52 protein-coding genes (1 of these 52 running past the window's edge) are annotated in these 57,671 nt (G+C 50.9%); 28 read left to right on the top strand and 24 right to left on the bottom strand.

Translation table 11 applies throughout. The features are described from left to right. Window positions 1-1,063, top strand: partial view of an acyltransferase family protein gene (locus tag J1778_RS02825; protein WP_217171890.1) — the 3' portion only. The gene continues 20 nt to the left of window position 1, outside the view; the window shows 1,063 of its 1,083 coding nt (coding positions 21-1,083); its start codon lies beyond the left edge, outside the window; its stop codon occupies window positions 1,061-1,063. Between the two features lie 256 nt (window positions 1,064-1,319). Here J1778_RS02825 and J1778_RS02820 read toward each other — a convergent pair whose 3' ends face one another. Beyond that, window positions 1,320-1,568 (bottom strand): hypothetical protein, encoded by a 249-nt coding sequence (locus tag J1778_RS02820; protein WP_217171889.1) that lies wholly within the window; start codon window positions 1,566-1,568, stop codon window positions 1,320-1,322. Between the two features lie 267 nt (window positions 1,569-1,835). Between J1778_RS02820 and J1778_RS02815 the strand changes: the two genes are divergently transcribed. The 3 genes from J1778_RS02815 to J1778_RS02805 are packed head-to-tail and all read left to right on the top strand — an operon-like array spanning window position 1,836 to window position 5,177. Continuing rightward, entirely contained in the window at window positions 1,836-2,174 is a 339-nt protein-coding gene (locus J1778_RS02815; RefSeq protein WP_217171928.1) for a GtrA family protein, read from the top strand. Continuing rightward, window positions 2,171-3,163, top strand: coding sequence for a glycosyltransferase family 2 protein (locus tag J1778_RS02810; protein WP_238484538.1), 993 nt, complete (start codon window positions 2,171-2,173; stop codon window positions 3,161-3,163). Before J1778_RS02815 ends, J1778_RS02810 begins: the two co-directional genes overlap by 4 nt. Further along, window positions 3,147-5,177 (top strand): hypothetical protein, encoded by a 2,031-nt coding sequence (locus J1778_RS02805; RefSeq protein ID WP_217171888.1) that lies wholly within the window; start codon window positions 3,147-3,149, stop codon window positions 5,175-5,177. Before J1778_RS02810 ends, J1778_RS02805 begins: the two co-directional genes overlap by 17 nt. 706 nt (window positions 5,178-5,883) lie before the next feature. Here J1778_RS02805 and J1778_RS02800 read toward each other — a convergent pair. From J1778_RS02800 to J1778_RS02785, 4 genes are all read right to left on the bottom strand, one after another. After that, on the bottom strand, window positions 5,884-6,333 hold the full coding sequence (locus tag J1778_RS02800; protein WP_112290041.1) for a YcgN family cysteine cluster protein: 450 nt from the start codon (window positions 6,331-6,333) through the stop codon (window positions 5,884-5,886). Between the two features lie 107 nt (window positions 6,334-6,440). After that, a complete protein-coding gene (locus J1778_RS02795; RefSeq protein WP_217171887.1) occupies window positions 6,441-7,097 on the bottom strand; it encodes a fumarylacetoacetate hydrolase family protein in 657 nt (218 codons plus the stop codon). A gap of 26 nt (window positions 7,098-7,123) precedes the next feature. Continuing rightward, window positions 7,124-8,278: a lytic murein transglycosylase gene (locus tag J1778_RS02790; protein ID WP_217171886.1), complete on the bottom strand. Its 1,155-nt coding sequence runs from the start codon at window positions 8,276-8,278 to the stop codon at window positions 7,124-7,126. Window positions 8,279-8,400: 122 nt separating this feature from the next. After that, window positions 8,401-8,673 (bottom strand): YcgL domain-containing protein, encoded by a 273-nt coding sequence (locus J1778_RS02785; protein ID WP_013575326.1) that lies wholly within the window; start codon window positions 8,671-8,673, stop codon window positions 8,401-8,403. A gap of 136 nt (window positions 8,674-8,809) precedes the next feature. Between J1778_RS02785 and minC the strand changes: the two genes are divergently transcribed. The 3 genes from minC to minE are packed head-to-tail and all read left to right on the top strand — an operon-like array spanning window position 8,810 to window position 10,609. Beyond that, complete coding sequence (gene minC, locus J1778_RS02780) at window positions 8,810-9,499, top strand: septum site-determining protein MinC (RefSeq protein ID WP_120131196.1); 690 nt, start codon at window positions 8,810-8,812, stop codon at window positions 9,497-9,499. Window positions 9,500-9,523: 24 nt separating this feature from the next. Further along, window positions 9,524-10,336 carry a septum site-determining protein MinD gene (minD, locus tag J1778_RS02775; protein ID WP_013575324.1) on the top strand — a complete coding sequence of 271 codons (813 nt, stop codon included), beginning with the start codon at window positions 9,524-9,526 and terminating at the stop codon, window positions 10,334-10,336. Window positions 10,337-10,339: 3 nt separating this feature from the next. Next, window positions 10,340-10,609 (top strand): cell division topological specificity factor MinE, encoded by a 270-nt coding sequence (minE, locus tag J1778_RS02770; protein WP_112290033.1) that lies wholly within the window; start codon window positions 10,340-10,342, stop codon window positions 10,607-10,609. A gap of 378 nt (window positions 10,610-10,987) precedes the next feature. Here the strand turns inward: minE and rnd are convergent, their stop codons facing one another. From rnd to J1778_RS02745, 5 genes are all read right to left on the bottom strand, one after another. Next, a complete protein-coding gene (gene rnd / locus J1778_RS02765; RefSeq protein WP_217171885.1) occupies window positions 10,988-12,109 on the bottom strand; it encodes a ribonuclease D in 1,122 nt (373 codons plus the stop codon). A 97-nt stretch (window positions 12,110-12,206) separates the two neighbouring features. After that, complete coding sequence (gene fadD, locus J1778_RS02760) at window positions 12,207-13,904, bottom strand: long-chain-fatty-acid--CoA ligase FadD (protein ID WP_217171884.1); 1,698 nt, start codon at window positions 13,902-13,904, stop codon at window positions 12,207-12,209. Window positions 13,905-14,247: 343 nt separating this feature from the next. Next, window positions 14,248-14,868 carry a Slp family lipoprotein gene (locus J1778_RS02755; RefSeq protein ID WP_274388723.1) on the bottom strand — a complete coding sequence of 207 codons (621 nt, stop codon included), beginning with the start codon at window positions 14,866-14,868 and terminating at the stop codon, window positions 14,248-14,250. 62 nt (window positions 14,869-14,930) lie between these two features. After that, window positions 14,931-15,632 (bottom strand): tRNA (adenosine(37)-N6)-threonylcarbamoyltransferase complex dimerization subunit type 1 TsaB, encoded by a 702-nt coding sequence (tsaB, locus tag J1778_RS02750; RefSeq protein WP_217171883.1) that lies wholly within the window; start codon window positions 15,630-15,632, stop codon window positions 14,931-14,933. A gap of 198 nt (window positions 15,633-15,830) precedes the next feature. Beyond that, window positions 15,831-17,744 carry a DNA repair helicase YoaA gene (locus J1778_RS02745; RefSeq protein WP_217171882.1) on the bottom strand — a complete coding sequence of 638 codons (1,914 nt, stop codon included), beginning with the start codon at window positions 17,742-17,744 and terminating at the stop codon, window positions 15,831-15,833. Between the two features lie 143 nt (window positions 17,745-17,887). On the opposite strand from J1778_RS02745, the gene J1778_RS02740 reads away from it, so the two are divergent. Beyond that, complete coding sequence (locus J1778_RS02740) at window positions 17,888-18,232, top strand: RidA family protein (protein ID WP_112290022.1); 345 nt, start codon at window positions 17,888-17,890, stop codon at window positions 18,230-18,232. A gap of 63 nt (window positions 18,233-18,295) precedes the next feature. Here J1778_RS02740 and J1778_RS02735 read toward each other — a convergent pair whose 3' ends face one another. Together J1778_RS02735 and zwf are read right to left on the bottom strand one after the other, a co-directional pair. Continuing rightward, window positions 18,296-18,943, bottom strand: a complete 648-nt coding sequence (locus J1778_RS02735) for a bifunctional 4-hydroxy-2-oxoglutarate aldolase/2-dehydro-3-deoxy-phosphogluconate aldolase (protein WP_217171881.1) — start codon at window positions 18,941-18,943, stop codon at window positions 18,296-18,298. Between the two features lie 274 nt (window positions 18,944-19,217). Continuing rightward, window positions 19,218-20,693 (bottom strand): glucose-6-phosphate dehydrogenase, encoded by a 1,476-nt coding sequence (gene zwf / locus J1778_RS02730; RefSeq protein ID WP_112290019.1) that lies wholly within the window; start codon window positions 20,691-20,693, stop codon window positions 19,218-19,220. A 408-nt stretch (window positions 20,694-21,101) separates the two neighbouring features. On the opposite strand from zwf, the gene J1778_RS02725 reads away from it, so the two are divergent. The 6 genes from J1778_RS02725 (at window position 21,102) to J1778_RS02700 (ending at window position 30,887) form a co-directional block, all read left to right on the top strand. Continuing rightward, entirely contained in the window at window positions 21,102-21,971 is an 870-nt protein-coding gene (locus tag J1778_RS02725; protein ID WP_217171880.1) for a MurR/RpiR family transcriptional regulator, read from the top strand. A 235-nt stretch (window positions 21,972-22,206) separates the two neighbouring features. Further along, complete coding sequence (pyk, locus tag J1778_RS02720; RefSeq protein WP_217171879.1) at window positions 22,207-23,649, top strand: pyruvate kinase; 1,443 nt, start codon at window positions 22,207-22,209, stop codon at window positions 23,647-23,649. 628 nt (window positions 23,650-24,277) lie between these two features. Then, the gene (locus J1778_RS02715; protein ID WP_238484541.1) at window positions 24,278-25,846 is read left to right on the top strand and encodes a pyridoxal phosphate-dependent decarboxylase family protein; all 1,569 of its coding nucleotides are present in this window, start codon (window positions 24,278-24,280) and stop codon (window positions 25,844-25,846) included. 19 nt (window positions 25,847-25,865) lie between these two features. Beyond that, a complete protein-coding gene (locus J1778_RS02710; RefSeq protein WP_217171924.1) occupies window positions 25,866-27,170 on the top strand; it encodes a lysine N(6)-hydroxylase/L-ornithine N(5)-oxygenase family protein in 1,305 nt (434 codons plus the stop codon). A 14-nt stretch (window positions 27,171-27,184) separates the two neighbouring features. Further along, the gene (locus tag J1778_RS02705) at window positions 27,185-29,569 is read left to right on the top strand and encodes a GNAT family N-acetyltransferase (RefSeq protein WP_217171878.1); all 2,385 of its coding nucleotides are present in this window, start codon (window positions 27,185-27,187) and stop codon (window positions 29,567-29,569) included. A gap of 97 nt (window positions 29,570-29,666) precedes the next feature. Next, window positions 29,667-30,887: an MFS transporter gene (locus J1778_RS02700; RefSeq protein WP_217171877.1), complete on the top strand. Its 1,221-nt coding sequence runs from the start codon at window positions 29,667-29,669 to the stop codon at window positions 30,885-30,887. Window positions 30,888-30,931: 44 nt separating this feature from the next. Here the strand turns inward: J1778_RS02700 and lpxM are convergent, their stop codons facing one another. From lpxM to znuA, 3 genes are all read right to left on the bottom strand, one after another. Further along, a complete protein-coding gene (gene lpxM / locus J1778_RS02695; protein ID WP_217171876.1) occupies window positions 30,932-31,912 on the bottom strand; it encodes a lauroyl-Kdo(2)-lipid IV(A) myristoyltransferase in 981 nt (326 codons plus the stop codon). Window positions 31,913-32,129: 217 nt separating this feature from the next. Next, window positions 32,130-33,464, bottom strand: coding sequence for a murein DD-endopeptidase MepM (gene mepM, locus J1778_RS02690; protein ID WP_217171875.1), 1,335 nt, complete (start codon window positions 33,462-33,464; stop codon window positions 32,130-32,132). A gap of 20 nt (window positions 33,465-33,484) precedes the next feature. Then, window positions 33,485-34,414 carry a zinc ABC transporter substrate-binding protein ZnuA gene (znuA, locus tag J1778_RS02685; protein WP_217171874.1) on the bottom strand — a complete coding sequence of 310 codons (930 nt, stop codon included), beginning with the start codon at window positions 34,412-34,414 and terminating at the stop codon, window positions 33,485-33,487. Between the two features lie 94 nt (window positions 34,415-34,508). Between znuA and znuC the strand changes: the two genes are divergently transcribed. Next, a complete protein-coding gene (znuC, locus tag J1778_RS02680) occupies window positions 34,509-35,267 on the top strand; it encodes a zinc ABC transporter ATP-binding protein ZnuC (protein WP_120162828.1) in 759 nt (252 codons plus the stop codon). Further along, window positions 35,264-36,049 (top strand): zinc ABC transporter permease subunit ZnuB, encoded by a 786-nt coding sequence (gene znuB, locus J1778_RS02675; RefSeq protein WP_217171873.1) that lies wholly within the window; start codon window positions 35,264-35,266, stop codon window positions 36,047-36,049. Before znuC ends, znuB begins: the two co-directional genes overlap by 4 nt. A gap of 32 nt (window positions 36,050-36,081) precedes the next feature. On the opposite strand, the gene J1778_RS02670 is transcribed toward znuB, so the two are convergent. Continuing rightward, entirely contained in the window at window positions 36,082-37,461 is a 1,380-nt protein-coding gene (locus tag J1778_RS02670) for a cation:proton antiporter (RefSeq protein ID WP_217171872.1), read from the bottom strand. A 154-nt stretch (window positions 37,462-37,615) separates the two neighbouring features. Between J1778_RS02670 and J1778_RS02665 the strand changes: the two genes are divergently transcribed. Next, the gene (locus J1778_RS02665; RefSeq protein ID WP_217171871.1) at window positions 37,616-37,921 is read left to right on the top strand and encodes an EthD family reductase; all 306 of its coding nucleotides are present in this window, start codon (window positions 37,616-37,618) and stop codon (window positions 37,919-37,921) included. 114 nt (window positions 37,922-38,035) lie between these two features. Here the strand turns inward: J1778_RS02665 and J1778_RS02660 are convergent, their stop codons facing one another. After that, window positions 38,036-38,362 carry a hypothetical protein gene (locus tag J1778_RS02660; RefSeq protein ID WP_112289999.1) on the bottom strand — a complete coding sequence of 109 codons (327 nt, stop codon included), beginning with the start codon at window positions 38,360-38,362 and terminating at the stop codon, window positions 38,036-38,038. A gap of 330 nt (window positions 38,363-38,692) precedes the next feature. Between J1778_RS02660 and J1778_RS02655 the strand changes: the two genes are divergently transcribed. The 4 genes from J1778_RS02655 to wrbA all read left to right on the top strand — a co-directional run bounded on the left by J1778_RS02655 (window position 38,693) and on the right by wrbA (window position 41,699). Next, window positions 38,693-40,078 (top strand): YadA-like family protein, encoded by a 1,386-nt coding sequence (locus J1778_RS02655; protein ID WP_238484537.1) that lies wholly within the window; start codon window positions 38,693-38,695, stop codon window positions 40,076-40,078. 49 nt (window positions 40,079-40,127) lie between these two features. Next, a complete protein-coding gene (locus J1778_RS02650) occupies window positions 40,128-40,544 on the top strand; it encodes a hypothetical protein (protein ID WP_217171870.1) in 417 nt (138 codons plus the stop codon). After that, complete coding sequence (locus J1778_RS02645) at window positions 40,541-40,774, top strand: hypothetical protein (RefSeq protein WP_217171869.1); 234 nt, start codon at window positions 40,541-40,543, stop codon at window positions 40,772-40,774. The genes J1778_RS02650 and J1778_RS02645 overlap by 4 nt, the downstream gene beginning before the upstream one ends. 325 nt (window positions 40,775-41,099) lie before the next feature. Next, window positions 41,100-41,699 carry an NAD(P)H:quinone oxidoreductase gene (gene wrbA, locus J1778_RS02640; RefSeq protein ID WP_015689874.1) on the top strand — a complete coding sequence of 200 codons (600 nt, stop codon included), beginning with the start codon at window positions 41,100-41,102 and terminating at the stop codon, window positions 41,697-41,699. Between the two features lie 35 nt (window positions 41,700-41,734). Here the strand turns inward: wrbA and J1778_RS02635 are convergent, their stop codons facing one another. From J1778_RS02635 to fusA, 3 genes are all read right to left on the bottom strand, one after another. Further along, the gene (locus tag J1778_RS02635) at window positions 41,735-42,046 is read right to left on the bottom strand and encodes a CcdB family protein (RefSeq protein WP_217171868.1); all 312 of its coding nucleotides are present in this window, start codon (window positions 42,044-42,046) and stop codon (window positions 41,735-41,737) included. Continuing rightward, window positions 42,046-42,339: a type II toxin-antitoxin system CcdA family antitoxin gene (locus J1778_RS02630; protein ID WP_217171867.1), complete on the bottom strand. Its 294-nt coding sequence runs from the start codon at window positions 42,337-42,339 to the stop codon at window positions 42,046-42,048. Before J1778_RS02630 ends, J1778_RS02635 begins: the two co-directional genes overlap by 1 nt. Before the next feature lie 84 nt (window positions 42,340-42,423). Next, complete coding sequence (gene fusA, locus J1778_RS02625; RefSeq protein WP_217171866.1) at window positions 42,424-44,529, bottom strand: elongation factor G; 2,106 nt, start codon at window positions 44,527-44,529, stop codon at window positions 42,424-42,426. Between the two features lie 236 nt (window positions 44,530-44,765). On the opposite strand from fusA, the gene J1778_RS02620 reads away from it, so the two are divergent. Continuing rightward, the gene (locus J1778_RS02620) at window positions 44,766-45,119 is read left to right on the top strand and encodes an ArsR/SmtB family transcription factor (RefSeq protein ID WP_013575288.1); all 354 of its coding nucleotides are present in this window, start codon (window positions 44,766-44,768) and stop codon (window positions 45,117-45,119) included. Window positions 45,120-45,130: 11 nt separating this feature from the next. Here J1778_RS02620 and J1778_RS02615 read toward each other — a convergent pair whose 3' ends face one another. Next, entirely contained in the window at window positions 45,131-46,048 is a 918-nt protein-coding gene (locus J1778_RS02615; protein WP_217171922.1) for a LysR family transcriptional regulator, read from the bottom strand. Between the two features lie 150 nt (window positions 46,049-46,198). Here J1778_RS02615 and J1778_RS02610 point away from each other — a divergent pair, with 150 nt between their 5' ends. The 3 genes from J1778_RS02610 to J1778_RS02600 all read left to right on the top strand — a co-directional run bounded on the left by J1778_RS02610 (window position 46,199) and on the right by J1778_RS02600 (window position 49,347). Continuing rightward, window positions 46,199-46,756: a chromate transporter gene (locus J1778_RS02610; RefSeq protein WP_217171921.1), complete on the top strand. Its 558-nt coding sequence runs from the start codon at window positions 46,199-46,201 to the stop codon at window positions 46,754-46,756. Beyond that, the gene (locus J1778_RS02605) at window positions 46,756-47,274 is read left to right on the top strand and encodes a chromate transporter (protein ID WP_129638771.1); all 519 of its coding nucleotides are present in this window, start codon (window positions 46,756-46,758) and stop codon (window positions 47,272-47,274) included. Before J1778_RS02610 ends, J1778_RS02605 begins: the two co-directional genes overlap by 1 nt. A 111-nt stretch (window positions 47,275-47,385) precedes the next feature. Next, complete coding sequence (locus J1778_RS02600) at window positions 47,386-49,347, top strand: glycoside hydrolase family 3 protein (protein WP_217171865.1); 1,962 nt, start codon at window positions 47,386-47,388, stop codon at window positions 49,345-49,347. 9 nt (window positions 49,348-49,356) lie between these two features. Here J1778_RS02600 and J1778_RS02595 read toward each other — a convergent pair whose 3' ends face one another. Further along, window positions 49,357-50,040: an O-methyltransferase gene (locus J1778_RS02595; protein ID WP_217171864.1), complete on the bottom strand. Its 684-nt coding sequence runs from the start codon at window positions 50,038-50,040 to the stop codon at window positions 49,357-49,359. A 412-nt stretch (window positions 50,041-50,452) separates the two neighbouring features. On the opposite strand from J1778_RS02595, the gene J1778_RS02590 reads away from it, so the two are divergent. Continuing rightward, window positions 50,453-52,570 (top strand): TonB-dependent siderophore receptor, encoded by a 2,118-nt coding sequence (locus tag J1778_RS02590; protein WP_217171863.1) that lies wholly within the window; start codon window positions 50,453-50,455, stop codon window positions 52,568-52,570. Between the two features lie 154 nt (window positions 52,571-52,724). Here the strand turns inward: J1778_RS02590 and J1778_RS02585 are convergent, their stop codons facing one another. After that, on the bottom strand, window positions 52,725-53,315 hold the full coding sequence (locus tag J1778_RS02585; protein ID WP_217171862.1) for a TetR/AcrR family transcriptional regulator: 591 nt from the start codon (window positions 53,313-53,315) through the stop codon (window positions 52,725-52,727). Window positions 53,316-53,352: 37 nt separating this feature from the next. After that, a complete protein-coding gene (locus tag J1778_RS02580) occupies window positions 53,353-54,477 on the bottom strand; it encodes an HlyD family secretion protein (protein WP_217171861.1) in 1,125 nt (374 codons plus the stop codon). 80 nt (window positions 54,478-54,557) lie between these two features. On the opposite strand from J1778_RS02580, the gene J1778_RS02575 reads away from it, so the two are divergent. Together J1778_RS02575 and J1778_RS02570 are read left to right on the top strand one after the other, a co-directional pair. Then, window positions 54,558-56,111: a DHA2 family efflux MFS transporter permease subunit gene (locus tag J1778_RS02575; RefSeq protein WP_217171860.1), complete on the top strand. Its 1,554-nt coding sequence runs from the start codon at window positions 54,558-54,560 to the stop codon at window positions 56,109-56,111. Window positions 56,112-56,374: 263 nt separating this feature from the next. Further along, complete coding sequence (locus tag J1778_RS02570) at window positions 56,375-57,295, top strand: L,D-transpeptidase family protein (RefSeq protein WP_217171859.1); 921 nt, start codon at window positions 56,375-56,377, stop codon at window positions 57,293-57,295. Window positions 57,296-57,671: the final 376 nt, after the last annotated feature.

The raw sequence follows: 57,671 nt of genomic DNA, 5'->3' as shown, positions 1-57,671 counted from the left end.
AGTACACTACTTGCGCGGACTGGCAGCTTTGATGGTCGTTGCTCTGCATTATTCATATTACCTCCCCGAAAATATTGGTTATTTCTTTGGTTCAGGTAGCGTTGGTGTAGATGTTTTTTTTATTATTAGTGGTTTTATAATTACCTTCGCAACACGTAAACAGGCAGACTCCTTATATAACTTTAGCGTTAAAAGATTTTTTAGAATCTATCCTTTATTTATAATAATATGGATGGTTTCTATTTTCACTTTAAATTTAGATGCAACTTTTCCCGCTAAGTTGCAATCACTGTTTTTATTCATGAATGATTATAATGGAAGTAATGCCCCTGCTTTCGGATTCAACCTTATGGGGCCGCCTTGGACACTAACATATGAAGTTCTTTTCTACGCGATTTTCGGTATATCAATGTGCATTTCGCATAAATATAGAGCATTAATATCTGGCGCAGGCATTGTTTTAATAGTCTTTGGTTTACAATTCATTTTTAACGGCCATGTATCTTTAGCCGCCCAAACATCTGCAGATATGATTGTAAGTCGCTGGTGGCAGGTGCCTGTTAAGATTTTAAGCACGCCTATTCTCTTTGAATTTGTTGTTGGGGTGTTTTTGGCGGAGGTCTACATCAGGACAGACAATGCCAGAAATACCATATTGTCTTCGGTAGTTTTGCTTTTCGGCGTGGTTGTTTTTGCAGTATTGTTCTTCACAGGGGAAATGCGACTATTAGGGTTCAAGGGAGGGATTTGGGTTGCGCTTACTCTTTTCATTCCTTTTATCATATTCGATAAGTTACATGGATTCAAAGAATCAAAGGTTATGCTTTACCTTGGAGATATATCATATTCAATGTATATCAGTCACTTTCTTTTACTAACAACTTTAATGCATTACTACCCAAGTATTCTTGCTACACTTAATGGATATATTATATTTACGTGTTTGCTTACATCTTGCTTCATAATTGCCGCTTTACTGCATAGATTAATCGAACTCCCTGGTATTAAGTTGGGGAAAAAGTTAAGCTTAGGCAGGAACGGCACTGTGCCTGCCTCAATTTAAAAGAGGGCTATTTAAAGCCCTCCCCTAAAATCTGCTACGTCACGTACTTGTGAATTCAGGATAAAAATAATCCCCCCGCCTTCCTTGTTGTAATACACCCCAGCCAGGCAAAGAACACCATCCAGCATTTCAATAAATAATACCCTTCCAATTGAAATTTTTCATCGGCAACGATTTTTTTAATTAGTAAGGTCTTATCATTCGCAATGAGTGCTCAGTGCTCAGTGCTCAGTGCTCAGTGCTCAGTGCTGAATCATTAGGCATAGTCCTCAATTATGTAGTAACCATTTGCTCCTATGCCCGCTCCATATTTCGACTGGCCAGCAGTGCTGGCCGCACCATCATCGCCTGATACGCCTCTTACAACTCCAGCTGAGGCATAATGTGACAAACCGCCAAATGATGAGCAGGCTGCGCCGCCGGTGCTTCCAGTCTTGGTTACTTTCGTAAACGCAGCATCGATTTCATTTTGTCTAGCCATGATCATCTCAAAAATACTGTTCATGTACACATATGTGCATCATAGGGTCCTGTCATTGCCAAGGGACGGCGCGGAGAAATCTTAGTTGACTGATCTTTATGAGGAATATCTTAAATGTGAGCGTTAGTGGCTGATTTGTATAGCCGTATCGAAGCAAAACGCAATGTATTCATAAATTTATATAATGTTAACGCTTGTTATTATAATATTTTTAACTACCATTACCCCTCAACTAACGGTTAGGGTTTAAGCGGGTACAGAGTGTCCACGAATAGATTACTAGTTAAATATATGATTGTTGGCCTATTGAACACTGGGGTTACAGCATTAGTTATATTTTTCCTAATGTATGCAAAATTCAATTTGTATGCCGCAAATGCTATCGGGTATGTCGTAGGCATAATATTTAGCTTTGTCGTTAATAGCGTATTTACCTTTAATTCTAAGCTAAGCTTAGGGAAATTATCAAAGTTCGTAGCAACCTGTGGAATTGCTTACATTATAAATCTAATTCCGCTTAAATTAATTTTGTTCTTTTTTCCTGAATATACAGTTTTTGCACAGTTAGTTGGAATGGCGTTCTATACAGTTACAGGTTTTATATTAAACAGATTTTGGGTGATGAAATGAAAGACACAACCATGACGCATAGAAGTAATATCACACCTCCAAGCATGGATATCGTCGTTCCTTGCTATAATGAGAAAGAGGCATTTCCTCACTGCTTGGAAGTTTTGGGGAGTGTCTTGTGCAACCTGATGAGTGCCAAAAAGGTAAGCCCGCAAAGTAAAATTATATTTGTGGATGATGGTAGCAAGGATAACACCTGGCTTCAGATAAAAGAAGCATGTAGTAAAAATGGGTTTGTTTCCGGCGTTAAATTATCTAGAAATAGAGGGCATCAGAATGCACTCATTGCTGGCCTGTCTGAATCAAAATCGGATGTAGTAATTAGTATTGACGCTGACTTGCAAGATGACGTTCATTGTATTGAGTCCATGCTTGAGGAATATAATAAAGGCAGTGACATTGTTTACGGTGTGAGAAATGATAGGTCTACAGACAGCGTATTTAAAAGAACAACCGCTAAAATGTTCTATTCCTTGATGGAAAACATGGGCGTCAATCAGGTCTCTAATCATGCTGATTACCGACTAATGAGCAGGAACGCTGTTGATTGCCTGCTCAATTTCAAAGAGCAAAATATGTACATTAGGGGAATAGTCCCATTATTAGGCTTTACTTCATCAAAAGTTTATTATTCAAGGGACGAGCGAGTAGCTGGGGAGTCTAAATACCCTATTAAAAAGATGATATCCTTAGCTGTTGAAGGAATAACGTCACTTACAATAACACCGCTCAGAATGATATCAGCATTAGGGTTCATTACTTGCATAATATCTATTATTACTGCAATTTACGCAATAATTGAAAAGATCAATGGAAGCACAGTGGAAGGTTGGACATCAGTTATGATATCTATCATCTTCTTTGGTGGGGTCCAGTTACTTTGCCTGGGGGTTATTGGTGAGTATGTTGGGAAAATTTATATTGAGACAAAAGGGAGGCCGAGATTCTTTGTTGAGGAAAAACAGGGAGGCAATGATGAAGTTAAATAATAAAACCATCAACACTATACTTTTTTTGATATCGCTTTTTTTTATTGTTTTCATTGCTTCATATTATGTAGGGAGAGAGCATAATATCTATTATTGGGACTCTAACGGATATTGGAGATTTTGGCAGCAGTTTGGTGCCAACCTCCTTGCAGACCCTGCAGGAGCCATTTCACGACTGGTTTCCTCAATAAAAAATGATGATTATAATCTGCTTCCTGTTGCCATAACATCAGTATTTTATATTGCAGGTGGTGAAACCAGGCTGGTATATGTATTATCTTTATCCATAATGTACTTGCTTCCAGTTGCCCTGCTCTTCTCTTTGCTATTGAATAAGCTCTCAGAAGAAAATTCAGCATATTGGAAGGTGATAACGCTTGTTTTACCAGCCACATTGGTTGCTTTTTGGGCTCCAACTTTGAGGGGTTATCCTGACATATGTGGTTTGATTTTTGTGATATATGCAGTAGTGTATTCAAGCAAAACAGATCTCTCAGGTAAGCTGGACATCAGAAAAGCAATAGTTCTTGGTGCAATCTTATGGGCACCATTCCTTTTACGACGCTGGTATGCATACACTATCGTCTCTCTCTATATTTCTTTGCCAATATTAAACTATTATCTTTATAAGGTTAATGGGCATAGCTTTAATCGAATATTTAAGATTGCTGTTTTCTTCTTCATTTCTGGCGTCTCATCTGCAATACTTTCGGTATTGTTGCAATGGAACCTACTTAAAAGAGTCGTTACAACCGATTATTCATTCATCTACTCTGCTTACAAGTCAAGTGTAGAAGCATCATTCTATAATGTCCTACACGACATCGGATTATATCTACTTCCACTGTTCTTGTTGTCTATATGCCTGTCGATTTTTGGCAGAAAAAGAAAACAAGATTACTTGGTGATATTCTCTGCTTTTAATCTTGCATTCAGCTTTTTCATTTTTACAAGAACTCAATCACCTGGTTTACATCATTGCCTTCCTTTCGCCTTATGGGTGTTAATAGTTTCAGCTTTTGGGTTACAGTTTATCCTTTTGAAATTATCAAAGAATGCTTACAAACTCACCTTTGTTGCACTAATCTCAGCAACGTGTCTTATCATTAATCAGCAGTCTCTATTTAATAAGGGTGAGAATTGGGCTACAAACTATCTTCCTACAAAATACTTACCGATGCGGGTAGATAATTATAATAATTATCTTCTGTTATCATCAGACATTCAAAGTATGTTGCATGGAAACGATAAATTGACCGTTCTTTCATCAAGTAGCGTTCTGAACGATAACATGCTTAACACATTGTCTAATCTGAGGTTAAGTAAATTCATTGCCGGAATGTCTCAGGTCGACCTCAGGGATGAGTTAAATGTTCCATCGCTGATGTCTAAATATTTTATAGTTGCAGATCCAATTCAAACACATTTAATTGCTTCTGGACAGCAAGTTATAACAATTCCAGCAGAAGAGTTATTGCGAAATGAAGGTATTGGTAAGGCATTTAGAAAGGTCGGCGAAGGGTATCCTCTGGATCAAGGCGTTACTGCGTATATTTACGAAAGGACAAGGCCATTCACTCATGATGAGATGATGTCTTTCATTTCAAAATACTATGTGAGTTATCCGCAATGGAAAGGCGTGTATGACACTGGCCTATTCATACCATTCGTAACTGGATCAATTTCTCTCGGAGATGTCTGGGGCAAGCTAAGCATTGAGGATGACGGCACAATCTATGCGCACCCTGGCGAGACGCGTCCTACAACAATTTCTTGGACCTTGAATGGTGTTAAGGCATTGGCGATATCATCAGTCACGAATACTTGTGAGGGTGCTGATGGCGTTGATGTGACAATTACAGACCAATCAGGCCATGAAATTTCCACGCACGTTGAAAACAATCATTCTGCAACGATTGACATTGTAAAATTCAATAACACTCCAATATCTATGAGCATTGGTAAGCACGGTAATCCGTCTTGTGATTCTATTAAGATCGTAGGTCAAAAATAATATTACAGCCCAACCATACCCTTGAACATTATTGCTCAAGGGTATTTCATTTCTTACTGGTCTGGAGCGGAAAGCGAAGATATGCAGTCGCTGACATTGGCGTTAATCCTGCTCAGCAACACACGATATGCATTCCATAGCTTTAAGCCCCTGCTTCGTCTTCGGTTGCCATGGTAAGGCAGCACGTTAGTGCCGGGGTCAACATCGCTGTAAGTCATCTGAACTAGATACAACGGCTACATAAATTTGAGCATCGGTTACAGAGCCTGTCGGCATATTCCGAGAGGCGTATTCACCGTGCATTAGACAAAAGGTTTTGAGCTGTCTCCTGCGAGGTATGGAATGACTGTGCCGGATGGACGATATACAGTGACAAAAGCTTGTTATGGAATGAGTTGAGAGCAGTAGCCGCCAGTAAGACCATATCCACCGAGGAATTTTGAATTAGTGGTCATGTTGTTCATGAAAAACATCACTATCTCGGCTATTAATGGCGCCATATGTTTGTATAAAAACTGGAGGAAGTAACACCTTCAGCCCGTGTGTATATCATCTTCATTACCAGTAACCATTTAGCTCACAAGAATTGTACCGGCTCGGATAACCTGCTTCTAAGGGGTTAGAAGTACTACTGTTTACGGGTGATGCCCCGCATACGCCCCCGCGCTATATCACAGTGATGAAGTTCTTCAATCACTACAGGTAGTTACTTCGCCCAGCTTGGCTTATTCATAATATGATCCTGCCAGTCTTCGACATCGTCTTCACGCACGGCGATATAACGCACAGAGATCTGCGCCGTATGCATGGCAGATTTGGATGCTTTATTCAGCAGCGGATGCCACGGGAGCAAAGGCTTGCCCTCGCCTATCAGGCGGTAGGCGCAGGTCGGCGGCAACCAGTCAAAAGTGGTCAGGTTTTCACGTGTCAGTTTGATACAGTCTTCTTCCAGCGTAAAACGACGCTCATAGTTGCGGCACTGACAAGATTTAATATTGAGCTGATTACACGCGACGTTGGTGAAGTAAATCTCGTCCGTGTCTTCATCAATCAGCTTATGCAGGCAACATTGTCCGCAGCCGTCGCACAATGCTTCCCATTCTTCGTCAGTCATTTCAGACAGCGTTTTTTGCTGCCAAAAAGCGGGTTCAGTCATGATGTGCATCCGGTATAAATAAAATGAGGGTGCTTATATAGACGCTTTAGCCTTCAGATGCAAGTAAAGCCGCCGGAAAGCTGCTCCGGCGACATCATTGCAATGCGCTAAATCACACGGGTAGCGACTTGCTTACCATTGAGTGTAGCTAAGATTTCATCGCCCGCGTTGAGCGGCCCGACGCCGTGAGGTGTACCCGTCAGGATAATGTCACCGGCACGCAGCGTGAAGAAACGGCTCATGTAGGCAATCAGCGGCAAAATCGGCGTCAGCATGTCGCGGGTATTGCCTGACTGACGCCTTTGCCCGTTGATCTCCAGCAGCAACTCGGCCTGCTGGGCATAACCAAATTCACTGACCGGAATAAATCCGCTGATGGGACAAGAACCGTCAAACCCTTTGGCTTTTTCCCAGGGTTGTCCGGACTCTTTGAACCGGGTCTGCAAATCCCGCAACGTGAGATCCAGTGCCAGCCCGTAACCGGCGATGGCATTAGCAACGCGATCTTCCGTTGCCTGTTTAAGCGGAGTGCCGATCAGTACCGCCAGTTCGACTTCATGATGCACAGCACCGAAATCCTTCGGTATAGCGACAGGCTGACGGATGTCGCAAAGCGCCGTTTCCGGTTTGATGAACACAACCGGCTCAGCCGATCGCTGACTGCCCATCTCTTTGATATGGTCGGCGTAATTATTGCCGACACACACCACTTTGTTCACCGGAAAATCGAGTAATGCGCCGTGCCAGTCTCTGTGTTGGTACATACAGCCACTCCTTGATGTGAGGAATATCAGCCGCTGAACGGATTATGCGGTGCCGGGGCGTTCTGCACCGGTGCTGCGTCGCCGGAAACCACAGGTGTTTGCGCGCCCATAACGCCATCCGCCATCATGCCAATACTCAGCGCGAAATAGGTTGAACGGTTCCAGTGCATGATCGTACGGAAGTTATCGTAAACCAGGAAAGCCCGTCCCTGCGTATCATCCGGTGTGATAATCCATGCGCGGGTGGCTGTGGATGTCAGCGGGCTGCCGTCAACCTGCGTTACGCCAAGTTGCTGCCAGTAACGTGCCGGATGCATCTGATTGTTTTTAAGTCCTGCCAGATTGCCGTCAAAGTTAGCTGGCAATTTCACTTCCTGTCCCCAGCCCTGATCGCCTTTCCAGCCTTCTTTGGATAAATAATTGGCCGTTGAGGCAAACACATCGTCGGTGTTCTTCCAGATATCGATTTTGCCGTCGCCGTTACCGTCAGCGCCGTAAGTCAGATATGAGCTTGGCATAAATTGCGACTGCCCCATCGCACCCGCCCAGGAACCTTTCATCATGTCGCTGGTAGCTTTACCGGAATCGACAATTTTAAGCGCCGACATAAATTCTTTGGTGAAGAATGCTTCACGACGTCCTTCGAAGGCCAGCGTCGCCAGCGCAGAGAACACGTCTTCTTTCCCCTGAATTTTGCCGAAACTGCTTTCCATTGCCCACAGCGCCACAATGTACTGCGGCTGCACGCCATAGCGGTCACTGGCCTTTGTCAGCGCAGGCAAATTATTCTGCAACTGCTCCTGCCCCTGTTTAATTTTCCATTCAGGCAGTACGCGGGTCAGATAATCGTCGAGAGTAATTTTCTTCTCTAACTGATTGCGGTCAGAATTAATCACGCGGTCGACGAAATGGATATTCGCGAAGGTGCTGTCGATAGTCTGCTGGCTGATGCCCTGAGAGAGCGCTTGCGCTTTGAGTTGCTCCACATAAGCCGGGAATTCCGCGGGATCTCGTCCCTGTTCTGCCAGAGATGTTTTGCCTGAAGGCGTTGCCGGTGCGGCGGCGGCAGGCTGTGTTGCCGTAGTGGATGGCGTGGTGGTTTGCCCTGAGGTAGCTTTCTGTGCTGCACAACCGCTGAGGACAATCAGCGGTGTTAACACGGCCAGTGCCGACAATTTCATCAATTTCTTCCTTTTGACTTCTGCAAGTGATTCATCGTTCTAAGCTTTGAGCACTACAACGATGAATGCAAGTCATCACGTCCGAAAGTTCGAGGATTGCCGAAACAAATGTCTGGAATGCGTTATTTACTGGCGTCGTTCAGATGAATATTCAATAAACTTTCTACCGGCGGTGGAACCTGCAGATAATAACCCTGCTCTTCAAGAGACTGACGCACTTTGGCAATATCAGCGGTGGCCAGTTTTTCACGGTTGGCCAGATTTAGCATCATTGAGAACTGAGGCACGCCAAAACCTTTAAGTAATTCTTCAGGCACACGGGAAAAATCGTCTTTTTTTTCGACATAAAGATAAGTCTGGTCGCGTTTGGTACTTCTATAGATCACACAAAGCATTTTTTTAACTCTATTTTATTGAAACGGTGGCTTGCCTAGATATAACTGTAACTATAACATGCTTATCGTACATCGGAATATCGCCCCCCGAGTGGTATTCCGGGGATTTAGAGTTGCTGAGACTGAGTCAGGATAGATGTCACAATCGCCAATAGAACTAAAAGGCAGCAGTTTTACCTTATCGGTTGTTCATTTACATAGTTCACAACCAGAGGTTATTTATCAGGCATTACAGGAAAAAGTGGAGCAAGCTCCGGCCTTTTTGAAAAATGCCCCTGTTGTTATCAACGTTGCTTCACTCACAGGTGCAGCAAACTGGAAAGACATTCAACAGGCTGTCGCTTCTGCAGGCTTTCGCGTTGTTGGCATCAGTGGTTGTAAAGACGAAGCGCAAAAACGCGCACTTTCCCGCACCGGTTTACCGCTGCTCAGTGAAGGTCGTGCCCAGCGTATCGCTGCTGAACCACCGGTTCCTGTCGTGCCCGACAATGCCCCGGCCAAGACCCGCATTGTCAGTACCCCGGTCAGATCCGGCCAACAGATTTATGCCCGTAACAGCGACCTCATCGTGACCAACAGTGTCAGCGCAGGTGCGGAACTGATTGCCGATGGCAATATCCACATCTACGGCATGATGCGAGGCAGAGCACTGGCCGGCGCCGCAGGTGATGCAAATTGTCAGATTTTTTGCACGCAATTAGGCGCTGAACTAGTCTCTATCGCAGGGCAGTACTGGTTGAGTGATCAAATCCCGACCGATTACCTCGGTCAGGCAGCGCGCCTCAGCCTGATAAATAATGTGTTAACCATACAACCTTTAAACTAAGCCCTTTTGACAAGGAATCCTTTCATGGCACGCATCATAGTTGTTACATCGGGTAAAGGGGGCGTTGGCAAGACCACTTCAAGCGCGGCCATTGCTACCGGTTTAGCTCAAAAAGGCAAAAAGACCGTTGTTATCGATTTCGACATCGGTCTGCGTAATCTCGATTTGATTATGGGCTGTGAGCGCCGGGTGGTTTATGATTTCGTGAACGTGATCCAGGGTGATGCCACGCTGAATCAGGCGCTTATCAAAGACAAACGCACTGAAAACCTGTTTATTCTTCCGGCTTCACAGACGCGCGATAAAGATGCGCTGACCCGTGAAGGCGTGGAAAAAATCCTGAACGATTTAGCCGAGATGGAATTCGATTTCGTCGTGTGTGACTCCCCGGCAGGTATCGAAACCGGCGCGCTGATGGCATTGTATTTCGCCGATGAAGCCGTGATCACCACGAACCCTGAAGTCTCGTCCGTTCGCGACTCCGACCGTATTCTGGGTATTTTGTCTTCAAAATCCCGTCGTGCGGAACAAGGCCTGGAGCCTATCAAAGAACATCTGCTTCTTACCCGTTACAACCCGGGCCGTGTCAGCCGTGGTGACATGCTGAGCATGGAAGATGTGCTGGAAATCCTGCGCATTCCTCTGATCGGGGTTATCCCTGAAGATCAGTCTGTACTGCGGGCGTCCAACCAGGGTGAACCGGTCATTCTGGATCAGGAATCCGATGCAGGGAAAGCGTATGACGATACCGTCAGCCGTCTGCTTGGGGAAGAACGTGCATTCCGTTTCATTGAGGAAGAGAAGAAGAGTTTCCTGAAACGCCTTTTTGGGGGATAAACCATGGCATTGTTAGATTTCTTTCTGTCCCGCAAAAAATCGACAGCCAATATAGCCAAGGAACGGCTACAGATCATCGTAGCCGAACGGCGTCGAGGGGATAGTGAACCGTCGTATCTGCCTGAACTGAAACGCGATATTCTCGCGGTCATCTGTAAGTACATTAAGATTGACCCGGAAATGTTACAGGTTCAGTTCGAGCAAAAAGGTGACGATATTTCCGTACTGGAACTGAACGTCACCCTGCCAGAGTCGGAAGAAGCGCCTAAATGACAGCAGTCCATTTAGCCTGTTTACAGGTGCTTTTTTCAGCATAGCGCCCTCTGTTTCCTCAGGGGGCCACTGTCTTTTTCGCATTCCTTTCTGTTATTTTTATCTTTTATTACTATAACCACTGTATATAAAACCACTAAACGAATTGATTTCCCGCCTGTTTTCATTTATCCCTCAAAATTTTGATTAAGACTCCTCTCATTCATGATGGAATTTAATATCCATAGACTGCTTCAATTCGCCATAATTTATGACAACCAGTTATCGGCTAACCTGTTATCGCTACTTATCTTTTCAGCAAAGAATAAAAAAAGAGCGGGATATTAGCCCGCTCTTTTTATTCACTCATGGATTCACTTATCGTTCATAACGAAGTAATCAATAATTGCTCAGAATTTCATTCAGCCTTTCAGCTAACAATTTTCCGCGCCAGCCACTGATTAATTCCGGCTTTGATTCTTTATCTTTTAACTTCCAGTGATAAGTCAGCAACTGGTTAATCTGACGACGTGACGCCAGTAATTCAACGCTGAGTTTGCTCTCTTCGCTCACTGTCTGGATCAGGGCTTTGATGTCTTTGAAGACTTTACGATAGCCGGCCTGGTCGATAAGGTTCGAAATCGGTGCAGGCAGGTCAGATTCTTCCAGCGCATTAGATTCTTCCACCAGCGCCAGCAGTGTGCGTCCGTGATAGCGGATTTCCGGACCACTCAGGCCCAGCGCTTCCAGCTCGCCCAGTGAGGTCGGCTGATAGCGGGCGACCTGCCAGAGATTTTCCTCACGCACCACAAAGTTAACCGCCAGGTCGCGCTGACGCGCCTGATTAAGACGCCAGGCAGCTAACAATTTCAGGCAACCTAACTGGCGCGGACGCAGCTGGAACGCATTGCCGATTTCCAGATAAGCCAGCTCAGGTTGCAGCACTTCACTGCGGCGGCGGCAAAGCGCCTGGCACTCGTCCAGAGCCGCATCCATCCACCCTGCTTCTTCGGTTTCACGCATCAGCTGATCGGCCAGCGGCAACAGATACCACACGTCAGCAGCCGCATACACACACTGTTTTTCGCTCAGCGGACGGGCAATCCAGTCAGTGCGCGATTCACTTTTATCCAGCTCTACGCCGGTCGTTTCCGCCACCAGACGGGCAAAACCACAGGAAAGCGGACGCCCGCTGAAGGCGGCAAGTATCTGCGTATCAATCAGAGGTGAAGGCATCATGCCAAAAGCATTAAGGAAAACTTCGAGATCTTCACTGCCCGCATGAAGGAATTTGATGACATCCTGGTTAACCAGCAAATCAATGAAAGGCTGCCAGGCAGTGATCGGTAACGGATCGATAAGAGTGAGTCGTTCGCCGTCAAAAAGCTGGATCAGACCCAGTTGCGGATAATAAGTGCGGGTGCGAACAAATTCGGTATCCAGCGCAATTTTGCTATGCGCTTTGGCCTGAAGACAAACCTGCTCCAGCGCGTCATTAGTGGTGATCAACTGATAATTCAAATCTTAATTCTCTTAATCATTACTGCGTTATAACGTGACAACGCCGGACATCGCCGGCGTTAAGAATCTGACTATCACTGAACAAACGTGTTAACCGCTATGCTGCATCCTGCTTAGGATCGGCCTTGGGTTTTGCCTGCTCGTCGCGAAGTTCCCGTCTGAGGATTTTACCGACATTCGACTTCGGTAACTCATCACGGAACTCGACTATCTTCGGTACTTTGTAACCGGTTAATAACCGGCGACAGTGCGCCAGGAGTTCTTCGCTGGTCAGTGACGGGTCTTTTTTCACCACGCAAATTTTGACAATTTCACCCGACGACTCATTTGGCACACCAATGGCGGCAACTTCGAGAACTTTGTCGTGTTGTGAAACTACCTCTTCAATTTCGTTAGGGTAAACATTGAAACCGGAAACCAGGATCATGTCTTTTTTACGGTCAACAATCCGCAAGAAGCCCTGCTCGTCCACTGTAACGATATCGCCCGTCGATAACCAGCCATCTTTTAGCACCTCATCGGTTGCCGACGGTCGCTGCCAGTAACCGAGCATAACCTGAGGACCTCGTACCCACAACTCACCCGGCTCGCCCGGCGCGACGTCGTGACCGTTATCATCCACCAGACGGACCTCTGTTGACGGCACTGGCAAACCGATGCTGCCACTGTAATGTTTCAAGTCGTACGGGTTGCCAGCCACCAACGGTGAACACTCCGTCAGACCATAACCTTCCAGAAGATGCTTACCGGTCAGTTTTTCCCATTTGTCTGCCACCGATTTCTGCACAGACATCCCGCCGCCAACCGAAAGACGCAGCGTCGAGAAATCCAGTTCACGGAAATCTTCATTATTGAGCAGCGCATTAAACAGGGTATTTACCCCGCTGATGGCGGTAAACGGATATTTGGCCAGCTCTTTGACCATTCCTGATACGTCGCGCGGATTGGTGATAAGCAAGCTCTTACCGCCCAGATCGAGGAACAGCAGGCAGTTCACCGTCAGGGCAAAGATATGGTAAAGCGGAAGTGCTGTCACCACCAGCTCATGCCCCGGCTGCAAAAGCGGCGCGTACGCCGCTTTTGCCTGTTCGAGGTTTGCCTGCATGTTTCTGTGCGTCAGCATCGCGCCCTTTGCCACACCGGTCGTTCCGCCGGTATATTGCAGAAATGCCAGGTCGTCATTAATGATGTCGGGTTTGATGTATTGCAGACGACGCCCGCGTTGCAAAGCAGTACGGAACGAAATCGCATTCGGCAGATGATATTTCGGCACCAGCCGCTTGATATATTTCACCACAAAGTTGACCAGCGTGCCTTTCGCAGCAGACAGCTGATCGCCCATACGGGTCAGAAAGACGTGTTTGACCTGCGTTTTGTACACCACTTTTTCCAGTGTATGGGCAAAGTTGGATACAATCACAATGGCACTGGCGCCGCTGTCATTCAGCTGATGCTCGAGCTCGCGCGGCGTGTACAACGGATTCACGTTAACCACCACCATGCCTGCGCGCAAAACGCCAAAGAGTGCAATCGGGTATTGCAACAAATTAGGCATCATCAGCGCGACCCTGTCGCCCTTTTGTAAACCCAGCTCATTTTGCAAATAAGCGGCAAAAGCCCGGCTGCGCTCTTCAAGCTTGCGGTAGGTCATCGCCTCGCCCATGTTGATAAATGCCACACTGTCGGCGTAACGCAGCGCGGAATTTTCAAACATTTCGACCAGCGAACTGTAGCGGTCAGGATCGATGTTCTCAGGAACATCTGCCGGATATCGTTTTAGCCAAACCTTTTCCAAGGTATCACTCCTGAAATCATGTTCTGTTGCCGTCTCTATTCGACGAGTTTTATCACGTCTTTAACAATATTTTAACTCAGCTTACCAGTTGCGTTTCAAACAATGTCGAGGTTGAGAGGCGGGTCACTTTTTCTGCGCCCTTAGAATGCCAAACCCTCCGTGGCAATCTTCTGTAGCAAACTTTTATGACAATAAAAAAGGCGGCAATTAAGCCGCCTTAACAACGATCTTGTCTTAATGTTATTTCTTTGGCGGTGGCACAACAGGATGTACCACAGCCGGTTTTATTGCCGCCGGAGGGGGTGCGCCATGCGATGGCGGTGCTCCGTGCGGTGATTGCGGTCTATTCTGTGACGACGCTTTCGACCCGTGCGGGTGCCGTATTATACCAGCCGGGTCCAAACCCGCGCCCCCATGAATCATAAGGACCGCCGTAGCCGTAACCCCACGGTCCAATCGGCTGCGGAGGCATCACTACCTGTTGCTGTATACGCCAGCGTTTATAGCTGTTGACGTTAACCGTGACAAAGTCATAGGAAGTCTGGCCAATTTTGCCTTTCTCCACACCGGTAATCGGACCGACCACGGTCACCAGTTGATTGCGATAATCCACCGGATCCACAAAGCCGTTAATGTACGCCAGGATACGGCCACGCGATGCCGCACCTAAAATCGGGCGAGCACCTTCATCTAGTGGAACAGTAGCGATTTCCAGCCGGGTTCTGTTTTGTAAATTGGTCACGGAGACCACTTTGCCGCCAAAACGTGATTCCTGACCGACGTACAGACCCGGTGCGCCCTGCACTGCCTGTAAATTCATCTGAGGCGTTGCCGTAGTTCCGCGAATTTCATCCGGCACCGTGACACACCCCGTTAACACCAGAACGCTCAGTGCAACCGCACTCAGCGCCATTCTTTTACACGTTTTGCCTGATAACTGCTGAACAACAGACCACTTACCCATTACGATGACTCCTGTGCAAACTCTTAAATTTGACCGTTTTTTTATGCACAAGTTGCCATAACTCATCGGCCTGGCAGTTTTTTCCACGTCACCTCGTTGCGCAGGTAAGTCGGTTCCGCATCTTCCGGATTAACACGGACGCCATTCTCCCAGAGCTGGAGCGCCAGCGGCAGCATATCTTCCGCATGTGGCAGTAACATTTTGCCATCAAATAATTCAGCGACTGGAGATTCACCTAACAGATGAGGATAAGTCTCCCAGCCGGTTCCTACCGTCGCAAAACGGCCAGATAATTCCGCGGCGCGCGCCAGAAGCTGTTCCGGTTTGATGACTTTTTCGGTCTCTTCACCGCTCCAGTCGCCCTGCGCATTGCGGCTGAATTCACCCCAGTACACTTCACCCATGCGGGCATCAATGGCTGCAAGAACGTTATTTGCACCGGTCAGACGATACGCGCCCTGCGCCATCGTCTGTAGCGTAGACACTGGCAGCAAAGGCAGTTCCGCGCCCAGTGATAATCCCTGAGCCATACCGATACCGATACGCACGCCGGTAAAACTGCCCGGACCGCGGCCAAAAGCCAGCGCGTCGAGCTGAGTCAGGGAAAGTCCTGCTTCGGCGAGAATTTGCTGAACCAGCGGCAAAATGCGCTGGGTATGCTCGCGGGCACAGAGTTCAAAATGAGCGAGTGTTTCGCCCTGATTATAAAGCGCAACCGAACAGGCTTCTGTTGCCGTATCAATTGCTAAAATTCGCGTGGACATGCCAGACCTCAGGCGGGGAAATTAATAAGTTATACCCAAAATACGTCGGGTTGCAGGAAGGCGGCAAACTCGTGAATTCCCTGGAACTTAGATAACTAAGTGTCTGGGGGTGAGTGAGCGCAGTCAACGCATCTGCAACCTGAAATATAACGGGTATAAGAACCTTTTTCGGGGCGGCATCTTAGCATAAACAAAGGGCTATTTCTGCTCTTCGACATCCTGTAAAAATCGGATCGCTTGTGCCAGATCACGCGTGCGCGGCGTCGGCGGCAAACTGTTGAGGAAAACTTCGCCATAAGGCCGCATGACCAGCCGGTTATCGCAAATCACCATTACACCCCGGTCAGAGGTATCACGGATCAAACGCCCGACCCCCTGTTTCAGCGTGATCACCGCATCCGGTAATTGTACGTCATTGAAAGGGTCTCCGCCGCGCAGACGACAATCTTCAATCCGAGCTTTAAGCAGCGGATCGTCAGGCGAAGTGAACGGCAGCTTATCGATAATGACGCAGGACAGCGCATCACCCCGCACATCCACGCCTTCCCAGAAACTGCTGGTCGCGACCAGCAAGGCGTTACCGGCTTCGACAAACTGCGCCAGAAGCTGGCCTTTACTGGTTTCGCCCTGCAATAAAACCGGCAACGTCAGGCTGGCCCTGAATTCCTCGGCCAGTTCGCGCATCATTTTGTGAGAAGTACACAGGAAAAAGCAGCGGCCTTTGTTAGCTTCAATCAGCGGACGCAACATGCGCGCCAGTTGTTTAGAACTGCCGTTGACGTTCGATTCTGGCAAAAAGCGCGGCACGCACAAAAGTGCCTGTTTGGCGTAATCAAACGGACTGGGCAGCAGCAGCGTTTCGGCCTCATCCAGTCCGAGGCGTTCGGTAAAATGATGCAACTGATCGTTCACCGAAAGCGTCGCCGAGGTGAAAATCCACGCGCCCGGCTTCTCTTTCATCATTTCGCTGAATTTATCGGTCACGGATAACGGCGTCAGCGCCAGTACGAAATGGCGCGAGTTGCATTCATACCAGTAACTGTAACCGGGTATGGACACATCTTTCAGGCGTTTCAGCCGGTTGCGGTAGAGTGTCGCGCGTTCAAATGCAGCATCCAGCAGCGCAGAACGTCCGAGTGACAATTTCACTACGTCATAACAAAGCTCCAGCGCGTCATCGAGTAATAACAGCGCGCGTTGAATCGCGGGCTGATTAAGCACATCGCGCAGATTGCCACGAAAACCCGGTTCGCCAAGCGCCAGACGAAAATCCATCGTGCTCTGACTCAGGCGGTCGGCGCTTTTCTGTAGCTGCACCGAGTCACGTACTTCCGTGCGATAAGCGATCGTGATGTCTTTCGCCATATCGAGCAACTGACGGCTGGTCACCTGCTGACCAAAATACTGGCTGGCGATATCGGGGATCTGATGGGCTTCGTCGAAAATCATGACATCCGCTTCAGGAATCAGTTCACCGAAGCCGCTCTCTTTCACCACCATATCCGCCATAAACAGGTGATGGTTAACGACTACCACGTCGGCATCCATCGCCTTGCGACGGGCTTTTACGACAAAGCATTCTTTATACAGCGGACAGTCACTACCGAGACAGTTATCGTTGGTACTGGTCACCAGTGGCCAGACAAAACTGTCTTCCGGCACCACGTTGCAGGTGCTGATATCACCTTCTTCAGTGCTGCTTGACCAGTGACGCAGATGTGCCAGTTCGCTGAGCGCCTGACTGGCGAGATCGCCGCCGGAGAGCGATTGCTGCTCCAGACGCTCCAGACACAGGTAGTTTGAGCGCCCTTTAAGCAGCGCCAGACGGCCTTTGAAATTCAGCGCACTGGCAACTTTAGGTAAATCGCGGGAATACAGCTGATCCTGTAAGTTTTTTGAACCGGTGGAGATAATGACTTTTTTGCCGGAACGCAGTGCCGGGGCAAGATACGCATAGGTTTTACCGGTACCTGTACCGGCTTCAACCACCAGCCCTTGCTTACCACTGATGGCTTTACTCACAGCCTGCGCCATCAGACGCTGAGGTTCACGGGGTTTAAAACCTTCAATTTTCTGCGCCAGTGCGCCGTCTGTTGCGAAATCGTCTGTCACTCTGTCTCTCTACCTGTACGGATCAGCAGTGATTATGCCAATCCCTTGGCTTCACTACCACCGTCATCTGCCAATCCAACGTATTCATCCTTTGTGATACCCTTAGCGCCATCATAAGTATGTGACTAACTGGAGCTAAAAAAATGACCATCGAACGTATCCGCCCTGAGCCACGGATGTCCGACATCGTTATCCATAACGACACCATTTATTACACTGCGGTACCGGAAAATCTGGACGCGAATGCGAAAGATCAGACTGCAGAAACGCTGGCGATTATCGATGCAGCGCTGACTGAAGCGGGCTCAGACAAAAGCAAAATTCTGGATGCCACCCTGTTCCTGGTGAATAAAGAAGACTTCCCGGCCATGAACGAAGCATGGGACGCGTGGGTATCGCCGGGCAATGCACCCGTGCGCTGCACCGTGCAGGCTAATCTGATGAACCCGAAATACAAAATTGAAATCAAGATTATCGCTGCACGTTAATCGCCGAATTTCAGACATAAAAAAACCTCCCGCGGGAGGTTTTTTATATTTCAAAACGTCAACTCAGACTGCTGCGCCCGCACCAGCAACGGCTTCTTTCGCCAGTTCTGTAATGCGCGCGTAATCGCCGCTTTCCAGCGCGTCGGCTGGCACCAGCCAGGATCCACCGATACACAGCACGCTTTTCAGCGCCAGATAATCACGGTAGTTAGCCGGTGAAATGCCACCGGTCGGGCAGAAACGCACCTGCGGGAACGGACCTGCAATCGCCTGCAACGCTTTCACGCCGCCGTTGGCTTCAGCCGGGAAGAATTTGAATTCACGCAGACCCGCATCCAGACCCATCATCAGTTCCGAAACGGTGCAAATGCCTGGGATCAGCGGAATCGAACCTGCATTAGCCGCTTTGAGCAACGCATCAGTCAGGCCCGGGCTAATCGCGAACTGCGCACCGGCTTCGGTCACTTCGGCCAGTTGTTCTGGATTGAGCACTGTCCCTGCGCCAATAATGGCTTCGGGCACTTCTTTGGCAATCGCACGGATCGCATCCATCGCACACGGGGTACGTAAGGTGACTTCCAGAACGCGCACACCACCGGCAACCAGTGCTTTGGCCAGCGGAACGGCATGTTCCAGTTTATTGATAACAATCACAGGAACGACCGGCCCTGAGGTCAGAATTTGTTCCGCGCTTGTTTTCCAGTTTTTCATCTTGTTCTCCATTCATGCCCGCAGGCACCGTTGTGATTGATGGCGCGCCCCTGCCACAGGGTCCAGTAATTTTTTCAGAAAGAAGAAATTACTGGAAACCGACCACACCCGATTGGACGATACTACCCTCCCCGTCATGTCTGAAGCCGCAGCGGCGTTGGCTACATTTGTTCACCCGAATCACTGACTCATGTCAGCTCATCGGGACTCACTCACTTGCCGCCTTGCTGCAACCTCAAACATTTTGGGGAGTAATGACTCAATAAATTATTCGTTATTCAAACTCGTTCCAGGAACGGCCGTCGCGGGTGATCATCGCCACAGAAGCCACCGGCCCCCATGTCCCGGACTGATACGGTTTTGGTGCTTCGCTTTCTGCAGCCCATGCGTTCATGATGGAATCGACCCATTTCCAGGCTTCTTCAACTTCGTCACGACGCACAAACAGTGCCTGGATGCCACGCATGGTCTCCAGCAGAAGACGCTCGTAAGCATCGGCAATGTGCTGTTCATTGAAGGTTTCAGTGAAGCTCAGATCCAGCTTGGTGGTTTGCAGACGGTGTTTATGCTCCAGACCCGGTACTTTGTTCAGTACTTCGATCTCGATACCTTCGTCCGGTTGCAGACGAATCGTCAGTTTGTTCTGCGGCAACTGCTGGTAAGAATCACGGAACAGGTTCAGTGCCGGGCTCTTGAAATACACCACAACTTCTGAACATTTTGTCGGTAGACGTTTACCGGTACGCAGGTAGAACGGCACACCCGCCCACTGCCAGTTGTCGATATCCACGCGGATAGACACGAATGTTTCGGTGCTGCTGGTTTTCTTCGCGCCTTCTTCTTCAAGATAGCCTGGGACTTTTTTGCCCTGTACGAAACCGGCTGTGTACTGACCGCGTACGGTGTTTTCACGCACGTTAGACTGATCGATACGGCGCAGCGAGCGCAATACTTTCACTTTCTCATCACGGATACGGTCGGTGCTCAGATCCGCCGGTGGGGACATGGCGATCATGGTCAGAATTTGCAGCAAGTGGTTCTGGATCATGTCACGCATCTGACCCGCATCATCGAAGTAACCCCAGCGGCCTTCGATACCCACTTCTTCAGCAACGGTGATCTGCACGTGATCGATAGTGCGGTTATCCCAGTTGCTGGCGAACAGGTTGTTGGCGAAGCGCAGCGCCAGCAGGTTCAGTACCGTTTCTTTACCCAGATAATGGTCGATACGGTAAACCTGAGATTCGGCGAAATATTCAGCGACCTGATCGTTGATAACCTGAGACGACTCCAGCGAGTGGCCGAGCGGTTTTTCCATTACGACGCGCGCAGGTTCTTTGTTCAGCCCGGCTTCACCCAGACCACGGCAGATCGCACCAAAGTGGCTTGGTGCAATCGCAAAGTAGTTAATGGTGGCACGATTTTTCTGGTCAAGCATCTTGCCCAACACTTTGAAATGCTTCAGATCATTGACATCAAGGTTACAGAAATCAAGACGGGCACTGAGTTTGTCCCACAGTTCCGGATCAATTTTTTCTTTCATGAAGGTGGTCAGTGCTTCTTTGACCACTTCGGTATAGGCCGCTTTGTCCCATTCCGCACGTCCGACACCGATAATGCGGGTATCCGGGTGAATGTGACCCGCTTTCTCTAACTGATACAGGGAAGGCAACAGCTTACGGCGCGCAAGATCGCCTTTCGCACCGAAAATTACCAGATCACAAGCCTGGGCTGTCTGAGTTACCGCCATGTTCTTCTCCTCAATGCAGGAATACCTGACATATTTCTGGTTGCTCCGCGTGAGCTGCAACTCGAATTATCCCGGGTACATATTGTAATTTTATTTCAGCAACAATGTACTCTGATTGCCCGTGAGCCGTAAACCACGATCTGACAAGGTAATAACTCTGCGGAAAACCTTATTTTTATCATAAGTCTCTCAGGTGCTGTTAAAACCCACAACATCCTGTAATTTTATGACAAAACTGAACAGAATTTACCATACTGAAAGTTAGATCTCGGTCAAACTCTGACAAAAAAAGCCGTTAATTCGCCTGGCTGACGCTGCCAACGGCATTAAGCGCGTAGTATATTTTCATCAAATCAGTGCGATTTCCTCTTTTCAAAGAAATCGTTGAAACCTATGAGTGGCATGCTTATGAATACGTTGGAAAAAATCCAGACTCACCTTGACATTCTGAGCAAATCAGAACGCAAAGTTGCAGAAGTTATCCTGGCATCGCCGCATGTTGCTATTCACTCAAGTATTGCCACCCTCGCCCGCATGGCCGACGTCAGCGAACCTACTGTAAACCGTTTTTGCCGTCGTCTCGACACAAAAGGGTTTCCAGATTTTAAACTGCATCTGGCACAAAGTCTGGCAAATGGTACACCTTATGTGAACCGTAACGTGGATGAAAGCGACAGCGTCAGCGCTTACACCAGTAAAATTTTCGAGTCCGCCATGGCCAGCCTCGATCAGGTCAAAAATACCCTGGACATCGCCGCCATTAATCGCGCCGTCGATCTCCTCACTCAGGCCAAGAAAATTTCCTTCTTTGGTCTGGGCGCTTCCGCGGCGGTCGCCCATGATGCCATGAACAAGTTTTTTCGCTTTAACATTCCCGTAGTTTACTTCGACGATATTGTCATGCAGCGGATGAGCTGTATGAACTCCAGCGAAGGCGACGTAGTGGTGCTGATTTCACACACCGGAAGAACCAAAAATCTGGTCGAACTCGCCCAGCTCGCCCGTGAAAACGATGCGACGGTGATTGCCATTACTTCTTTTAATACACCTCTGGCCCATGAAGCGACGCTGGCTTTGTTACTGGATGTTCCCGAAGACACCGACGTTTATATGCCGATGGTCTCGCGAATTGCCCAGCTGACATTGATCGACGTGCTGGCAACCGGTTTTACTCTGCGCCGCGGCGCAAAATTCAGAGATAACCTGAAGCGGGTCAAAGAAGCGTTGAAAGAATCGCGCTTTGATAAAGGCACAGTTGTCCCAAACCTGCCTGAGTGAGTGAGCTTGCTCAGCGAGTAAAGGTACAAATCATTCAATAAGCAAATGAATGAAGCATCATTGATTTAATAGGGAGTCTGGCCGGAAATCTTCGCGCTACGTGCGCAAGGCGAAAGTCAGACATGAGGTCAGCGGGTCACACAGGTGAAACTCTTTTGTATTACAATTACACCTACGGCAAAGTGGATCCGTTGTTTTTTGCATTACCATGTTTCATCAGTTAACGGAGTTAGGCATGTCCAGAAGGCTCAGAAGAACGAAGATCGTTACCACCCTCGGTCCGGCAACTGACCGCGACAATAATCTTGAGAAGATCATTGCAGCGGGTGCAAACGTTGTACGTATGAATTTCTCTCACGGAACTCCTGAAGATCACATCCTTCGCGCTAACAAAGTGCGTGAAATCGCCGCCCGTCTTGGCCGCCATGTCGCCATCCTCGGTGACCTGCAAGGTCCTAAAATCCGCGTTTCTACCTTTAAAGAAGGCAAAGTCTTCCTCAATATTGGCGACAAATTCCTGCTCGATGCCAACATGAGCAAAGGTGAAGGCGATAAAGAGAAAGTCGGCATCGACTATAAAGGTCTGCCTGCTGACGTCGTGCCGGGCGACATCCTGTTGCTGGATGACGGTCGTGTGCAGCTCAAAGTGATCGAAGTTCAGGGTATGAAAGTATTTACTGAAGTCACCGTTGGCGGCCCGCTGTCTAACAACAAAGGCATCAACAAGCTGGGCGGCGGTCTCTCTGCTGAAGCCCTGACTGAAAAAGATAAAGCAGACATTATTACTGCGGCCAAAATGGACGTAGATTATCTTGCCGTTTCATTCCCACGCACCGGCGAAGACCTTAACTATGCGCGCCGTCTGGCCCGCGATGCAGGCTGTAACGCGCAGATCGTGTCTAAAGTAGAACGTGCTGAAGCCGTTGCCACCGACGCTGCCATGGACGACATCATTCTGGCTTCCGACGTAGTGATGGTCGCCCGTGGTGATCTGGGTGTTGAAATCGGTGACCCTGAGCTGGTCGGTATCCAGAAGAAACTGATCCGCCGTGCCCGTCAGCTGAACCGTGCAGTTATCACTGCAACGCAGATGATGGAATCGATGATCACCAACCCGATGCCAACCCGTGCTGAAGTGATGGACGTGGCGAACGCCGTACTCGATGGCACCGATGCGGTCATGCTGTCAGCAGAAACCGCTGCGGGTCAGTATCCGTCCGAAACTGTCGCGGCAATGGCACGTGTTTGCCTGGGTGCTGAGAAAATCCCAAGCATTAACGTATCCAAACACCGTCTGGACGTGGAATTCGATAATATCGAAGAAGCCATTGCGATGTCAGCGATGTATGCGGCAAACCACCTGAAAGGAGTGACGGCGATCATTTCCATGACGGAATCGGGTCGTACTGCACTGATGTTGTCCCGTATCAGCTCTGGCCTGCCAATCTTTGCTATGTCACGTCATGAGCACACCCTGAATCTGACCGCCATTTACCGTGGCGTTACGCCGGTCTTCTTCGACAGCGTGAACGACGGTGTAGCGGCGGCGCAGGACGCGGTCAATCTCCTGCGTGATAAAGGTTATCTGCTGTCGGGTGATCTGGTGATTATCACTCAGGGCGACGTCATGAGCACCATCGGCACCACGAATACCAGTCGTGTACTGCGTGTTGATTAAACTGACATGTAATTAAATATGAATTAATGGCCGATCATTATGATCGGCCTTTTTTTTTCCCTTCCAGACACTTTTACCCCGAAACAATCCGGTTAATTGCCCGCCTTAATTTGATCATTATTTTGCCATCTTCCTGAAATAATTTTCCGCCGAACTTTTGTAAAAACTTCTAATAGCAGAATAGGCTTGTTTTTATTGTGTATTAATATAACTTTTTGTATCGTCAAAGCCTGCTCTTTAACCTGTAAAACGAATAATAAATACAGACTACTCCCATGTAAATACCTGTTTTCCTGCCCACATCAGCTCATTTATGTGATGAATATCACATAAAATAAGCTTAATCGCCCCTAATCACCAAATGTTCAATACCGTAGTTGAATGATAATGATTTGCATTTATAATGATTCTCAATCGTTAAAACCTTGTATAAGTCCATACTAAGGAAATCAAACAAGACATAATTCTTATAATTTGCGATAAGAAAACAAATAAAACCACACACCTGCCAGGCGTGGCCTTAAGCCCTGCCTGCTAATACACACGTTCACTGAAAACTCCTGAATTTTACCGGGTGGCTTCCCCTCGCCCGCAGTAAAGACAATGGATAAAACAGAAAGGGTCCATGATGAGCCAGATAAATAATTGGGAAATAATGCAGGACAGCGCCAAAGACCTCATGATCACTCAGGCTAAAATAAGTGAGAATAAAGGTTATATTTTCAATCAAAATAGCACGCCGGAATGGCAGAGGCAGATTGAGCAAGGGATTGAATTAATTAAATCTCACATTAACCATACGGAGAAACCATTTTCCGGCGTGTCTCCCTCTGAATTAGCTGAACAATTTCGCCATATTGACCTGACCAAACCTTTAGCCGGAACGCGGCTGGCGCTGGAAGAACTTGATGATTTATATCTGCAACATGCGGTCTATTTCCACCACCCGAAATACCTTGCACATCTGAACTGTCCGACCGTGGTTCCGTCCCAACTGGCAGAGCTTTTTATCAGCGCCATTAACTCGTCCGTAGACACCTGGGACCAGAGCGCAGGCGGGACATTAATCGAACAAAAAGTCATCGACTGGACCCTCGCCCGAATCGGTTTTGGCGCACAGTCCGACGGCATTTTCACCAGCGGCGGTACCCAGTCCAACCTGATGGCGATGCTTCTGGCCCGCGACAGTCACTGCAAACGTACCCGTCCGCAACACAGCATCAAATATCAGGGCCTGCCGCCGGAAGCCAACCGCTGGCGTATATTCAGTTCGCAGGTCAGCCATTTCAGCATTCAGAAATCCGCAGCCCTGCTCGGTCTGGGTTATGACGCCGTGGTGCCGGTTGCCTGTGACAGCGCATTCCGAATGGACATCAGCGCGCTCAAAGCCGAAATCGACCGCTGTCATGCCGAAGGCCTGATCCCGATTGCCGTGGTAGCGACCGCTGGCACTACGGACTTCGGCAGCATCGATCCGCTGAATGAAATTGCAGAAATCTGCCGCAAAGAGAAAATCTGGATGCACGCTGACGCCGCTTACGGCTGTGGATTGCTGGTATCGCCTCAGCATCGTCAGCGCATCGAAGGCATTCATCTGGCCGATTCCGTCACCGTGGATTATCACAAATCCTTCTTCCAGCCGGTGAGTTGCAGCGCGTTCCTGGTTAACGATCACAGCCATCTGGAGCACGTCACTCACCATGCCGAATACCTGAATCCTCTGAGTGCAAAACTCGAAGGTACGCCAAATCTGGTCAACAAAAGTATTCAGACCACCAAACGTTTTGATGCCCTGAAAATGTGGCTGACGCTGCGCATCATGGGCCAGCAGGCGCTGGGTGAATCCTTTGATGTACTGCTGGAACGCGCCACCGAAACCCATCAGATGATGGAACAGAACCCGAATATCGAGGTGCTGCATAAACCTGAGCTCAGCACGCTGGTATTCCGTTTCGTACCGCGTATGTCCATGACTCACGAGCAAATTGACGCGATTAATGCTGACATCCGCAAAGCCATTTTCCGCGATGGCAGCGCCGTGATTGCCGGTACCAAAGTGCATGACCGTCAGTACCTTAAATTCACCTTGCTGAACCCGACCACCACCACGGAAGACGTTGCCGATGTGCTCAGTCTGATCACGCATTACGGCAAAGAACTGACTGCCACTGCACTGAGCGCTGCGAAAAACCGGTAAAAGGAGCCGCACCATGAATATGAATTCAACCGAACAAATGTATGATTTTATCGCCGTGGGTATCGGCCCGTTCAACCTCGGTCTGGCCTGTCTGACTGAACCGGTGAAAGAGCTGAACGGTCTGTTTTTAGACCAGAATGACAGCTTCGACTGGCACACCGGCATGATGCTGGAAAGTGCGCATTTGCAGACACCGTTTATGGCCGATCTGGTCACACTTGCCGATCCGACCAGCCCTTACAGTTTCCTGAACTATCTGAAACTGCAAGGAAAACTCTACTCATTCTATATTCGTGAAGATTTCTTCATGATGCGCAAAGAGTTCAATCAGTATTGCCAGTGGGCGTGCAGCCAGCTGACCAGCCTGCAATTTTCCACGCGTGTGGAACTGGTGACCTGGGACGCAGTGCAGGAATGTTATCTCGTCCAGACGCGCTCGACCAAAAGCCACGGGAAACAGGTTTACCGCACCCGACGCCTGGTACTGGGTACCGGTCCGTCGCCGTGGATGCCTGCCTGTGCCCGTAACGCCGGCAACAACGTGCATCATTCCTCGGCGTATCTGCCAAATAAAGAACAGCTACAGAATTCCAAATCTATCACCGTGGTCGGCAGCGGTCAGAGCGCAGCGGAAATTTACTATGACCTGCTCTCCGATATCGAAAAACATGATTACCACCTGACATGGGTGACCCGCGCGCCGCGTTTCTATCCGCTCGAATACAGCAAACTGACGCTGGAGATGACCTCGCCGGAATACATCGACTATTTTCACGATTTACCGATGGCCAAACGCGATCAGCTCAACCGGGAACAGAAGTGCCTGTATAAGGGCATCAATATCAGCCTGATCAATGACATCTACGACCTGATGTACATCAAACGCCTCGACGGTCCGCTGAACGTTGATTTGTATACCCATTCAGAACTGACAGCGCTGACCCGCAACCGCAATGGTGAACTGGAAATGAGCCTGCTGCACCATGAACAGCAGCAGGAATACCGGCACCGTACGGAGTCAGTGATCCTTGCCACCGGCTACGGCTATCAGCCGCCACAGTTTGTCGAAGGCATTTACAACCGAATTCAATGGGACGACGCCGGTCGTTACGCCGTCAACCGCAATTACAGTATTGACGCCCATAACCAGATTTTCGTGCAAAACGCTGAGCTGCACACCCACGGTTTCGTTACGCCGGACCTGGGAATGGCATGCTACCGCAACAGTACGATTATCCGCGAAATGCTGGGACACGAAGTTTATCCGGTGGAAAAATCCATCGCCTTCCAGACCTTTTGTACCCGCAACCTTGCCGGAAACTAACGGAGATTTTACCGATGTCTGATGCTATACCCCATTCCGTATTTTCCTGCCAGCGTGCCGCAGGAAAACTTTCCTTCCGCCCTCTGGCGCTGGAAAAAGATGCCGCCATTTTGCATGGCTGGATGATTCAGCCTTACGCACATTTCTGGGGGATGCAAAACAGCACCGTCGCGGAAGTGGATGCGTTTTACCGCGACCTGACAGCAGGAAAACCTCATGCCGCGCTGATGGGCGAAATCGACGGTCAGCCACAGTGCCTCATTGAATGCTATCCGGTTCAGGACGATCCGTTGCGCGAGCATTACGACGTTCAGCCCGGCGACATGGGGATGCATATTCTGCTTTCCCCTGCCGACAAACCTGTCGCCGGTTTCAGCTGGCAGGTGTTTTCAGCCGTGATGGAGTACCTGTTCAGCCAACCGGACGTGAAACGCGTCGTGGTCGAGCCAGATGTGCGCAACGACAAGATCCACAAGCTGAATAAGCGCGCCGGTTTCCGCTACCAGAAACAAATTCAGCTGACACACAAAACGGCATGGCTGGCATTTTGCCAGCGTGAGGATTTTATTCAGGCCAGCCAGAAGGAAAAAGACATTATGACACCCTCGACTCTGCAAACCGGACAGCACCTGCAACCCGAAATCTGGGCAAAAGCTAATGCCCTGCTGCTGCGTAAATGCCTGTCAGAACTGACGCACGAGCGCCTGCTTGCCCCGCAAGCTTTGAAAACTACCGGCACCTGGACGGATTATCAGCTGGCGGTGCCGGCTTCAGAAATTGAATACCATTTCCGCGCGCGGCAGTTGCCTCTGAATGACTGGATGATTGAACTCGACAGCATTCAGCGCCTGGATAATCTCAGTCCGCAGCCGCTCGATGCCGTAAAATTCATCATTGAATTCGCAGAACAAATTGGCATCTCACAGGCCATGCTGCCGACCTATCTGGAAGAAATCAGCAGTACGCTTTACAGCAGTGCCTACAAACTGGTGAACAACCACACGACGGCAAAACAGCTGACTGAAGCCGATTTCCAGACCGTTGAAACCAGCATGACCGAAGGCCATCCGAGCTTCATCGCTAACAACGGTCGCATCGGTTTTGATGCCGGTGATTATGTGCGTTATGCGCCGGAAGCGGCGAATCCGCTGCAACTGGTCTGGGTGGCGGTACATCACGACAAAGCGCATTTCGCCAGCGTCAGTGATTTACCGTATGAAAAACTGATCGCCGAGGAACTGGGTGACGCGCAGATTTGCGCCTTCACGCAGAAACTGGTGGATCAGGGTGTGGATCCGAAAAACTACTATTTCATGCCGGTACATCCCTGGCAGTGGCAGAACAAACTGCTGACCGTTTTCGCCCCGGATATTGCACGTCAGTTCCTGATTTATCTCGGTGAAGGCAACGATAAATATCTGGCGCAGCAGTCAATCCGCACCTTCTATAACGCCAGTCGTCCGCAAGCGCGCTACGTCAAAACTGCACTGTCGATTTTGAATATGGGCTTTATGCGCGGGTTGTCGCCTTATTACATGGCCACAACGCCTGGGATCAACGAATGGCTGGCGGAACTGGTTGAAAACGACGCCTATCTGCAATCCACCGGTTTCAGTATTTTGCAGGAAGTCGCTTCACTGGGGTATCACAATCATTACTTCGAAGAAGCCATTAAAGGCGACAGCGCGTACAAGAAAATGTTTGCCGCCTTATGGCGTGAAAACCCGGTGGCGCAGTTACAGCCTAATCAGCGACTGATGACCATGGCTGCCCTGCTCCACACCGACAAACATGGCGATGCACTGATTGTCGAGATGATTAAATCCTCTGGCCTGGCGACCGGTGACTGGCTGAAACGCTATATGCACGCTTACCTCAGCCCGTTGCTGCACTGTTTCTATCACTACGATCTGGTGTTCATGCCGCACGGTGAAAACCTGATCCTGCGTTTTGAAAACAATATTCCGGTTAACGCTTTCATGAAAGATATCGCCGAAGAAATCGCGGTAATGAATCCCGAAGCGAACCTGCCCGAGAAAGCCAAACGTCTGGCGGTCGATGTCCCTGAAGACCTGAAAATTTTGTCGATCTTCACCGACGTGTTCGCCGGCGTATTCCGCTTTATCGCCCGCATTCTCGAAGAAAACGGCGATTATCCGGCCGGCCAGTTCTGGCAGGTGGTGGCTGAAGTGGTTCGGGATTACCAGATTCAGTATCCGGAACTGGCCGGGAAATTTGCCCGTTATGACATGTTTGGCGCAGAGTTCACGCACTCTTGCCTCAACCGCCTGCAACTGGCGAATAACCAGCAGATGATTAACCTGTCGGATCCGGCGCAGAACCTGAAATTCGCCGGAACGCTGGAAAACCCAATTGCGGCGTACGCCAACCGCTACTGAAAACCAGATTAATTCGATAAAACTTTAATGCGATGAATAGTTGCGCGGCTTTCACAGGCCGCGCTTTTTCGATTTTGAGTACCGGAGAGTTAACGTTATGTCGTCCGTTTCTGCACCCGCCTCACGGCTGAATTTCCGCCAGTGGCTGTTCCCGTTGTCGCTGGTGTTGTTCGAGTTTGCCACCTATATTGCCCACGATATGATCCAGCCGGGCATGTTGCAGGTAATCAGCGATTTCAGCGCCAGCGCCGACTGGGTGTCTACCTCACTGACCGCGTATCTGTGTGGCGGAATTCTGCTGCAATGGTTGCTGGGTCCGCTTTCCGACCGCCTCGGGCGCAGGCCGGTTTTACTGGCGGGCGTCGCCTTTTTCACTGTCACCTGTCTGCTGACCGTTTTCACCCAAAGCATCGAACAGTTTATCCTGATGCGTTTTTTACAAGGGATGAGTCTGTGCTTTATCGGCGCTGTCGGCTATGCCGCGATTCAGGAAGCATTCAGCGAAACGCTGAGTGTCAAACTGATGGCGCTGATGGCGAACATTACGCTGATCGCCCCGCTGCTCGGGCCACTGGCGGGTGCGGCGTTCATTCATTACGCACCGTGGAAAGCCATGTTTGCGCTGTTTTCCGTCATCTCCGCTCTGGCGTTCTGGGGCTTGTGGCGCAGTATGCCGGAAACCGCTACCGGTCGTGACGGCCGTTTTTCAATGCGCAGGCTGCTGGCCGATTACCGTGAAGTATTCACCAATAAGGGCGTGGTCATGGGGTCACTCGCCATCGGGTTTATTACCCTGCCACTCCTGGCGTGGGTAGCGCAGTCGCCGGTTTTGCTGATCCAGGACGCCGGTATGACGCCATTACAATATGGCTGGTTGCAGGTTCCGGTATTCACCGGGCTGATTATTGGCAATATCATCCTGAGCAAAATCAGTGGCAAAATGAATATCCGCACGCCGGTCTGCCTCGGTATTGTGCCGATCGTTCTCGGTTTGTCGGTCAGTGCATTCGCGGCCATGTTTATGGCACATGCCTGGTACTGGATGACGGGAGGATTGAGCCTTTATGCGCTGGGTACCGGACTGGTGAATGCGGGTCTGTATCGCCTGACGCTGTTTTCCAGTCCGACCGGAAAAGGCACCGTTGCGGCTGCACTCGGGCTGATGACTATCGTGGTCTTTGCAAGCGGAATTGAAATCGCTAAACAGCTGTATTTTGCACTGGGTAGCGGCATTTTCATGCTCGCAGGCCTTATCGCGGGCGTGGCAGGCACAATCCTGATTGCGGGATTTTTAAAGCACTCGCTGAAAAAAGCATAAAAAAAGCTGAGGTGTGAGCCTCAGCTGTTTTCAAATTCAGACGGTCATTTCTTCGGATACAGTTCTTTACGCGAATACGGTTCAGGCTCACCCGGTTTGCGGGTTTTAAGCAGTTTTAGGATCCAGGTGTACTGTTCCGGATTCGGGCCAACCAGAATCTCCACTTCCTCATTCATCCGGCGCGCAATGTAGTGATCATCCGCAGTCGCAAGATCATCCATCGGTGGCCGGACGTAAATATCCAGACGCTGTTCACGAGCGTTGTACACCGGGAATAAAGGGATAATGGAGGCGCGGCAGACTTTCATCAGACGGCCTACCGCGGGCAATGTCGCCTTGTAGGTCGCAAAGAAATCCACAAACTCGCTGTGTTCAGCACCGTGATCCTGATCCGGCAGATAATAGCCCCAGTACCCCTGACGCACAGAACTGATGAACGGCTTGATGCCGTCATTGCGCGCGTGCATACGGCCACCAAAACGGCGACGCACGGTATTCCACAGATAATCGGTCAGCGGGTTTTTCTGATTGTGAAACATAGCAGCCATCGGCTGGCCGCCAGCGGCCATGAGCATCGCAGGGATGTCCACAGCCCAGCCATGTGGCACCAGAAAAATCACATTCTGGCCTTTCGCCTGCATCTCATCGATAATTTCTTTACCATGCCAGCGTACGCGCTGCATGACTTTTTTCGGGTCACGGATAGCCAGTTCAGCCATCATCACCATCGCCTGCGGCGCGGTAGCAAACATTTCATCAATGATGTGTTCGCGCTCAGCTTCCGGTGTTTCCGGCAGGCAATACAACAGATTGATTTGAGCACGACGTCGTGCACCTTTGGCAAACTTTCCTGCCAGACGTCCCAGACTGCCTAACACCGGATCACGGACTTTCGCGGGCAACCAAGCCATGGTAGCCATCGCACCGACGCCCAGCCAGACGCCCCAGTAACGTGGATGGTAGAAGGCTTTCTGAAATTGCGGAATAAATTCTACGGAAGATCGTTTTTCTTTTTCTGGCTGCATGCTCAGGCTCTTATGACAAATTCTGCCTTAATGATAAGTGTTTATTCGAAATAATTCGAGTCACAGGAAGGCGGTAAACGAAGGAACCCCGATGAGCTTACTCAGGTAAGTGATTCGGGTGACTGAGAGAAATCAACGCCCCGGTGCCTTGAAGTATGATGAATGCAGTGATTTATTTTGCAATAAATCACTGCATCACAAGTTTAAGCGTGAAGAATCAGTCAAGTTTAAGTTGAGGAACAACCTGACGAACGGTGGCCAGATAGGTCGCCCGGTCTTTACCGGTCAGCCCTTCCGTACGTGGCAATTTAGCGGTCAGCGGATTCACGGCCAGCTGGTTGATCCACATTTCAAAATGCAGATGCGGGCCGGTTGAGCGGCCGGTATTACCGGAAAGCGCAATGCGGTCACCGCGCTTAATTTTCTGACCTGGTTTCACCAGAATTTTACGCAGATGCATATAACGGGTCATATACTGACGACCGTGGCGGATCGCCACATAGTTACCTGCCGCCCCGCCGTTCTTGGCAACCACCACTTCGCCGTCACCAACAGCCAGAACCGGCGTGCCGACAGGCACCGCGAAATCGACGCCACGATGTGGCGCAATGCGGCCGGTAACCGGGTTCAGACGACGCGGATTAAAGTTGGAAGAAACGCGATATTGTTTACCGGTTGGGAAACGCAGGAAGCCCTTGGCCAGCCCGCTGCCGGAACGGTCGTAAAACTTACCGTCTTCAGCCCGAACTGCGTAATAATCTTTACCGCCAGTGCGCATACGCACGGCCTGCAATTCGCTTTGTTCGTTTTTGCCATCCAGCACTTCGTGGGACATCAGAACCGCGAAATCATCGCCTTTCTGTAATTTACGGAAATCGAGTTGCCATTGCAGTGCTTTGATAACAGCGCTGACTTCACCACTGCTCAGCCCCGCGGCTCTTGCGCTGGTGACAAAACTCCCGTTCAGCGAACCCTTAATCACCGTGTCTTTCCATTCCCCTTTCAGGGTTTCCAGCGAAGATTTAAAGGTGTTGCCGGAACGGTCAAAGGTATAAGTTTCGCGGCGCGATTTTTCCCAGGTCAGACGCTGTAAATCCCCGGCATCATTCAGTGTCCAGGAAATCTGCTGGCCGACTTTCAGATTACGCAAATCACGGTTGGCATCAGACAGCGCGGCAATTTCCGACATATCAATGCCGTACTGATTCAGAATACTACTGAGGGTATCGCCGGTCGAAACAACATATTCATGAACGCCCGTTTCAGTGGCGGTTTTATCGTCAAGATCATCCTGCGGGATGTCATCATCAGCTGGTGGGGTTTGATCGATAGGTTCACTGGCTTCGGGAAGCAAAGAACGTAATTGCTGGTTATCGAGGGTGATATTTTTAACCAGCGGTCTGGTATCAGAGAGGTCATTGTCCGGGTGATAGGCTAACGGTTTCCATACGGCCACAGCCAGTGTGACGACGGTAAGTGACCCCAGCATAATGCGGTGGGGCCGTGGAAGGTTGCTATACGCCAGAGCGATAGATCGGGCTATCAGCTGCACTTAAATTCTGTCCTTTTAGCTTACTTCAGGCAGCTCAGGTACTGGTTCGCCAGCTGTGACAAAAAGTTCACATAGCTGTCCGCACTCAGTTCAATGCCGCTCCCCAGCGGATCCAATGTGCCCATACGCACTTTTGTTCCCTGGGCAACAGCCGTTATGACGGCCGGCCTGAATTGTGGCTCAGCAAAAACGCAGGTCGCTTTTTGCTCAACCAACTGTGTTCGAATGAGATGTAATCGCTGTGCGCCGGGTTGAATTTCAGGGTTGATCGTAAAGTGACCAAGTGGCGAGAGGCCGAAGTGTTTTTCAAAGTAGCCATAAGCATCGTGAAAAACAAAATATCCCTTACCCTGCACAGGCTGCAGCATAGTAACAATATTTTTGTCAGTTTTTGTCAGCCCGTCTTCAAAACGTGCCAAATTTGCATCTAAATGTTGCTTTTTCTGCGGAACCAGCTCTGCAAGTTTGTCATGGATCACAATTGCGGCTTCACGGGCGATTTCCGGTGATAACCAGACATGCATATTGTATTCGCCGTGGTGGTGGTCATCGCCCTCGTTATCATGGGCATGATCATGGTCATGTTCATCATCGCTGCCCTTCATCAGCAGCGGTTTGACGGCTGGCAGCGTCGCAATTTCTACCTGACGGTTTGGCGGTAATTGTGCGGCGGATTTGGTCATGAAGGCTTCCATTTCCGGCCCCACCCACACCACCAGATCGGCGCTGCGCAGGCGTGCAATATCGGAAGGGCGCAGGGCAAAATCATGCGGCGATGCGCCATCAGGCAGTAAGACTTCTGTCGGCATGACACCGTCGGCAATAGCAGATGCGATAAAACCCAGCGGGCGTACGGAGGCAACAACGGCGGCCTGCGCGCTGAAAACCGCACCTGAACTCAATATTGCGGCTGCCAGAAACATCCGTTTGACGCTTTTTTTCTGTATCATGCTGAGTGAACTCATCTTCGTGTTGGGGGAAACTGGTTATTTTTCGCGAAACGCAATATTATAACATCCGATTTGTTCTGCAAGACCCTATGACATGCCCACTTTAGCTACGCTCCAAAATATTTCAGTGACTTTCGGTTCACGACGCGTGCTGTCCAACATCTCGCTGAGCCTGCAACCGGGGAAAATCCTGACCCTTCTCGGCCCGAACGGGGCGGGGAAATCCACATTAGTGCGTGTGGTTCTTGGCCTTATTGCGCCCACTGAGGGCGTCATGACCCGCGAACCGGGTTTACGCATCGGCTACGTTCCGCAAAAAATTCACCTTGATCCCACCATGCCGCTGACCGTCAGCCGTTTTATGCGGCTCAAACCTGGCGTGAAAAAAAGCGATATTCTGCCCGCGCTCAAACGCGTTCAGGCCGCGCATCTGCTGGATCAACCAATGCAAAAGTTATCCGGTGGCGAAAACCAGCGTGTGCTTTTAGCACGGGCATTGATGAACAGCCCGCAGTTACTGGTGCTGGATGAACCGACGCAAGGTGTTGACGTCAACGGCCAACTGGCGCTTTACAATCTGATCGACAGCCTGCGCTGCGAACTGGGTTGTGCGGTGCTGATGGTGTCGCATGATTTGCATCTGGTGATGGCGAAAACCGATGAAGTGCTGTGTCTTAACCAGCATATCTGCTGCTCCGGCTCACCGGAAGTGGTGTCGACGCATCCGGAATTTATCGCGATGTTTGGCAACCGCGGCGCAGAGCAGCTGGCGATTTACCGTCACAACCATAATCATCGTCATGATTTAAAGGGAAAGATAATTTTGCGCAATACCGGAGGTCGTGACGCATGATCGCGCTGTTATTACCGGGCTGGCTGGCCGGTGTTTTGCTGGCTATCGCAGCCGGTCCGCTGGGTTCTTTTGTGGTCTGGCGACGGATGTCTTATTTCGGCGATACGCTGGCACATGCCTCACTGCTGGGCGTCGCGTTTGGTTTGCTGCTCAATATCAATCCTTTTTATACCGTTATCGCCGTTACCTTATTGCTGGCCATATTGCTGGTGGCGCTGGAGCGTAAACCGCATCTCGCCGTTGATACGCTGCTGGGGATTATGGCGCACAGCGCCCTGTCGCTGGGGCTGGTTGTGGTCAGCCTGATGTCGGGAGTACGTGTGGATCTGATGGCCTATCTGTTCGGTGATTTGCTGTCTGTGACTTACAGCGATATCTGGATGATTGCCATCGGTGTGACGGTGGTTATTGCCGTGCTGTGCTGGCAATGGCGCGCCTTGCTTTCGATGACCATCAGTCCTGAACTGGCCCATGTTGATGGCGTGAATTTGCAACGTTCACGGGTTGTCCTGATGCTGGTGACAGCGCTGACAATCGGTCTGGCGATGAAATTCGTCGGTGCGCTGATCATCACCTCGCTGCTGATTATCCCTGCGGCAACGGCGCGCCGTTTCGCCAAAACGCCCGAACAGATGGCAATGGTGGCGGTCGCAATTGGCATTGTTGCGGTTACCGGTGGTCTGACATTTTCGGCGTTTTACGATACACCGGCAGGCCCTTCTGTCGTACTCTGCGCCGCCGCGCTGTTTATGCTGAGCCTCAGCAAAAAGCAGGTCGCCTGACAGCAAAACGGACGCCATGGGCGTCCGTTTTTTTATGCCTCTTTTTCCTGCTGTTTTTCCCGCTCCTCACGTTCTTCCCGCGCGGCCTCTTGTCTGGCTTTACGCCAGCTCAGAACCGGGGAAACGGTCAGCCCGTGAATGACAACGCTGGTCACAATGACGGTAAAGGCAATATTGGTCATATAGTTGGCCTCTGCCCCGTGTAAACCGTGCGTCCAGGCGTAAGCGATGTAATTCATACTGCCGATACCACGAATACCAAACCAGCCAATCATCAGCCGCCTTCCCTTCGGCACATGCACGCCAATCGTGGTGATGTACACCGTCAGCGGCCGGATCACGATAAACAGCAGGGCCGCAATCAGCAGCCCCATCGGTTCCCAGTGCTCAGCCAGCGTGATGCCCAGCACCATGACAATCCCCGCTGCAAAGATACGCTCAATGGTATCGCCGAAAGACAACGCATCCCCGACCATCAGCCCGATAGAATTTTGCGGCATTTCCGCCTGCATGGAGTGGCGCTGATGCGGATTGACCATCACTTCCGCCGGTGGCGGTCGGGAGCCTTCTTCCAGATCGTCTGGCGGATGCAGGGAAACAACGCGCACCTCTGCGCTGCGAAGCCCGACACCGGCGGCGAATGCGGCCAGAAAACCGGAAGCATCCAGACTCTGCGCAGCGGCATAACTGAGTGCGATCAGCGCAAGCGCCAGAAAATCACTCGGCGCGACCGTTCGCTGACGGCTGTGAAAACGTGTGGCACTCAGTCCTACCAGCTTGCCCATGGCATAACCAATCGCCAGTCCGCCCATCAACGCCCACACCACATCACGCCACGCCCAATGCCAGATGGCCTGCGAGGAAAGACCTTCATTCGCGGTAAACAGCATCAGCGCCAGCATCAGGATCGGCAGTGCGGAACCATCATTCATGCCTGCTTCGCTGGAAAGCGCGACGCGTAATCCATCGTCATCATTAGCATCATTTACCGCAATCATACTGGCGAGTACCGGATCCGTCGGCGCAATAATTGCGCCCAGCGCCAGTGCCAGCGGCCAGGAAATGCCGGTGATGTAATGTGCAATTGCGGCGACGCACAGCACGGTCAGTAACATGGCCGGAAACGCCAGAAGCACACCTACACGCCAGCTTTGCGCGCGAAACGGTAGCCTCAGTTTGAGTCCGGTAATAAACAGAGAAGCCGCCATGGCAATCTCAGTGAAATGTGCGGTGAGCGTAGAATAGGCCACCAGATCGATATGCAGTAAATCCAGAACCCAGGGGCCACAGACAATTCCCGCCGCCAGATATAAACCAAAAGTCGTCACCGGGCCGCGGGAAATCCACCCCGACGCCAGTGACATAATCAATAGCAGTCCTCCGACTGCCGCTGTCCAACCTAAAAATCCCATGCTTGTCCCATAGTTAGTAACAATCTTATAAGCTTAGTACATATGGTCAGCAGGATGAGTTTTCAGATAAAGAGCATCAGGCACAAATGGCGCGGCGCGACCGTGACCGGTACGCTAAAATTGATTTTTATTCGCAAAAAAGACGAGAAACGACGTGATTAAATACAGCGTGCTTTACCCGAACACCAAAGGCGGAACCTTTGACCATGATTATTACCGCGACGTGCATTTACCGCTGATCAAACGCCGCATGGGCGAGTTTTGCCATTCTTATGCCATCGACAAAATGCCCGAGGGCGCACCGGCAGAGACCCCATTCATTGCTGCCTGCCATATCTATTGCCTCTCAATGGAAGACTTCGAAAAAGGCATGAAAGATAATGCTGCAGATTTCGTCGCGGATGTACCGAACTTTACGAATATCGAACCGGTGAAGATGATTTTCGACGTTGTTGTCTGAAGTTGTTATCTGAATAATTCACCCTGCTCTTCTGATAAAAAAGGCGATTAACCCGAAAGGTTAATCGCCTTTTTTATCGCCCTTCAGCTGCGGCAAAACATCCTGCCCGCTGCGTTATTTGTTCAATAGCTTTTTGATCGCCGGGCTGGGTTCACGCTTAATCGTATGCAAAAACTCCTGCACTCTGTCATTGACGGCATAGTCGGCAGTCACACCAAAATCCTGCACTATCGCCCACTTTTCAAATAATGCTTCATCACTGTTGCGCATGAACCAAAGCATTCTGACAGCAGTAACGGCCACTTGTGGGATTTGCGTCACCGTGCCGTTGATCCACTTATTTAACGTGCTGCGCGGCAGTCCCAACAGGATACACAACGCGGGCTGATCGATATCCAGCCTCCGGACATAGTCCAGGAACTCATTTGCGTTATCTGCCATTCACTTATCTCCAATTTCTTTAACCCTGCATATTGTACAAGAATCCCGTAGAGAATTCATCCTGTCGCTATTCGCTACGAAAACTCTTAGATTTACACATTCCAGACACGCAATTTCGTACCCACTAGCGACAAATAAGCGCGCTAAGTGAAACAAATTCATGTAGCGCTTTAACTTTACGTTTCTTGACATAAGTCAAACGTTCAGTGAATGCGTGAAGCAAGTCACATTCACCGCATGTATGATTTTGGTTAGGAGACAAAAATAGCGTTCTGATAACGCTCCTTATTTGTCGCTAACAGATACTTATTTCAGTACCGGAAAAAACAAATGAATGCACTAATCGCAAATCGCAGTATGAATGACACCACCTCAACCCATCCAGAGCTGGATAACCCTCTTAAAACGACAAGTCGCCTTCAGTTACAAAGAACAAAGGTTCGTCGCGTATGTCTGGGTATTGTGATTGCGTTAAGTGTGATTTCGCCTGCTCATGCGCAGCTTTCCGGAACTGATCTGGAAGCTGCCCGCGCATACATTACAAAATATTCCTGGATCCCTGCTGATAAGCAAAATGAGATCCTGAGAAAGGACAATCTGAATCAAGTTGCCGACTATCTGAAAACAAATACTTTCTGGGATGGTTCTAAAAACATTCTGCTCCCTGCTTTCGATCCTGCCGCAAGAATGCAGACGGCTATCACTGGCTCTGCCACGATGCCGATGACAAGTCTGGTTCCGGCAGAACCCACCCTGATTAAAAACGATCCAACCGGTACTCCGACACATCAGATTGGTGAAGCGACACACCTCGACGGTAATCACAATACTGGCCAGTCATTCGCGGCACAGCGAACTGCCTTGCAGCAGCACGCAGAAGAAGTGGCGGCCTATCAGCATAACGATCCAACCGGTACTCCGACACATCAGATTGGTGAAGCGACACACCTCGACGGTAATCACAATACTGGCCAGTCACTCGCGGCACAGCAAACTGCCTTGCAGCAACACACAGAAGAAGTGGCGGCCTATCAGCATAACGATCCAACCGGTACTCCGACCCATCAGACTGGTGAAGCGCAGCACCTCGACGGTAATCACAATACGGGTCAGTCACTCGCGGCACAGCGGACGGCCTTGCAGCAGCACGCAGAAGAAGTGGCGGCCTATCAGCATAACGACCCGACCGGTGTTCCGGTCAACACTACGCCTTCTAAAAATGCTTCGGATGACGAACACGTGAAACAGAATCCGGCGGAACAGGCTTCCGTTTCAAAGCAAAAGCCTGTTGTTAAACAAGTGGTCCGCTCTGCCTATTACGACCAGCAAATCACTGCCCTCAATGCTGAAGCTGAACAAAATCACTCTGAAGTAATGGCTGAATCCCACAGCCGCGCGGTGGCGGATGCACAAACCCTGAGTCAGGCGAATGATTATACCAACAAGAAATTCAATAACCTGAAATCTGAAGTGGATGGCAATAAGAAAGAAGCCGCAGCAGGTTCAGCGTCCGCTATGGCTCAGGCCAACATCCCTCAGGTGCAGGAATCTCAGCAATTTGCAGTCGGTGCCGGTGTCGGTGGCTACGACTCTCAAAATGCAATTTCCGTCGGTGCATCATTCCATGCAAGCCGCGCTACCATCGTGAAAATGTCGGTTTCCGACGATTCACAAAGCAACTTTGGTTACGGCGCTGGCGTGAGTGTCGGCTGGTAAAAATTCAGGGGGGACTCGTCCCCCCATCTTTCAATTCAGGTAAAACAAAATGAAAAAACTTTTAGTCATTGCCGCGCTGACCGTCCTTGCAGGCTGCTCCACTCAGGCATCCAGAATGGCGGACTGTCAGTCACAAGGCATATCAAAAGATACGTGTTATATGGCAGAACAAAATCGTCAGACGGCAATTCAGAGCGTTGCGCTGAAACAGGCGATGGAAAACTCGGCGAAGCAATATGCACAGGCTACCAAAAAAGTTGTGCATGCCCGCATTAAGGGGATTGATGTCAAAATCTTTCCCGCTGACAAGCAGGGATACATCGAAGGGACTGCAGCATACCTTGATGAAGATAACGCGGATGCTCAGGTCTATCGCAAAGGTGTTTTCACAGCGATTTATTACAAGCGCACCCATAAGCTGGTGTTGATGCGTGACGGACAAATTTACGGAAGGATGCCGATATGAAAAAACACCACACCGATCAGTTCAGACATCTGCCACCGGAGCAGCAATTTACCTGTCTGAAAATGTTGCAACGGGTTGAAGAAACCCCGCTGGACCACGGCATCACCGGCGTTGCCGTATCGGTCATGATGAAAGATGGTCATACCGCCACACTCAGTAAATTCATCGCGCAACCCGATGAAGTCTCAGTCCTGGTCAGTTGGGAAAAGAAAGAAAATAACTCTCCCTGACTACGCCTCATCACTCTCCTTCTCCCGCCAAACCCGCACTTCTGTTCTAGTATGTAGAGGTGCGAAACGCACCCTCCCGGTTGTTTCTTTTTGATCAGGCAATTTGGTTTCCCGACACCGTTGCCCTAATTAATTGATGAGTCTGTTCAAAAATTTGCGTTTGTAACTGACGCCTTATGCGCGGACGATGAACTCTCATGCTCATGACAGCCGCCATGCAGGCGCAGGAGTAAACGTGGGATTTTTAAGCGAATTTTTCGCCCGTATTACCGGCTCTAAAACCGGGCAGGATACGGTAAAAACATCACCTCAACAGGAGTTAAAAATGGCAAAAGTACTGGTTCTCTATCATTCCATGTATGGTCATATAGAAACGATGGCGCAGAGCGTTGCCGAAGGCGCACGCAGCGTTCCGGGGGTTGAAGTCACGATAAAACGCGTTCCTGAAACGATGCCGGAAGAAGCCTTTAAGGCTGCCGGTGGCAAAACCGGTCAGACGGCAGAAGTCGCGTCTCCCGCAGAGCTTGGCGATTACGATGCCATTATTTTTGGCACACCAACCCGCTTTGGTAACATGACCGGTCAGATGCGCACTTTCCTCGACCAGACCGGCGGCCTGTGGGCCAAAGGCGCACTGGCAGGTAAAGTCGCCAGCGTGTTCAGTTCCACCGGCACCGGTGGCGGCCAGGAAATGACCATCACCTCCACCTGGACCACTCTCGCCCATCACGGCATGATCATCGTCCCGATCGGTTACACCACGCCTGAACTGTTCGATATTTCACAGGTCCGCGGCGGCACGCCTTATGGCGCCACCACTATCGCCGGTGGCGACGGTTCACGTCAGCCGAGCGCCGAAGAACTGCGCATTGCCGTACATCAGGGTAAACACGTGGCGACCATTGTCAGTAAACTGGTCAGCTAGATAACCGCGTAAAACAAGGCGCAGAATTCTGCGCCTTAAATTCCCATCACCAGTATGTCCAGCGCTGCAACAACATCCGCCCGATGAATATCCGCATTCAACACCGGTTCATGATGTAATTGCGTCGTACTTACGCTGGTCAGGAGATGAGTCATCAGCACGTATTGATGATTTTGGATCCTGATAAGGGGATGAAGATGCCTGATGGGTTTCAGGTTGCTAAGCGCGGTTAGCGGCACAACGATCCGCTCGTTGAGTCTTTCAAATAAAGGATTCTGAATATCCATAAAATAGGGATAAAGATATTTTCCCTCTCCCTGATTTTCGTAAACATCAAATTGCGCCATTACAACACTCCTCGTCCCTGAGAGAAGAGTCCTGCCTTTTCAGTAAAAGCGTTGCAGGAATCCATTGCTTGCTGATTTTCCTCTAAGAACAGTTTCCTTTGTTTCTCTTTCACCGCTTCTCCTAACGCTTTATCAAACGTTGCTGAAAGATTTATGCCAAACACTTTGGCTTGTTCAAGTAAATCGGCACTCAGCGTGACATTCGTTCGTTTCTTATTTCCTGCGACTGATGGCATAGCACCCTCTTCATACACACCTGAGATGCGCATTAGAATGTCACACAGTGAAGGCATAAACTATCGAATCCTTTTATACGGTCCAAAAAAAACGGCCCTTGCGGACCGTTTTGTCTTTGGCAGAGATTACGCCTGTTTTGCTTATTTACCACGCGACGCAATGATGTTTTCAGCGACATTGCGCGGTGCCTCGGCATAGTGATTGAACTCCATGCTGTAGGTTGCACGGCCTTGCGACATTGACCGCAAAACGGTGGAATAGCCAAACATTTCAGATAACGGCACTTCGGCTTTAATGATTTTACCGCCGCCGCCCGCGATTTCCTCCATGCCCTGCACCGTACCGCGACGCGACGATAAATCGCCCATCACGCCACCGGCGTATTCTTCCGGTGTTTCCACTTCAACTTTCATCATCGGTTCGAGGATCACCGGATCTGCACGTTTGGCCGCTTCTTTGAAACCAAAGATCGCCGCCATTTTGAACGCCATTTCCGAGGAGTCGACCTCGTGGTATGAGCCGAAGGTCAGCGTCACTTTCACATCGACCACCGGATAACCGGCCAGAATGCCGTTGTTCAGCGCTTCGGTAACCCCTTTCTCAACCGCCGGGATATAGTCCCGCGGCACCACGCCACCTTTTGTCGCATCGACAAACTCGAAACCTGTGCCTGCCGGCAGCGGTTCAAGCGTGAAGACCACATGGCCGTACTGACCTTTACCGCCTGACTGACGTACAAATTTCCCTTCCACATCTTTCACCGTTTTACGCACCGTTTCGCGATACGTTACCTGCGGTTTACCGATGTTGGCTTCCACACCGAACTCACGTTTCATGCGGTCGACAATGATTTCCAGATGCAATTCGCCCATCCCGGAAATGATCGTCTGTCCGGACTCCTCGTCGGTACGGATGCGGAACGACGGGTCTTCTGATGCCAGTCGTGACAGTGCGATCCCCATTTTCTCCTGGTCGGCTTTGGTCTTCGGCTCGATGGCCTGCGAAATCACCGGATCCGGAAACTCCATGCGCACCAGCGTAATAATGTCAGTCGGATCACACAGCGTTTCACCGGTCGTCACATCTTTCAGCCCGACACAGGCGGCGATATCACCGGCACGGATTTCGTCAATCTCAATACGGTCATTCGCGTGCATCTGCACTATACGGCCAATACGCTCTTTCTTGCCGCGCACCGGGTTATACACGCTGTCGCCTTTTTTCAGCACGCCGGAATACACGCGGACAAACGTCAGCTGGCCGACATACGGGTCAGTCATCAGTTTGAACGCCAGCGCCGAGAACTTCTCGTTATCATCAGAATGACGGAAGACCTCATTACCGTCTTCGTCCGTGCCCGCCACCGGTGGAATATCCAGCGGAGAAGGCATCAGTTCGATCACGGCATCGAGCATACGCTGAACGCCTTTATTCTTGAACGCACTGCCACACAGCATCGGCTGGATTTCCCCGGCGATGGTGCGCAGACGCAAACCTTCGGTAATTTCATCCTCAGTCAGCGTGCCCTCTTCGAGATATTTATCCATCAGCGCGTCGTTGGCTTCGGCAGCGGCTGACACCATTTTCTCGCGCCATTCTTCCGCCAGTGCCTGCAGTTCTGCCGGGATCGCTTCATAGGTAAAGGTCATACCTTGTGTCGCGTCGTCCCACAAAATGGCACGCATTTTGCGCAAATCCACCACGCCGGTGAAATGATCTTCTTTACCGATCGGAATAACAATCGGCACCGGATTGGCTTTCAGGCGATCGACCATCATCTGGCGGACACGGAAGAAATCTGCGCCCTGACGGTCCATTTTGTTAACGAATGCCAGACGCGGCACTTTGTATTTATTGGCCTGACGCCAGACGGTTTCCGACTGTGGCTGCACGCCGCCCACGGCGTCATACACCATTACCGCACCGTCGAGTACGCGCATGGAACGTTCCACTTCAATGGTGAAATCCACGTGCCCCGGTGTGTCGATAATGTTAATGCGATGCTCATCGAACGAGTGATCCATCCCGCGCCAGAAACAGGTGACAGCAGCGGAGGTAATGGTAATACCGCGCTCCTGTTCCTGAGCCATCCAGTCTGTGGTCGCACCGCCGTCATGCACTTCTCCCAGCTTATGATTCATGCCGGTATAGAAAAGAATACGCTCGGTGGTGGTGGTTTTACCTGCGTCGATGTGTGCTGAGATACCGATATTGCGGTAGCGCTCGATTGGCGTTTTGCGAGCCATATAACGTCCTTACTGGTTGATGGCTAAGTTGGCGGAGAGTGTTATCACGTCCCGTCACAAAGTATTAGGTACTAAACTTCTTAGTGCGGAGAGTATACTACAATTGTACGTGTATATTCGTACAATAATTTTATTCTATCGATGAAATTGGTCAGAAGCCGTCGCGTTGTACAGCAGCAGAGCGATAGGCTATATTGCGCGGCCGTTAATGAGCGTCGTTAAAGTAAAGGAACAATATGATAGCCAACCACCCTGAGCGCGAGCAGATCCGCCTCGAAAATGTTCTGACTGCGCTGGGCAATCCGTTACGTCTGGCCGTCGTGCGCACGCTGGCAAAAGGCGGCGAACATCCTTGCGGAACCTTATTGCAGGGATTGTCGAAATCGACACTGACCCATCACTGGCGCGTACTTCGCGACAGCGGGGTTATCTGGCAGCGTCCGGACGGCCGCGCCAATTTGCTTTCACTGCGCCGCGAAGATCTGGATGCCCGCTTCCCCGGCCTGCTGGATTCCCTGCTCAGCGCCATTGAATCCGACGGCATCACGCTGGAATCGACCCAGAAACATATTTCCGAACAGCATCTCTGATGCTCTGTAAATCAGTGTGCTGTTAATTGCGATTTCACCAGAGCACAAAACGTATTGATTATAGCCGATGAACGGCTGTCTTCCCGCCGCGCGAGATACAGCGGCGCGCTGAGTTGCGTGGCAGTATCCAGCGGCAGAAACACCACGCCATCGCCGCCGAGGCGGGTCATGGATTCGGGCACAATCGAAATCCCCAGCCCCGCGCCGACCAGGCTCAGACACGATGTTAACCGTGGCGCTTCCTGCACGATATGCGGACTGAAACCGGCGCGGACATACGCTGCCAGTATGGCGTCATACAATCCCTGCCCGGCGCGACGGCGGTACAACACGAAGGGCTCGTTACTCAGTTCTTCGAGTTTAAGCGGCGTCGCGGAAGTCCGGGATGCCAGTCTGTGCCCCGCCGGAACTGCCACCCACATCGGTTCTTCCAGCACTTTTTCCATCTCTAATTCAGGCATGTCTTTGACCCGCATACGTACAAATGCGACATCCAGCTCGCCTGCCACTACCGATGCCAGCAGCTCACCGCTGCCGCTTTCCTCAAGCTGGGTACTGACCGCCGGATAAATCTCCCGGTAGCGGCGCAACAGCGCGGGTACAAACGTGTGCAGCGCGGCCGAGCTGGTGAAACCGATACGCACGCGCCCCTGTTCTCCTTGCGCGGCACGATGCATGGCAGCGCTGAGCTGAGCGGCTCGCGCCAGAACCGCACGGGCTTCCTGCAATAACACCTCGCCCGCTTCGGTCGGGATCACCCCGCGTGGCATGCGTCGTAATAAAGGCACGCCAAATTCCTGTTCCAGCCCCTGTAACAGACGGGTCAGTGGCGGTTGCTGGATAAATAACAGCTCTGCCGCACGGGTAATGCTGCCCGCTTCCACCACGGTGACGAAGGCATTCAGACGTTTCAGTTCAATCATATCCATACCCTCAGGGTATCTTTTGGCATTAATAAAGGCATTAGACATCATGGCACATCCACGCGCATGATCCTCAACAGATTTTACGCCTCTGGCGGCTTTGAATTACATTTGAAGGAGAGTGTGAAAATGTCGGCACAAACGCAGGAAAAATTAATGCTGGATACAGAAGATGGCACCGCGCCGCAGCCCGACTGCGGACAACTGTTTATGGGCTTTTTCGTTCTCGGACTGACCGGTTTCGGGGGCGTGCTGCCGATGGCGCGGCACATGCTGGTGGATAAACGCCGCTGGCTGACCGGCGATCAGTTCACCGAACTGCTGGGTTTGTGTCAGTTTTTACCGGGCGGCAATATCATTAATTTGTCAGTCGCACTGGGCATGGAGTTTCGCGGGCTGCGCGGGGCGCTTTCGGCCATTTTGGGGCTGATTCTGGCGCCGACGATTTGCGTGGTGCTGCTCGGTCTGGTGTATGCGCGTTATCAGAATGAACCGCTGGTGGAACATTTGTTTGCGGGAATGGCGGCAGCGGCGGCTGGTTTACTGCTCTCGACCGGCCTCAAAATGCTGGCCCCTTTGCGGGGAAAATGGTTGCAGCTGGCGCTGGTCGCCGCAGGCGTCATTGCCATCGCAGGATTTCGCATCCCGATGCTGCCGGTCATGCTGGTGCTGGCTCCGGTGAGTATTTTCATCTGCGCAAGGAGTAAATTCTGATGGCCGTTTTACTCTCACTCGCCCTGCTGTTTACCGAGCTTTCACTGCTGGCATTTGGCGGCGGTAATACCATTTTACCGGAGATGCAACGTGCCGTGGTTCAGGTGCATCACTGGATGAGCGCGCAGGAATTCAGTGCCCTGTTCGCGCTGGCGCAGGCCGCTCCCGGACCGAATATGATGATCGTGCCGCTGATTGGCTGGCAGGTGGCGGGATGGTCCGGTCTGCTGGTGTCTTCTCTGGCAAAGTTTGGCCCGTCTTCCGTGGTGACGCTGATCGTGATGGGGGGCTGGAAGCGTTATAAAGATCGTCCGTGGCGTCAGGTTATTCAGCGCGGACTGGTGCCGGTTACGGTCGGGCTGGTGGTTTCAAGCGGACTGTTAATCGCTAAAGCTTCAGCCACCACGCTGTCACTTGCCGGGGTGATCGCCCTGTGTACCCTGCTGGCACTGAATAAGCGGATCCACCCGTTATGGGTACTGGCGGTCGGCGCGGTGCTGGGAATGGTACTTGGCTGATAACATTTGAGAACCTGATCGCAATATCAGTCAGGCAAATAGGTTATTCCTTGAGAGTTAAGTTTCTATATTTATCAATTCTTTATAGACACAAAATAATTAAGGATGATAATGAAAATCAAACCTCTGAGCCTGGCTGTTTCTGCCCTTCTGTTTTCCACACCTGCTGCTTTTGCTGATACCGAACAGCCCGAAATGAGTCAGCGCGAAGTCACATTACTGACCGTTGATGGCCTGCAATTTAAAGATCTTAATCACTCCGGCAAACTTGAACCCTATGAAGACTGGCGACTGACGCCGGAAGAACGCGCGGCGGATCTGGTAAAGCGCATGACGCTGGAGGAAAAAGCCGGGGTGATGATGCACGGTTCCGCGCCGACGGCCAACAGCCCGATCGGCGCCGGAACTCATTATGATATGGCGGCGGCGGAAAAGATGATTTCCGGCGCTAAGGTCAACAGCCTGATCACCAGGTTGTCAGCGGAAGATCCGGCGCTGCTGGCGGAAGAAAATAATAAATTGCAGCAGATTGCTGAAAAATCGCGGCTGGGTATTCCGGTCACTGTCAGCAGCGACCCGCGTAACTCGTTTGAATATCTGACGGGTGCCAGTACGGCTTCCGGCAAATTTACCCAGTGGCCTGAAACGTTAGGGCTGGCGGCGATTGGCAATGAAAAGCTCACCCGCCGCTACGCCGATATCGTCCGTCAGGAGTATCTGGCTGTCGGTATTCGTGAAGCCCTTTCACCGCAGGCAGATCTTGCGACTGAACCCCGCTGGGCGCGTATCAGTGGCACTTTCGGTGAAGATCCGACACGGGTGCATAACATGGTGCGCGGCTACATCGAAGGGATGCAAAATGGCGGCGATGGCCTGAATCAGGGCAGCGTCATTTCGGTGGTGAAGCACTGGGTGGGTTATGGCGCGGCGGAAAATGGTTACGACAGCCATAATGTCTACGGCAAAAATGCCGTGTTTCCAGGCAATAACCTCAAAGAGCACATCTATCCGTTTACCGGCGCGTTCGAAGCCAATGTCGCCAGCGTCATGCCCACCTATTCCATTTTGAAAAATGCGTCCTTTGAAGGCAAACCGCTGGAACAGGTCGGTGCCGGATTCAGCCATCAGTTACTGACGGATATCCTGCGCGGTCAGTATGGTTTCAAAGGGGTGATCCTCAGCGACTGGTTGATCACCAGCAACTGCGAAGACGAATGCCTGAACGGTTCGCCGGAAGGCAAAGAACCGGTCCCCGGCGGCATGTCCTGGGGTGTTGAAAACCTGACGCCGCAGCAGCGTTTCGTCAAAGCGGTGAAGGCAGGTGTGGATCAGTTTGGCGGTGTGACTGACTCCCAACTGCTGGTGAATGCGGTCAACGAAAAACAGCTGACGCAGCAGCGGCTGGATGAATCCGTGGTGCGAATCCTTGAGCAGAAATTCCGCACCGGCCTGTTCGAAAATCCGTATGTTGATCCTCAGAAAGCGGTGAAAACCGTCGGACGCGCAGACTGGCAGAAAGAAGCCGATGCGGCGCAACGTCACTCCCTTGTGTTACTGCAAAATACCGGTGATCTTTTGCCACTGAAGAAAGGCAAAAAAGTGTGGCTGTATGGTATCGAACCGAAAGCCGCACAGGCCGCAGGTTTCACCGTGGTGGATGCGCCGGAAAAAGCTGATGTCGCGTTGATCCGCGCCCATGCACCTTATGAACAGCCACATAAACAGTGGTTCTTCGGCAAACGCCACCACGAAGGCTCGCTGGCCTTTACCGATGACAATGCCGATTATCAGGCCATCGTAAAAGCCGGCAAAGCGGTACCCACGGTGGTCACGATATATCTCGACCGCCCTGCCATTCTGACCAACGTGAATGACAAAGCGAAAGCGGTTATCGGTAATTTCGGGGTCAGTGATGCGGTGCTGTTTAGCCGTCTGACCAGCAGCGAAGCCTATACCGGTAAACTGCCGTTCGAGCTGCCGTCATCGATGGAGGCGGTGCTCGGACAGCAGTCGGATATGCCCCATGACAGCGAAAATCCGCTGTTTGAACTGGGCTTTGGTCTGGCGCGTTAACGCCCGCGATTAACTGATCACCCGCGCCAGCACAAAACCGTCCCAGCCTTTGCTGCCGACGGTTTGCAGCGCGGTGGCAGACAAGCGCGGTTCGTACTCAATCATCTCAATGAAGCGGCGAACGCCTTGTACACGGGCGTCGTCGCTGTGCGCATCGACCACCGCGCCGTCCCTTACCACGTTGTCTCCGATAATTAATGTGCCCGGCTTCGACAGTTTCAGCGCCCATTCCAGATAAAGCGGATTACTGGGTTTATCCGCATCAATGAAAATCAGATCAAACGGCGCTTCAGCCGTAAGCATCGGTAACGTTTCTGACGCAGGTCCGGTGTGCAACGTAATTTTGTCCTGCAGACCAGCGAGATCAATGTTGGTCTGTGCGACACGGGCATGGTGCGGGTCGGCTTCCAGCGTCACCACTTTGCCGGATACGGGCAGTGCCCGCGCCAGCCAGATCGTGCTGTAAGCGCCCAGCGTGCCAATTTCCAGTACCTTCTGCGCACCGGTGATTTGCACGAATAACGCCAAAAGTTTCCCCTGATTAGGTGCCACATCGTGCGCGGGCAATCCGGCCTGATGATTATTATTGAGCACCTGTTGTAATACCGGATCGTCATCAACCAGATGACTGACCAGATAGCTATCCACCTCAGCCCATTTTTGACTGTCTTCCTGTGAATTTACCGAATTCATGTCGTCCCCTGCCTTGAACTTTTTCGATTTTAAAAAACTCATCCTTAAAGCTAATGCGTAACCGAGTTTTTGCCCGCCTTTTCAATGAAATTCTTCAAACTTCAGGTTACAGCAATCCGACCTTATACCCTTTCATCAGGCAGGGCTGTTCGTAAAACGAACAAAAAGACCCTATTTTTCATCATGATAAACATGCGTCACTTCACAGTTTTTGATGAAAGTTCACTTGAATTTGTAAAATAATAATGATAACAATTATCATTAAGTTTAACATTCGTTTTGCTTTCGTTAAGCCATACCGCTTTATTGCGCCGCCGCTTTCGCGCGGAGCCCTGTTGGCTTTTTGGGTCTATTTCACACGCATCAATTAATCACCTGATGTTTTATCAGGTTATTTATAGGGACTATGAATATGTTGTTGGCTTTTCCCCTCAAACGCTCGGTGCTTATGTGCGCCATGGCGCTGGCCGTTCCGGCTGCATCAATGGCTGCCGAAGATACGGTCGTTATCAAAGCCGCACCTGCCGATACCGCAGATGCCCCGACGCAGGGTTACAGTGCAAAAACCAGTAAAAGCGCGACCAAAACTGATCAACCGCTGATCACCACCGGTCAGGCCGTGTCTGTTGTGACCCGTCAGCAAATGACTGACCAGAACGCCACCACGGTTAACGCTGCACTGAACTACACGCCGGGCGTATTCACCAACTTTGCGGGTGGCGCAACGCGTTATGACACGATTTCCCTGCGCGGTTTCCACGGCGGTGACGTCAACAACACATTCCTCGATGGTTTGCGTATCCTCAGCGATGGCGCAACCTACAACTCTATTCAGGTTGATCCCTGGTTCCTTGAGCGTATTGATGTGGTAAAAGGCCCGTCGTCTGCGCTTTACGGTCAGAGCATTCCCGGCGGTGTGGTGGTTGAATCCACCAAACGCCCGCAGTTTGCTGAAGAAGGTCATTTCCAGCTTTCCGGCGGCACGCAAAACACCAAAGGCGGCGCGTTCGATTACACGAATGCGATCAACGATCAGCTGGCATTCCGTCTGACCGGCATGACCCGCAGCAGCGACACGCAGTACGATCACCAGCGTGAAGAGCGTTATGCGATTTCTCCACAGTTACTGTGGACGCCGGATGAAAATACCTCTCTGTTACTGCGTGCCTATCTGCAAAAAGATCCGTCTGGCGGTTATCACGCCGCAGTGCCTGCCGACGGCAGCCTGTACGGTCAGAAACTGAGCCGTGGTTTCTTCGATGGTGAAAGCACCCGTAACCAGTTCAAACGCTGGGAGCAAATCTACAGCTACGAATTCCAGCACGCGTTTAACGACGTGTGGTCATTCCGCCAGAACGCCAACTACACCCATTCCAATACCGAACTGGATCAGGTGTATCAGGCTGGCTGGAACGCAGACCGTACGCTGATGAATCGCTACTATTCCGGCGAGAAATCGTCTCTGGATACGTTTGCTATCGACAACCAGCTGGAAGCGGATTTCGCCACCGGCGAACTGGCACATAAAGTGGTTCTGGGCTTTGATTATTCCCACTTTATCAACGACGTGAAATCTGATGGTGCAACCGCTGAGCCACTTAACCCGTACACCGGTGTGGGCGGCGATGCCCTGGATTATTACAGCCATTCACGCGGTAAAAACCGTTATGAGCAGATGGGCACTTATCTGCAAGATGAAATGAGCTGGAACAAGTGGTATCTGACCCTGTCAGGCCGTTACGACACGCTGAAAACCTCCAGCCGCAGCTACGAAAGCATCTACGGCATCCACAGCAACAGCGAACGTAAAGATGAACACTTCAGCAGCCGCGCTTCCCTGCTGTACGCCTTCGACAGCGGGATTTCTCCATACGTCAGCTACAGCCAGGCGATGACACCGTCTGCCCTGCCGGGTGCTGATGGCACTCTGCTGAAACCGATGCAGAGCGAGCAATACGAAGCGGGGATCAAATACCAGCCGGTCGGTACGTCCGATATGTATACCGCGGCGTTATATGACCTGACGCAAAAAGACGTGGGTAACCGCGTGGTAGTCGGCAGCTACTACGAGCCGGCAGGGAAAATCCGTTCACAGGGTCTGGAGCTGGAAGCCAAGAAGCAGGTTACCGAACGCTTCAACGTGATGGCCGGTTATACCTATAACAAAGTGCGTATCCGTGATGCCGCCGAAAACAACGGCAACACGCCGTATGTGACGCCAAAACAAATGGCGTCTATCTGGGGTCAGTACAACACGCCGATTGGTGTGGATATGGGTGCGGGCGTGCGTTACATCGGCACACAATGGGCGGATAACGAAAACACCCGTCACATGCCTTCAGCCACGCTGGTTGATGCGTCCCTGCGTATGAATCTGGTGCAGTTTAATCCGCAGCTGAAAGGCGCGTATGTGCAGCTGAATGCCAACAACCTGTTCGACAAGAAATATGTCGCAGCCTGTTACGGCACCAGCTACTGCTACTGGGGTCAGGAACGTACTGTGGTTGCTACAGTAGGTTATGATTTCTGATAGATTTTTTCAGCTCCTCCCTCTGCGAAGGGGGAGGCTGGGAGGGGATTTTAAGTGCTAACACCTTGTTTAAGAAAACCTTAACTTTCTGATTTAGAACTTAATACCCCACCCCAACCCTCCCCTTCGCAGGGGAGGGAGCGATTCTGAGAGTTTATTCTTCCGGCAAATTTAGCCGCGCTTTTATCGTCTTCCGCGCATGTTCCAGCAACGCCTCTGAAGCTTCACGATCCGGTTCGCAACGCGCCAGCGATAAACTGCCCATCAGTTCTGCACTGACCGATATCGCCGCTGTTTGCGGATTTTCAACGCCCATCTCCGACAGCTGGCGGATAATCATCCCGCGGATCCGTTCGATTCCCCGGGCAAATTCCGCCTGACAAGGTACCGACATTCGTGGTGTTTCCGAGGCCAGCGCTGAAACCGGACAACCCTGCGCACGGTTATCACGATGCCATGGCGACAGGTAGAAATCGATATATCCCGCCAGTTGCTGCTGTGCAGTCAGCCCCTGATTGTTTTTCTCCCAGCGCAACATCACCTGATTAAACATCTGCTCTATGGCCGCTTCGATCAGCGCCTCTTTGGAGGCAAAGTGCGCATAAAACCCGCCGTGCGTCAGCCCGGCTTTACTCATCACGCCTGCCACGCTGACCTGCATCGGTCCTTTGGCGCGAATAGCTTTTGCCGCTTCTTTCACGATCCGCTCGCGGATTTTAGGTTTATGTTCACTTTCATAGCGCATAGTAAGGCCCTGATAATCAGAAAATTGCCGTCACAGTTTACCTGAGCGAACCGGTTAACGAAACGCGGGCATCCACCGATAATCCCGGACGTAGCGCCGCTAAATCCGGCTGACCGGCATCGAGACGAATGCGCACCGGCACCCGCTGAACAATCTTGGTGAAATTACCGGTGCCCGGCTCAAACGGCAGCAACGCAAATGTCGAACCGGAGCCCGGCGCGAGGCTGTCGACTTCGCCGCGAAACGTCACGCCCGGCAGCGCATCCACATGCACATCTGCCCGTTGTCCCGGCTGCATTCTGCCGGTCTGTGTTTCCTTGAAGTTGGCGGTGACATAAATCCCCTGCTCCGGCACCAGCGTCATCAGCCGCTGACCGGGCGTGACATAATCGCCAACCTGCACCTGACGGTTACCCGCCACGCCATCTACGGCGGCAAAAATCGTGGTGTGATTGAGATCCTGCTGCGCAAGGTCTTCCGCTGCCTGCGCTTTGACGACCGCCGCATTTGCCAGCGCCAGCGCGGCTTCAATTTCAGCGCGTTTTGCATGCGTGACCGCCGCCTGATTTTCTGCCACATCCAGCATGGCTGCGGCGTGTGCTGAGGTCTGTTCAGCAGTTACGGCGGTCGTTTTATAGCGGTCGGCATCATTACGTGACGTCGCGCCGCTGACCGCCAGCGACTGATAACGTTGCTGCTCGGCTTCGGCGTGTTGCTGCTCGGCGCGGGAGGAGCGGATTGCCGTGCGCGCGGCTTCAATCTGGGTCAGTGCAAGTTGTTCCTGCGCCTGCTGACTGAGTAACGCGGCCTGCTGTTGCGCGACCTGAGCCCGTGCATCGTCGAGATCTCCGCGTGCCGCATTCAGGCGCGCAGTAAATTCTTCACTGTCGATCAGAACCAGTTTATCCCCCGCATGAACCTGCTGGTTGTGGTTAACCAGCACTTTGGCCACAAACCCCTTCACTTTTGGCGCAACGGTGGTCGCATCTGCCGTCAGATAAGCATCGTCGGTGGATTCGGACGCAGGCGCGGCCAGCAACCAGGCTGCACCGCCAAGGGCAACAGCCAGCGCAATGCCGCTGACCACAAAGATCCGCTTCGACCGCTTGCCGGATTTTTCTGCCGGGACCGTGATCCCTTCACCTGCTGTGGCTTCACTCATTTTTATTCTCACTCATTGCATGATGGTCATCATCTTAATATGATGACCATCATATAAACAAGCCCCCGGGATCTCACAAAATGTCTGCCACCCTGACTCCAGCCGCGACGCTTTCGCCTGCGGATTACCCGACCTCACGCAAGTTTCTGATTTTCAGCATTATGGCGTTTGGCATGTTTCTGGCATTGATTGACATTCAGATCGTCGCCGCCTCGTTAAATGATGTGCAGGCCGGATTGTCCGCAGGACCCGATGAAATCAGCTGGGTACAAACGTCCTACCTGATCGCCGAACTGGTGATGATCCCTTTCTCAGCGTTTCTGACGCAGGCGCTTTCCACCCGCTGGCTGTTCAGTGCTTCCGCCGCGTTATTTACGCTCAGCAGTATCGGTTGCGGATTATCGTGGAATATCGAATCGATGATCTTCTTCCGCGCTTTGCAGGGCTTTACCGGCGGCGCGATGGTACCGACGGTATTCGCCACCGGTTTTGCCATGTTTCAGGGTAAACAGCAGGCGCTGATCCCCGCGATCCTCGGCATGGTCAGCGTGCTGGCACCGACGCTCGGGCCGACGGTCGGCGGCGTGGTAACGCAGTTACTCGACTGGCGGTGGATTTTCTTCATCAACATCCTGCCCGGCATTCTGGTGGCGACCGGCGCGGTACTGTTTATTCATGTTGATAAGGCCGATTTTTCCATGCTCAGACGCATCGACTGGGTGCATTTATTGTCGATGGCGATAGCGCTGGGGTGTCTGGAATACGTACTGGAAGAAGGTCCGCGAAAAAACTGGTTCAGCGATCCGCAGATCCAGATATCAGCCTGGTTCTCGCTGGTGGCCTTTGTCCTGTTCCTCGAACGATCCTTTTATTCTAAAAACCCCATCGTGCGTCTGACGCCTTTTCGCGACCCGACGTTCACCTTCGCCTGCCTGTTCAATCTGGTGGTCGGGTTCGGGCTATATGCCTCTACCTATCTGACCCCGGTCTTCCTTGGCCGCATCCGCGATTTCAACAGCCTGGAAATCGGGACGACGGTGTTTGTGGTCGGCGTCGGACAGTTTTTCAGTACCCTTATTGCCGCCAGATTAATCAACCGCGTTGACCGCCGGTTACTGATCGCGGTGGGATTATCCGGTTTCGCATTGAGTCTGTGGCTGACAACGACCGTCACCACGTTCTGGGGATCGGAACAGTTTTTCTGGCCTCAGGTGGTGCGGGGCTTGTTTATCATGTTGTGTATCGTACCGAGCGTAAACATGGCACTGACCGCGTTTCAGGGACCGGAACTGCGTTACGCGTCCGGGTTGTTTAACCTGATGCGCAATCTGGGGGGCGCGATCGGTATTGCCACCGTGAATACCTGGTTACAGGACTGGACGCGGGTGCATGCAACGCGTTTCGGTGAAAGTCTCGGACAGTATGGCGATACCGCGCAGGAGGTGATTGGCTCGCTGGCACAAAGGATCGGCCACCTCACGCCGGACACCGCGCAGGCTTTACTGATGGCGAAAGGATTGTTTGGCGCACAAGTTGCTGCGCAGTCTCTTACCCTGGCGTTTAATGATATTTTTCAGGTGATGGCCTGGATGTTCCTGGCGGCCCTGATCATGGTGCCGTTTTGCCGCAAATGAGCAGACGAATGTAAAGAAATGTGGTGCCTGCATCAAAAAATGCGGTTGCGTGAGGGAACTTTTCCAACAAGGTGAGAAAGCTTTGGCCTGTTTGAAATAAATCCTTATAATTAGCGGCCCTGAAATGCGATTCGTTACACATACTGAGTCCCTTTCAAGTGCTATGTGCAAGTACACTATCTCTCCGGCCGGTTTCGACTGCGTCGGGGGGAATTAACATCCTGACAACAACTGCCAGTGTGGCATTAACGACCAACGAAAATATGAAAATGAGCATTCGCGCAATCCTTACCCTGGTTTTGGCAGTTGCTGCATATAGCCAGGCGTCTTTTGCTGTGGTCTACCCTCTTCCGGCCAATAACGGTCGTCTGGTCGGTGAAAACATCACAGTCACTGTTCCTCAGGGCAGCAGCCTGCCACTGGAACATTTCGCAGCGCAATACCAGATGGGTTTGAGCAACATGCTCGAAGCCAACCCTGGCGTTGACCCGTTCCTGCCCACTCCTGGCACCGTGCTGACCATTCCTCAGCAACTGATCCTGCCGGATACTCCGCACGATGGCATCGTGATCAACAGTGCTGAAATGCGTTTGTATTACTACCCGAAAGGCACCAACACCGTAGTGGTTCTGCCAATCGGTATCGGTGAACTGGGCAAAGACACCCCGATGAACTGGGTGACTACCGTTCAGCGTAAAAAAGCCGGCCCGACCTGGACGCCGACCGCGAAAATGCATGAAGAATATGCTGCACGTGGCGAATTCCTGCCAGCCGTCTTCCCTGCCGGCCCGGACAACCCGATGGGTCTGTATGCGCTGTACGTTGGCCGTCTGTATGCCGTTCACGGCACCAACGCCAACTTCGGTATCGGTCTGCGCGTGAGCCACGGTTGTGTGCGTCTGCGTGATGCTGATATCAAATGGTTGTACGATAACGTGCCGCAAGGCACCCGCGTTCAGTTCATCAACGAACCGGTGAAAGCGACCGTTGAGCCAGACGGCAAACGTTATATAGAGATCCACAACCCGCTGTCCTCTAACCAGGAAGAGTTTGATTCCCAGCAACCGCTGCCAATCACTCTGACCGGCAGCGCAAGCAGTGTTGCGATGGACCCTGCGGTTAACCAGACTGTGGTTCAGCGCGCGATCGAGATGCGTTCCGGTATGCCGGTTCAGGTTAACTGATAGCGTCTTTGATGTTTTATTAAAAAGCCCCGATCTTCGGGGCTTTTTTTTTTGCTTAGTGTTAAAGCCAATCTGCAGTAAACATAAAGCCAGCCTGAGAAACAGGGCATGCTATCCGATGAACAGTGATTTCCATTTCTTGGCATTAGCACCCGAAGTATGGAAATTTAAGGCCTGGAGCGCATTTTATTCACATTGCTAATAAGAAAGAAAACACAACTAACTGAAATATGCTTTAAGTTTAATTTGGCAAATAGTGCAACCCATTAATTATTCGAGGAATATTTTAAATATTAAGTCATCTAAATCCTGTAAAATTCTTTGAGATTGATTCCTCACTATATATAAATAAGTTTTGTGAATGTATAATATATAT

It is taken from the genome of Rahnella bonaserana (genome assembly GCF_019049675.1).
GTDB classification, from domain to species: Bacteria; Pseudomonadota; Gammaproteobacteria; order Enterobacterales; family Enterobacteriaceae; genus Rahnella; species Rahnella bonaserana.
The sequence above is the reverse complement of the archived record's forward strand: the minus strand, read 5'-3'. Positions and strand labels throughout refer to the sequence as shown.

Excerpts from the sequence above, each read along its gene's own strand:
- J1778_RS02610 (WP_217171921.1), top strand. The coding sequence starts at position 46,199 with ATGCTGGATACAGAAGATGGCACCGCGCCGCAGCCCGACTGCGGACAA.
- tsaB (WP_217171883.1), bottom strand. The coding sequence starts at position 15,632 with ATGTCCACGCGAATTTTAGCAATTGATACGGCAACAGAAGCCTGTTCG.
- J1778_RS02790 (WP_217171886.1), bottom strand. The coding sequence starts at position 8,278 with ATGAAATTGTCGGCACTGGCCGTGTTAACACCGCTGATTGTCCTCAGC.
- J1778_RS02650 (WP_217171870.1), top strand. The coding sequence starts at position 40,128 with ATGAAAAAACTTTTAGTCATTGCCGCGCTGACCGTCCTTGCAGGCTGC.
- J1778_RS02785 (WP_013575326.1), bottom strand. The coding sequence starts at position 8,673 with ATGCTTTGTGTGATCTATAGAAGTACCAAACGCGACCAGACTTATCTT.
- J1778_RS02655 (WP_238484537.1), top strand. The coding sequence starts at position 38,693 with ATGAATGCACTAATCGCAAATCGCAGTATGAATGACACCACCTCAACC.
- znuA (WP_217171874.1), bottom strand. The coding sequence starts at position 34,414 with ATGATACAGAAAAAAAGCGTCAAACGGATGTTTCTGGCAGCCGCAATA.
- J1778_RS02570 (WP_217171859.1), top strand. The coding sequence starts at position 56,375 with ATGAAAATGAGCATTCGCGCAATCCTTACCCTGGTTTTGGCAGTTGCT.
- J1778_RS02710 (WP_217171924.1), top strand. The coding sequence starts at position 25,866 with ATGAATTCAACCGAACAAATGTATGATTTTATCGCCGTGGGTATCGGC.
- J1778_RS02805 (WP_217171888.1), top strand. The coding sequence starts at position 3,147 with ATGATGAAGTTAAATAATAAAACCATCAACACTATACTTTTTTTGATA.
- J1778_RS02795 (WP_217171887.1), bottom strand. The coding sequence starts at position 7,097 with ATGTACCAACACAGAGACTGGCACGGCGCATTACTCGATTTTCCGGTG.
- minE (WP_112290033.1), top strand. The coding sequence starts at position 10,340 with ATGGCATTGTTAGATTTCTTTCTGTCCCGCAAAAAATCGACAGCCAAT.
- J1778_RS02810 (WP_238484538.1), top strand. The coding sequence starts at position 2,171 with ATGAAAGACACAACCATGACGCATAGAAGTAATATCACACCTCCAAGC.
- J1778_RS02585 (WP_217171862.1), bottom strand. The coding sequence starts at position 53,315 with ATGCGCTATGAAAGTGAACATAAACCTAAAATCCGCGAGCGGATCGTG.
- J1778_RS02635 (WP_217171868.1), bottom strand. The coding sequence starts at position 42,046 with ATGGCGCAATTTGATGTTTACGAAAATCAGGGAGAGGGAAAATATCTT.
- J1778_RS02700 (WP_217171877.1), top strand. The coding sequence starts at position 29,667 with ATGTCGTCCGTTTCTGCACCCGCCTCACGGCTGAATTTCCGCCAGTGG.
- wrbA (WP_015689874.1), top strand. The coding sequence starts at position 41,100 with ATGGCAAAAGTACTGGTTCTCTATCATTCCATGTATGGTCATATAGAA.
- J1778_RS02580 (WP_217171861.1), bottom strand. The coding sequence starts at position 54,477 with ATGAGTGAAGCCACAGCAGGTGAAGGGATCACGGTCCCGGCAGAAAAA.
- J1778_RS02590 (WP_217171863.1), top strand. The coding sequence starts at position 50,453 with ATGTTGTTGGCTTTTCCCCTCAAACGCTCGGTGCTTATGTGCGCCATG.
- J1778_RS02660 (WP_112289999.1), bottom strand. The coding sequence starts at position 38,362 with ATGGCAGATAACGCAAATGAGTTCCTGGACTATGTCCGGAGGCTGGAT.
- J1778_RS02630 (WP_217171867.1), bottom strand. The coding sequence starts at position 42,339 with ATGCCTTCACTGTGTGACATTCTAATGCGCATCTCAGGTGTGTATGAA.
- znuB (WP_217171873.1), top strand. The coding sequence starts at position 35,264 with ATGATCGCGCTGTTATTACCGGGCTGGCTGGCCGGTGTTTTGCTGGCT.
- J1778_RS02595 (WP_217171864.1), bottom strand. The coding sequence starts at position 50,040 with ATGAATTCGGTAAATTCACAGGAAGACAGTCAAAAATGGGCTGAGGTG.
- lpxM (WP_217171876.1), bottom strand. The coding sequence starts at position 31,912 with ATGCAGCCAGAAAAAGAAAAACGATCTTCCGTAGAATTTATTCCGCAA.
- J1778_RS02815 (WP_217171928.1), top strand. The coding sequence starts at position 1,836 with ATGATTGTTGGCCTATTGAACACTGGGGTTACAGCATTAGTTATATTT.
- J1778_RS02755 (WP_274388723.1), bottom strand. The coding sequence starts at position 14,868 with ATGGGTAAGTGGTCTGTTGTTCAGCAGTTATCAGGCAAAACGTGTAAA.
- J1778_RS02620 (WP_013575288.1), top strand. The coding sequence starts at position 44,766 with ATGATAGCCAACCACCCTGAGCGCGAGCAGATCCGCCTCGAAAATGTT.
- minD (WP_013575324.1), top strand. The coding sequence starts at position 9,524 with ATGGCACGCATCATAGTTGTTACATCGGGTAAAGGGGGCGTTGGCAAG.
- J1778_RS02715 (WP_238484541.1), top strand. The coding sequence starts at position 24,278 with ATGAGCCAGATAAATAATTGGGAAATAATGCAGGACAGCGCCAAAGAC.
- znuC (WP_120162828.1), top strand. The coding sequence starts at position 34,509 with ATGCCCACTTTAGCTACGCTCCAAAATATTTCAGTGACTTTCGGTTCA.
- J1778_RS02670 (WP_217171872.1), bottom strand. The coding sequence starts at position 37,461 with ATGGGATTTTTAGGTTGGACAGCGGCAGTCGGAGGACTGCTATTGATT.
- J1778_RS02735 (WP_217171881.1), bottom strand. The coding sequence starts at position 18,943 with ATGAAAAACTGGAAAACAAGCGCGGAACAAATTCTGACCTCAGGGCCG.
- zwf (WP_112290019.1), bottom strand. The coding sequence starts at position 20,693 with ATGGCGGTAACTCAGACAGCCCAGGCTTGTGATCTGGTAATTTTCGGT.
- J1778_RS02605 (WP_129638771.1), top strand. The coding sequence starts at position 46,756 with ATGGCCGTTTTACTCTCACTCGCCCTGCTGTTTACCGAGCTTTCACTG.
- J1778_RS02800 (WP_112290041.1), bottom strand. The coding sequence starts at position 6,333 with ATGACTGAACCCGCTTTTTGGCAGCAAAAAACGCTGTCTGAAATGACT.
- pyk (WP_217171879.1), top strand. The coding sequence starts at position 22,207 with ATGTCCAGAAGGCTCAGAAGAACGAAGATCGTTACCACCCTCGGTCCG.
- J1778_RS02645 (WP_217171869.1), top strand. The coding sequence starts at position 40,541 with ATGAAAAAACACCACACCGATCAGTTCAGACATCTGCCACCGGAGCAG.
- J1778_RS02575 (WP_217171860.1), top strand. The coding sequence starts at position 54,558 with ATGTCTGCCACCCTGACTCCAGCCGCGACGCTTTCGCCTGCGGATTAC.
- fusA (WP_217171866.1), bottom strand. The coding sequence starts at position 44,529 with ATGGCTCGCAAAACGCCAATCGAGCGCTACCGCAATATCGGTATCTCA.
- J1778_RS02600 (WP_217171865.1), top strand. The coding sequence starts at position 47,386 with ATGAAAATCAAACCTCTGAGCCTGGCTGTTTCTGCCCTTCTGTTTTCC.
- J1778_RS02820 (WP_217171889.1), bottom strand. The coding sequence starts at position 1,568 with ATGAACAGTATTTTTGAGATGATCATGGCTAGACAAAATGAAATCGAT.
- J1778_RS02740 (WP_112290022.1), top strand. The coding sequence starts at position 17,888 with ATGACCATCGAACGTATCCGCCCTGAGCCACGGATGTCCGACATCGTT.
- J1778_RS02705 (WP_217171878.1), top strand. The coding sequence starts at position 27,185 with ATGTCTGATGCTATACCCCATTCCGTATTTTCCTGCCAGCGTGCCGCA.
- J1778_RS02615 (WP_217171922.1), bottom strand. The coding sequence starts at position 46,048 with ATGGATATGATTGAACTGAAACGTCTGAATGCCTTCGTCACCGTGGTG.
- J1778_RS02725 (WP_217171880.1), top strand. The coding sequence starts at position 21,102 with ATGAATACGTTGGAAAAAATCCAGACTCACCTTGACATTCTGAGCAAA.
- minC (WP_120131196.1), top strand. The coding sequence starts at position 8,810 with ATGTCACAATCGCCAATAGAACTAAAAGGCAGCAGTTTTACCTTATCG.